Annotated in this window: 47 protein-coding genes and 2 pseudogenes (2 of these 49 only partly in view); 24 read left to right on the forward strand and 25 right to left on the reverse strand. The window is 71.5% G+C overall.

The window, feature by feature from the left end:
- From QFZ82_RS08635 to QFZ82_RS08685, 11 genes are all read right to left on the reverse strand, one after another.
- Window positions 1-1,184, reverse strand: partial view of a M20/M25/M40 family metallo-hydrolase gene (locus tag QFZ82_RS08635; RefSeq protein WP_307712584.1) — the 5' portion only. Its footprint begins 151 nt before the window's first position; 1,184 of the gene's 1,335 nt are visible here — the first part of the coding sequence; the start codon lies at window positions 1,182-1,184; its stop codon lies beyond the left edge, outside the window.
- Window positions 1,177-2,013 carry a M55 family metallopeptidase gene (locus tag QFZ82_RS08640; RefSeq protein WP_307717664.1) on the reverse strand — a complete coding sequence of 279 codons (837 nt, stop codon included), beginning with the start codon at window positions 2,011-2,013 and terminating at the stop codon, window positions 1,177-1,179. Before QFZ82_RS08640 ends, QFZ82_RS08635 begins: the two co-directional genes overlap by 8 nt.
- A gap of 82 nt (window positions 2,014-2,095) precedes the next feature.
- The gene (gene rocD / locus QFZ82_RS08645) at window positions 2,096-3,322 is read right to left on the reverse strand and encodes an ornithine--oxo-acid transaminase (RefSeq protein WP_307712585.1); all 1,227 of its coding nucleotides are present in this window, start codon (window positions 3,320-3,322) and stop codon (window positions 2,096-2,098) included.
- Entirely contained in the window at window positions 3,319-4,149 is an 831-nt protein-coding gene (gene ddaH, locus QFZ82_RS08650) for a dimethylargininase (protein WP_307712586.1), read from the reverse strand. Before ddaH ends, rocD begins: the two co-directional genes overlap by 4 nt.
- A 139-nt stretch (window positions 4,150-4,288) precedes the next feature.
- The gene (locus tag QFZ82_RS08655) at window positions 4,289-4,798 is read right to left on the reverse strand and encodes an Lrp/AsnC family transcriptional regulator (protein WP_177149154.1); all 510 of its coding nucleotides are present in this window, start codon (window positions 4,796-4,798) and stop codon (window positions 4,289-4,291) included.
- Between the two features lie 38 nt (window positions 4,799-4,836).
- Complete coding sequence (locus tag QFZ82_RS08660; RefSeq protein ID WP_307712587.1) at window positions 4,837-5,610, reverse strand: hypothetical protein; 774 nt, start codon at window positions 5,608-5,610, stop codon at window positions 4,837-4,839.
- Window positions 5,594-7,189 (reverse strand): VWA domain-containing protein, encoded by a 1,596-nt coding sequence (locus tag QFZ82_RS08665; RefSeq protein WP_307712588.1) that lies wholly within the window; start codon window positions 7,187-7,189, stop codon window positions 5,594-5,596. The genes QFZ82_RS08660 and QFZ82_RS08665 overlap by 17 nt, the downstream gene beginning before the upstream one ends.
- On the reverse strand, window positions 7,189-8,433 hold the full coding sequence (locus QFZ82_RS08670; RefSeq protein WP_307712589.1) for a hypothetical protein: 1,245 nt from the start codon (window positions 8,431-8,433) through the stop codon (window positions 7,189-7,191). Before QFZ82_RS08670 ends, QFZ82_RS08665 begins: the two co-directional genes overlap by 1 nt.
- Before the next feature lie 188 nt (window positions 8,434-8,621).
- Entirely contained in the window at window positions 8,622-11,024 is a 2,403-nt protein-coding gene (locus QFZ82_RS08675; protein ID WP_307712590.1) for a SpoIIE family protein phosphatase, read from the reverse strand.
- A gap of 189 nt (window positions 11,025-11,213) precedes the next feature.
- Complete coding sequence (locus tag QFZ82_RS08680; protein WP_307712591.1) at window positions 11,214-13,613, reverse strand: MFS transporter; 2,400 nt, start codon at window positions 13,611-13,613, stop codon at window positions 11,214-11,216.
- A 212-nt stretch (window positions 13,614-13,825) separates the two neighbouring features.
- The gene (locus QFZ82_RS08685; RefSeq protein ID WP_307717665.1) at window positions 13,826-14,269 is read right to left on the reverse strand and encodes an SRPBCC family protein; all 444 of its coding nucleotides are present in this window, start codon (window positions 14,267-14,269) and stop codon (window positions 13,826-13,828) included.
- 137 nt (window positions 14,270-14,406) lie between these two features.
- Between QFZ82_RS08685 and QFZ82_RS08690 the strand changes: the two genes are divergently transcribed.
- A complete protein-coding gene (locus QFZ82_RS08690; RefSeq protein WP_307712592.1) occupies window positions 14,407-15,444 on the forward strand; it encodes an Rv2578c family radical SAM protein in 1,038 nt (345 codons plus the stop codon).
- Window positions 15,445-15,732: 288 nt separating this feature from the next.
- The gene (locus QFZ82_RS08695) at window positions 15,733-16,740 is read left to right on the forward strand and encodes an L-threonylcarbamoyladenylate synthase (RefSeq protein ID WP_307712593.1); all 1,008 of its coding nucleotides are present in this window, start codon (window positions 15,733-15,735) and stop codon (window positions 16,738-16,740) included.
- A 10-nt stretch (window positions 16,741-16,750) separates the two neighbouring features.
- Here the strand turns inward: QFZ82_RS08695 and QFZ82_RS08700 are convergent, their stop codons facing one another.
- Entirely contained in the window at window positions 16,751-17,392 is a 642-nt protein-coding gene (locus QFZ82_RS08700; protein WP_307712594.1) for a carbonic anhydrase, read from the reverse strand.
- Window positions 17,393-18,301: 909 nt separating this feature from the next.
- Window positions 18,302-18,886, reverse strand: a complete 585-nt coding sequence (locus tag QFZ82_RS08710; RefSeq protein ID WP_307712595.1) for an adenylosuccinate lyase — start codon at window positions 18,884-18,886, stop codon at window positions 18,302-18,304.
- A gap of 308 nt (window positions 18,887-19,194) precedes the next feature.
- Here QFZ82_RS08710 and QFZ82_RS08715 point away from each other — a divergent pair, with 308 nt between their 5' ends.
- From QFZ82_RS08715 to pssA, 9 genes are all read left to right on the forward strand, one after another.
- The gene (locus tag QFZ82_RS08715) at window positions 19,195-20,976 is read left to right on the forward strand and encodes a 3-hydroxyacyl-CoA dehydrogenase family protein (protein ID WP_307712596.1); all 1,782 of its coding nucleotides are present in this window, start codon (window positions 19,195-19,197) and stop codon (window positions 20,974-20,976) included.
- 97 nt (window positions 20,977-21,073) lie between these two features.
- Window positions 21,074-21,925, forward strand: a complete 852-nt coding sequence (locus tag QFZ82_RS08720) for a TetR family transcriptional regulator (RefSeq protein ID WP_307712597.1) — start codon at window positions 21,074-21,076, stop codon at window positions 21,923-21,925.
- Window positions 21,926-22,310: 385 nt separating this feature from the next.
- Complete coding sequence (gene ccrA, locus QFZ82_RS08725; protein ID WP_307712598.1) at window positions 22,311-23,648, forward strand: crotonyl-CoA carboxylase/reductase; 1,338 nt, start codon at window positions 22,311-22,313, stop codon at window positions 23,646-23,648.
- A 17-nt stretch (window positions 23,649-23,665) separates the two neighbouring features.
- On the forward strand, window positions 23,666-25,678 hold the full coding sequence (locus QFZ82_RS08730; protein WP_307712599.1) for a protein meaA: 2,013 nt from the start codon (window positions 23,666-23,668) through the stop codon (window positions 25,676-25,678).
- Complete coding sequence (locus QFZ82_RS08735; RefSeq protein ID WP_307712600.1) at window positions 25,675-26,649, forward strand: CoA ester lyase; 975 nt, start codon at window positions 25,675-25,677, stop codon at window positions 26,647-26,649. The genes QFZ82_RS08730 and QFZ82_RS08735 overlap by 4 nt, the downstream gene beginning before the upstream one ends.
- 16 nt (window positions 26,650-26,665) lie before the next feature.
- Window positions 26,666-27,178, forward strand: coding sequence for a MaoC family dehydratase (locus QFZ82_RS08740; RefSeq protein ID WP_307712601.1), 513 nt, complete (start codon window positions 26,666-26,668; stop codon window positions 27,176-27,178).
- Window positions 27,179-27,180: 2 nt separating this feature from the next.
- Window positions 27,181-28,386, forward strand: a complete 1,206-nt coding sequence (locus QFZ82_RS08745; protein ID WP_307712602.1) for an acyl-CoA dehydrogenase family protein — start codon at window positions 27,181-27,183, stop codon at window positions 28,384-28,386.
- A gap of 172 nt (window positions 28,387-28,558) precedes the next feature.
- Window positions 28,559-29,215 carry a phosphatidylserine decarboxylase gene (locus QFZ82_RS08750; protein ID WP_307712603.1) on the forward strand — a complete coding sequence of 219 codons (657 nt, stop codon included), beginning with the start codon at window positions 28,559-28,561 and terminating at the stop codon, window positions 29,213-29,215.
- Window positions 29,208-30,065, forward strand: a complete 858-nt coding sequence (pssA, locus tag QFZ82_RS08755; RefSeq protein ID WP_307712604.1) for a CDP-diacylglycerol--serine O-phosphatidyltransferase — start codon at window positions 29,208-29,210, stop codon at window positions 30,063-30,065. The genes QFZ82_RS08750 and pssA overlap by 8 nt, the downstream gene beginning before the upstream one ends.
- 64 nt (window positions 30,066-30,129) lie before the next feature.
- Here pssA and QFZ82_RS08760 read toward each other — a convergent pair whose 3' ends face one another.
- The 3 genes from QFZ82_RS08760 to QFZ82_RS08770 all read right to left on the reverse strand — a co-directional run bounded on the left by QFZ82_RS08760 (window position 30,130) and on the right by QFZ82_RS08770 (window position 32,514).
- Window positions 30,130-30,516: a VOC family protein gene (locus tag QFZ82_RS08760; protein ID WP_307712605.1), complete on the reverse strand. Its 387-nt coding sequence runs from the start codon at window positions 30,514-30,516 to the stop codon at window positions 30,130-30,132.
- Window positions 30,517-30,625: 109 nt separating this feature from the next.
- A complete protein-coding gene (locus QFZ82_RS08765; RefSeq protein ID WP_307712606.1) occupies window positions 30,626-31,084 on the reverse strand; it encodes an SRPBCC family protein in 459 nt (152 codons plus the stop codon).
- 272 nt (window positions 31,085-31,356) lie between these two features.
- On the reverse strand, window positions 31,357-32,514 hold the full coding sequence (locus QFZ82_RS08770; RefSeq protein ID WP_307717666.1) for a glycerate kinase: 1,158 nt from the start codon (window positions 32,512-32,514) through the stop codon (window positions 31,357-31,359).
- Between the two features lie 161 nt (window positions 32,515-32,675).
- Between QFZ82_RS08770 and QFZ82_RS08775 the strand changes: the two genes are divergently transcribed.
- The 4 genes from QFZ82_RS08775 to QFZ82_RS08790 all read left to right on the forward strand — a co-directional run bounded on the left by QFZ82_RS08775 (window position 32,676) and on the right by QFZ82_RS08790 (window position 36,666).
- Complete coding sequence (locus QFZ82_RS08775; protein WP_307712607.1) at window positions 32,676-33,170, forward strand: NUDIX hydrolase; 495 nt, start codon at window positions 32,676-32,678, stop codon at window positions 33,168-33,170.
- Between the two features lie 137 nt (window positions 33,171-33,307).
- Entirely contained in the window at window positions 33,308-34,516 is a 1,209-nt protein-coding gene (locus QFZ82_RS08780) for a YncE family protein (RefSeq protein ID WP_307712608.1), read from the forward strand.
- 159 nt (window positions 34,517-34,675) lie between these two features.
- Window positions 34,676-35,833 carry a hypothetical protein gene (locus tag QFZ82_RS08785; protein WP_307712609.1) on the forward strand — a complete coding sequence of 386 codons (1,158 nt, stop codon included), beginning with the start codon at window positions 34,676-34,678 and terminating at the stop codon, window positions 35,831-35,833.
- A gap of 86 nt (window positions 35,834-35,919) precedes the next feature.
- Complete coding sequence (locus tag QFZ82_RS08790; RefSeq protein ID WP_177149136.1) at window positions 35,920-36,666, forward strand: Sir2 family NAD-dependent protein deacetylase; 747 nt, start codon at window positions 35,920-35,922, stop codon at window positions 36,664-36,666.
- Between the two features lie 39 nt (window positions 36,667-36,705).
- Here the strand turns inward: QFZ82_RS08790 and QFZ82_RS08795 are convergent, their stop codons facing one another.
- Entirely contained in the window at window positions 36,706-37,200 is a 495-nt protein-coding gene (locus QFZ82_RS08795) for a methylated-DNA--[protein]-cysteine S-methyltransferase (protein ID WP_307712610.1), read from the reverse strand.
- Between the two features lie 13 nt (window positions 37,201-37,213).
- Window positions 37,214-38,689, reverse strand: coding sequence for an AlkA N-terminal domain-containing protein (locus QFZ82_RS08800; RefSeq protein WP_307712611.1), 1,476 nt, complete (start codon window positions 38,687-38,689; stop codon window positions 37,214-37,216).
- Between the two features lie 265 nt (window positions 38,690-38,954).
- On the opposite strand from QFZ82_RS08800, the gene QFZ82_RS08805 reads away from it, so the two are divergent.
- Window positions 38,955-40,106 carry a hypothetical protein gene (locus QFZ82_RS08805; RefSeq protein WP_307712612.1) on the forward strand — a complete coding sequence of 384 codons (1,152 nt, stop codon included), beginning with the start codon at window positions 38,955-38,957 and terminating at the stop codon, window positions 40,104-40,106.
- A gap of 67 nt (window positions 40,107-40,173) precedes the next feature.
- Window positions 40,174-41,193, forward strand: a complete 1,020-nt coding sequence (locus QFZ82_RS08810) for a zinc-dependent alcohol dehydrogenase family protein (RefSeq protein WP_373429257.1) — start codon at window positions 40,174-40,176, stop codon at window positions 41,191-41,193.
- 28 nt (window positions 41,194-41,221) lie between these two features.
- On the opposite strand, the pseudogene QFZ82_RS08815 reads toward QFZ82_RS08810, so the two are convergent.
- A pseudogene (locus tag QFZ82_RS08815) lies at window positions 41,222-41,356 on the reverse strand (O-acetyl-ADP-ribose deacetylase); the annotation flags it as partial.
- Window positions 41,357-41,445: 89 nt separating this feature from the next.
- Window positions 41,446-42,954 (reverse strand): glutamate synthase subunit beta, encoded by a 1,509-nt coding sequence (locus tag QFZ82_RS08820; RefSeq protein ID WP_307712614.1) that lies wholly within the window; start codon window positions 42,952-42,954, stop codon window positions 41,446-41,448.
- Window positions 42,955-43,196: 242 nt separating this feature from the next.
- On the opposite strand from QFZ82_RS08820, the pseudogene QFZ82_RS08825 reads away from it, so the two are divergent.
- From QFZ82_RS08825 to QFZ82_RS39710, 6 genes and pseudogenes are all read left to right on the forward strand, one after another.
- Window positions 43,197-45,732 (forward strand): annotated as a pseudogene (locus tag QFZ82_RS08825) (Pls/PosA family non-ribosomal peptide synthetase).
- On the forward strand, window positions 45,732-48,821 hold the full coding sequence (locus QFZ82_RS08830; protein ID WP_307712615.1) for an amino acid adenylation domain-containing protein: 3,090 nt from the start codon (window positions 45,732-45,734) through the stop codon (window positions 48,819-48,821). The pseudogene QFZ82_RS08825 and the gene QFZ82_RS08830 overlap by 1 nt, the downstream one beginning before the upstream one ends.
- A gap of 23 nt (window positions 48,822-48,844) precedes the next feature.
- Window positions 48,845-49,837, forward strand: a complete 993-nt coding sequence (locus QFZ82_RS08835; protein ID WP_307712616.1) for a TauD/TfdA family dioxygenase — start codon at window positions 48,845-48,847, stop codon at window positions 49,835-49,837.
- The gene (gene sbnB / locus QFZ82_RS08840; RefSeq protein ID WP_307712617.1) at window positions 49,834-50,919 is read left to right on the forward strand and encodes a 2,3-diaminopropionate biosynthesis protein SbnB; all 1,086 of its coding nucleotides are present in this window, start codon (window positions 49,834-49,836) and stop codon (window positions 50,917-50,919) included. Before QFZ82_RS08835 ends, sbnB begins: the two co-directional genes overlap by 4 nt.
- Before the next feature lie 56 nt (window positions 50,920-50,975).
- Complete coding sequence (sbnA, locus tag QFZ82_RS08845) at window positions 50,976-51,995, forward strand: 2,3-diaminopropionate biosynthesis protein SbnA (RefSeq protein WP_307712618.1); 1,020 nt, start codon at window positions 50,976-50,978, stop codon at window positions 51,993-51,995.
- Window positions 51,996-52,363: 368 nt separating this feature from the next.
- A complete protein-coding gene (locus tag QFZ82_RS39710) occupies window positions 52,364-52,726 on the forward strand; it encodes a 4'-phosphopantetheinyl transferase superfamily protein (RefSeq protein ID WP_373429258.1) in 363 nt (120 codons plus the stop codon).
- On the opposite strand, the gene QFZ82_RS08850 is transcribed toward QFZ82_RS39710, so the two are convergent.
- The 5 genes from QFZ82_RS08850 to QFZ82_RS08870 all read right to left on the reverse strand — a co-directional run bounded on the left by QFZ82_RS08850 (window position 52,653) and on the right by QFZ82_RS08870 (window position 57,216).
- Window positions 52,653-53,393 carry an anti-sigma factor gene (locus QFZ82_RS08850; RefSeq protein ID WP_307712619.1) on the reverse strand — a complete coding sequence of 247 codons (741 nt, stop codon included), beginning with the start codon at window positions 53,391-53,393 and terminating at the stop codon, window positions 52,653-52,655. The genes QFZ82_RS39710 and QFZ82_RS08850 overlap by 74 nt on opposite strands.
- The gene (gene sigK / locus QFZ82_RS08855; RefSeq protein ID WP_307712620.1) at window positions 53,390-53,971 is read right to left on the reverse strand and encodes an ECF RNA polymerase sigma factor SigK; all 582 of its coding nucleotides are present in this window, start codon (window positions 53,969-53,971) and stop codon (window positions 53,390-53,392) included. The genes QFZ82_RS08850 and sigK overlap by 4 nt, the downstream gene beginning before the upstream one ends.
- A gap of 745 nt (window positions 53,972-54,716) precedes the next feature.
- Entirely contained in the window at window positions 54,717-54,920 is a 204-nt protein-coding gene (locus QFZ82_RS08860) for a DUF4180 domain-containing protein (RefSeq protein ID WP_307712621.1), read from the reverse strand.
- 307 nt (window positions 54,921-55,227) lie between these two features.
- Complete coding sequence (locus QFZ82_RS08865; RefSeq protein ID WP_307712622.1) at window positions 55,228-55,755, reverse strand: O-acetyl-ADP-ribose deacetylase; 528 nt, start codon at window positions 55,753-55,755, stop codon at window positions 55,228-55,230.
- Window positions 55,756-55,800: 45 nt separating this feature from the next.
- A complete protein-coding gene (locus QFZ82_RS08870; protein WP_307712623.1) occupies window positions 55,801-57,216 on the reverse strand; it encodes an NAD(P)/FAD-dependent oxidoreductase in 1,416 nt (471 codons plus the stop codon).
- An 87-nt stretch (window positions 57,217-57,303) separates the two neighbouring features.
- Between QFZ82_RS08870 and QFZ82_RS08875 the strand changes: the two genes are divergently transcribed.
- A protein-coding gene (locus tag QFZ82_RS08875) for a nucleotidyltransferase domain-containing protein (protein WP_307712624.1) crosses the window boundary here: on the forward strand, window positions 57,304-57,671 show its 5' portion. 427 nt of this gene lie beyond the right edge of the window; the window shows 368 of its 795 coding nt (coding positions 1-368); it begins with the start codon at window positions 57,304-57,306; its stop codon lies beyond the right edge, outside the window.

Consider the following 57,671-nt stretch of genomic DNA (forward strand, 5'->3'; position numbering starts at 1 on the left):
CGGGAGAACTGCTTGGCGTCGGTGCCGCCCGGCATGCAGTACGGCACGGTGCGGCCGTCCGGGTCGAACCGCTCGACGGCGGCGCGCAGTCTGGCGAACGTCGGGGAGTCGACGGGCGCCTGGAGCGGTACCTCGCGGTGGTGGAACTCCCAGTCCACGTCCGGTCCGGTCAGCCGGTCCATGGTCGCGATGAACTCGTCCTCGGCACCGGGCAGCATCCGGCCGTCCACGTACGCGGTGGCCTGACCGGGAATCACATTGATCTTGTAACCGGCTGCCAGCATCGTCGGATTGGCGCTGTTGCGCACCGTCGGTTCGACCAGGGCCGCGGCGGGACCGAGCTTGGCGATCAGCGCGTCGGCGTCGAAGCCGGGCGCGTGCACATCGGTGTCGATGCCGTGCAGCACGGCGAGTTCGGCGAGGGCCGCCCGTACGGTGGGGGTGAGCCGCACCGGCCACTCGTGCTCGCCGATCCGGGCGATGGCGGCGGCGAGCCTGGTCACCGCGTTGGCCCGGTTCACCTTGGAGCCGTGGCCCGCCGTGCCGCGCGCGGTGAGCTTCAGCCAGGCCGTGCCGCGTTCACCGGCCGCGATGGGGTAGAGCGTCATGCCGGGGACCGGGAAGGAGAAGGCTCCGGACTCGCTGATCCCCTCCGTACAGCCCTCGAAGAGGCCGGGGTGGCTGTCGGCGAGATAGCCGGAGCCGTCGATCGCGCTGGCCTCCTCGTCGGCGGTGTAGGCGATCACGATGTCGCGCCGGGGCCGGATGCCGTGCCGCGCCCAGGCCCGTACGACGGCGAGGACCATCGCGTCCATGTTCTTCATGTCGACCGCGCCGCGGCCCCACACCACCCCGTCGCGCACCTCGCCGGAGAAGGGGTGGACGGTCCAGTCCGCGGGCTCGGCGGGGACGACGTCGAGATGGCCGTGGACGAGGAGTGCGTCGGCGGAGGGATCGTCGCCCTCGATGCGGGCCACGACGTTGGTGCGGCCCGGTGTCCGCTCCAGGAGGGCGGGTTCGAGTCCGGCGGCGGCGAGCCGCTCGGCGACGTATTCGGCGGCGGGTCGCTCGCGGCAGTCGCCCGCGCCGCGGTTGGTGGTGTCGATGCGGATGAGTTCGGAGGTGAACGTCACCACTTCGTCGAGGGCCTGGGCGTCCACGGGCGTCGTCGTCACGTCAGCCATACTGCTCCTCCACAGCCGCGGAGACGATCGTCGTGACCGCCTTGAACGTGCGAATGCCTTCGTACATCGTCTCGCTGGTGTACGCGACGCGCCTCTCGCCGTGGGTGCGGGCGACGCCGGGGACGACGGTCGCGGCGGCGGCCAGGTGCTCGGCGTCGAACTCCAGCTCCACGGTGAAGGGTCCGCCGCGCACCGGTTCGTGCCGCACGGCGAGCGCGGCGGCCTCCTTGGCGGCGGCCCGGATCTCGGACGCGGTCCTGGCCGGGGTGCGGCACACGGCCGCGTAGCGCGAGACGTGGTCCTTGACGGCGACCTTGAGGGCGCCGGGCGCGTAGCCGAGCGCGTCCTCGCAGGTGAGGTCGTCGCCGGTGACGAGGACGACGGGGACGCCGTACTCGGCGACGACATGGGCGTTGAGCAGTCCCTCGCCGGCGCGGGCTCCGTTCAGCCATACGCCGGTGATGGAGTTGGCGAGGTAGGTGTGGGCGAGGACGCCCTGGGAACCGGCGCCGGTGTGGTAGCCGACGAAGGCGATGCCGTCGACGTCGCCGTGCTGGACGCCCTCCACCATGGACAGCGACTTGTGGCGTCCGGTGAGCATCTGGGCGCGCTCGTCGAGCTGTTCGAGCAGCAGATTGCGCATGGACCAGTGCGCCTCGTTGATGAGGACCTCGTCGGCGCCGCCGTCGAAGAAGCCGAGGACGGCGGCGTTGACGTCGGAGGTGAACAGGGAACGGCAGCGTTCCCACTGGGGGGTGCCGGGCAGGACGTCGGCGGGCCAGGTCACCCCCGTGGCACCCTCCATGTCGGCGCTGATCAGGATCTTCACAGCCACTCTCCGTTCCACGGGTGCACGGTGCCCAGGGGCGCGAGTGTAAACCGGGGAGTGGCTGTTCAGGAGGTTCCTGCGGCTATCGGCCGAGCACCTTTTCCAGGGAGGCGAGCGCGGCCTCGAGCTCCTCGCGGGTGATGGTGAGCGGCGGGGCGATCCGGATGGTGGAGCCGTGGGTGTCCTTGACCAGGATGCCCTCGGCCAGCAGCCGTTCGCTGATCTCGCGCCCCGTGCCGACCGCCGGGTCCACGTCGACGCCCGCCCACAGGCCGCGGGCGCGGAAGCCGACGACACCCCGCCCGGTCAGCGCGGCGAGGCCGTCGCGCAGGACGGTGCCGAGGTCCGCCGCCCTTCGCTGGTACTCGCCGGTGGCCAGCAGGTCGACGACCGCGGAACCGACGGCCGCCGACAGCGGGTTCCCGCCGAACGTGGAGCCGTGTTCGCCGGGGCGCAGCACGGACATCACGTCGCGCCGGGCGACGACCGCGGAGACGGGGACGATGCCGCCGCCGAGCGCCTTGCCGAGCAGCAGCATGTCGGGCACGACGGACTCGTGGTCGACGGCGAGCGTGGTGCCGGTGCGGCCGAGGCCGGACTGGATCTCGTCCGCGATGAACAGGCAGTTCGCGCGCCGCGTCAGGTCGCGCACGCCGGTCAGGTAGCCGTCGTCGGGAATGAGGACGCCCGCCTCGCCCTGGATGGGCTCGATCAGCACGGCCGCGGTGGTCTCGTCGATCGCCGCCTCGAGCGCCGCGAGGTCGTTGTAGGGGACGATGCGGAACCCGGGCGTGAACGGACCGAAGCCGCCGCGCGCGGTCTCGTCGGTGGAGAAGCTGACGATCGTGGTGGTGCGGCCGTGGAAGTTGCCGTCGGCGACGACGATCGTGGCCCGGTCGGGCGCGACGCCCTTGACCTCGTACGCCCATTTGCGGGCGACCTTGATGGCGCTTTCGACGGCCTCGGCCCCCGTATTCATCGGCAGGGTCATGTCGAGGCCGGTGAGGGCGGCGAGGCCCTCCGCGAAACCGGCGAGCCTGTCGTTGTGGAAGGCGCGGGAGGTGAGGGTCACCTCGTCGAGCTGGCGGTGGGCCGCGGCGATCAGATCCGGGTGGCGGTGGCCGAAGTTCAGTGCCGAGTAGCCGGCCAGCATGTCGAGGTAGCGGCGGCCCTCGACGTCCTCCACCCAGACGCCCTCGGCCCGGGCGACGACGACGGGCAGCGGGTGGTAGTTGTGCGCGAGGGTGGTCTCCTCGGCACGGATCAGCTCGGCGGAGGAGCGCTCGGTGCGTTCGGGCGTGAGGGTCATGCGCGGATCTCCTGGGTGCAGCACTTGATGCCGCCGCCGGCCTTGTGGAACTCCGACAGGTCGACGGGGACGGGGACGTAACCGTGGGCTTCGAGGCGGCCGATGAGCCCTTCGGCCTGGGGGGCGACGAGGACATGGCGGCCGTCGGAGACGGAGTTGAGCCCGAAGGCCATGGCGTCCTCGCGGGTCGCGGTCACCGCGTCGGGGAACAGGCGCGCCAGTACCTCGCGGCTGCCGGGCGAGAAGGCCTCGGGGTGGTAGGCGATGTGGGCACGGCCGCCCGCGTCCCCGTCGTCGAGGACGAACAGCGCGGTGTCCAGGTGGTAGAAGTACGGGTCGACCAGCTGGAGGCCGATCACCGGGACGCCGAAGAACTCCTGCACCTCGCGGTGCGCGGCTGGGGTGGTGCGAAAGCCGGTGCCGGCGAGGACGAAGTCGCCGGCGGGCACCAGGTCGCCCTCCCCCTCGCACACCGACTCGGGCCGGTGGACCTCGAATCCGGCGGCCTTGAACCAGGTCTCGTACGCGGCCTCCTCGGGCCTGCGCTGCGGTGCGTGGAACCGGGAGCCGAAGACCCGTCCGCCGAGGACGAGCGCCGAGTTCGCGGCGAACACCATGTCCACGAGGCCGGGCTCCGGCCTGACGTGCTCGACGGTGTGGCCGAGGTCTCGGTAGGTGCTGACGAGGGTCTGCCACTGGGCGCGGGCCAGGTCGTGGTCGACCTCGCCGCCCTCGCGCATCCAGGGATTGATGGCGTACTGCACGTCGTAGTACCGGGGTTCACAGACCAGGTAACGCCTGGGCCGGGGCACACGTCTTTGTGGCACCGAGGGATTCCTCCCGCTTCGTCTCGATGTCCGGTGGACGTCTCCACGGTAGGAATCGGGACGGACCGGCGACAAGAAACAAGAGCTGCGTGTACGCGCAGGAATGCTGCGTTTTCGGGTGTCCCGGCGGCGGTTCGCTTCACGCCTCGCCGGAAGGGGGTTCCTCCATGGTCGCGGCCCTTCCCGCACCGGCCTCCGGACTGGAGGTGAGCAGGTGGGAGAGCACCATGTAGCTGATCGTCTTGCGGATGAACGGCTCCGCCCGGATACGCTCCAGCACCTCCTCGAAGTGCTCCACGTCGGTGGCCCGCACGTGCAGCAGCGCGTCGGCGCCGCCGGTCACGGTCATCGCGGCCATGATCTCGGGGTAGTCGCGCACGACTTCCGCGAGACGGCGCGGCGGCGCCGCGCTGTCGCAGTACACCTCGACGTACGCCTCCGTGCGCCAGCCGAGGGCGGAGGGGCGGACCGTCGTGGTGAACCCGGTGATGATGTCGGCCTCGCGCATGCGGTCGACGCGTCGTTTGACGGCGGTCGCCGAGAGGCCGATCGCCGCGCCGATCTCGGTGAAGCTCGTCCGCGCGTTCGCGACGAGAGCGGCGACGATCTTGCGGTCCAGCTCGTCGAACGGCGCGGATCTGTTGGTCATGGCGGTGTTCCTCCGGACGGCCCTGCTGCGCGCGGACACTATCGGAAGATGGCCATGGCCTGCACTTCGAGCACCGAGTCGGCCGCGTTCCAGTCCTGCACCTTGCCCAGGCAGCGCGCCGAGAACGTGCCCTGCGGGACCTCGTTGCGCAGCCCCTCGGTCGCGCAGGTGACGCGGACCCGCGGACCGGACGACGGGTCGTCGGTGTCGCCGTAGGGGGCGAGGAAGACCGTGGACTCGGGCGATTCGCCGATCTTGCGGAACCGCCCGCGGATGAGCACGAAGTCCTCGATGTCGCGCAGCCGCACGGTCTGCGCCGGCGAGGCGCCGGACCGGGGATCGTTCGCCAGCGCGCGGGCGAGCGCGGCGTTGCGCCGTACCGATTGCCCCACGAGGTCGACATGGACGATGACGTCCTTCTTCTCCAGGACGTCCATGATGACGCCGATGACGGAGATCGGTTCGGCGACCTCCATGTACTTGCTGACGATCTCCCTGTTGTCCTTGCGCCCGCCGCCCGCGCTCAGCCCGAAGACCTTCGCCCGTACGCTGCCGTCCTTGCTGTCACTGGTGCGCTGCTCGACCTCCTTGCGCAGCGCCGCCGCGTAGCCGCGCATCTGGTAGTGGTCCATGACGGACCGGTCGTGCAGGTAGAAGCAGATGCTGTACGTCAGGTCCCGGCCGCCGCGTCCGCCCCGGACCAGCCGCTTCACGGTCAGAACGAGCAGCACGGCGGCGCCCGCGGCCGTCATCAGCCACAGGAGCATCCAGGGCCACCACACACCCCACCATGCCTCAGTGAACACACCCACGGATCTCCTTGAATGCGCTGAGGAGGGAACGGCCGGTGGCGTCGACCATGCGGCCGCCCGTCGCCCGTGCCCCCCGGTCCAGTTCCTCGTCGTCCGCCTCGCCGTAGCGGACGGTGTAGGTGCGCACCGCTCGGGTCTCCTCCGGCAGCCGCGCGTGGCGGCGGACGAAGGCGTCGAGACCTATGCCGGTGTTGTTCTCGCCGTCCGTCATCAGCACGATGGAGACGTTGCGCCCCGGCCGCTGCCGCAGGGCTGTGGACACGCTGCGGTAGGCGGTCTCGAGGGAGGACCAGACGGCGGTGCTGTCGTCGAAGTCGTCGGACGCGACGAAGCCGCGCAGGCGGTCCAGGTCGACCTGGCCCTCGTACGTGACGCTGCGCTCGTCCAGTACGCGCCCGCCGAAGCGCATCACCGTCAGCGTCTCGCCCCGGTAGAACCGCACGAACTTGCCCGAGGGCGAGTCGTCCGCGCCGGCGAGTCCGTCGAAGGTGGCGCGCAGCCGTTCGATGCGTTCCCCGCGCATCGACGTGGAGAAGTCGAGCAGGAAGATCACCTGGGCGGTGCGGTCGCGGTGCGGGTCCCCGTAGTCGGCGAGGAGCCGGTCGACGACTCTCTGGTCGTCGGGGAAGTAGAGCGCGTTGCCGACGCCCGCGCGCAGCGGCGCGATGCGGGGCACCGCCGGGTCGATCGGGCGGCGCATGGTGCGTTCCATGATCCGTTGCTGGACGGGTTCACTGCGCAGCCACTCCACCAGCCGGTCGTACGCGGCGCGCTTGGCCGGGTCGAGGAGGAGCAGGGGGTAGTCGGACAGGACCATCCCGTCCTTGGGATAGACGATCTCCAGCGGTTCGCGGAGCCGGCCGCTCCTGTTGAGCACGAGCAGTTCGGACTCGTAGGTGATCAGGGCGTTCAGCTCGCCCTGGCGGGCCACGTAGCCGTCGGCGAGCGAGCCCGAGACGTCGCTGGTGAGCGCGTGTCCGGCGAAGAAGCCGCGCAGCCGGTCGCAGGAGACGTCCGCCGGGCGCAGGGCGGTGCCGGTGCCGGCCGCGGCGGTCGCCACGCCGACGAGCGCGGCGAGGCCGCTGTTGCTGCGGCGCGGGTCGGCCATCCCGAACCGCAGGGAGCCGTCGGCGGCGGCGTCGGCCGCGTCGGACCAGGAGATCTGGCCGTCCGGGGTGTTCCGGCGCAGCCGGTCGGCGACGGCGCGCTTCATGCCGATGACGACGGGCGACCGCATGGTGTTGGTCGCCAGCGGCTTCTCGCCGCTCGCACCGTTCGCCTTGGCCCTCAGCAGGTAGTACCGGTCGGACGACAGCCACGCCAGGTCGTGCCGACGGGGCCCGGGTCCGGCCAGCTCGTTGCTGGCGTCCAGCGTCCCCCGGTGGTCCATCTCCAGCCTGATGCCGGTCTCGCGGCGCAGGTCGTCCAGCAGGGGCGCCATGTCGGCGAGTTCCGTGCTGGCCAGCACGCTCAGGGTGACCGGGTCGGGGCGGTTCGTCGAGCAGGCGGTGGTCGCGGCGAACCACAGGCCCGCCAGGCACAGGGCGACCAGCCTGGTCGCGCGGCCGGGCGCCGCCATCAGGGCTGCCCGGACGCGACGTCGGCGGCGGGGCAGTCCCCGACGGCGGAGATCATGCGCTCCAGAAAGCGCAGCCGGGGCATCTCCGACCTGGTGTCGTCACCGTCGATGGCGGGCGCGGGGACCTCGCGCTCCCGGAGGAAGCCGGTGAGCTGGTCGCCCGCGACGTGGCCGGTGGGGTCGAGGATGCGGAAGCCCAGTTCCATGGCGCGGCGCCGCAGCTCCGGGTCGCGTGTGATCAGTTCGCCGAGCCGGTCGCCGTCCCTGTTGAGGGCGATGAACTGCGGCTGGGTGACGAACTGTCCGGACGGGTAGAGCAGCACGCGCTGTGCGTCCGGCTTGTCGTACCGGTTGCGGTACTGCACCTGGTAGGCGAGGTACTGGTGCTCGTAGGCCACCACCACCGGGGCGATGTTCTTGCCCTCGGGCGAGATGTAGGTGCGGAAGACGTCGGCGGCGGGGAGACCCTGCTCCATGAGGTGCCGGATGTCCCGGCCGCGTTCGTCGGCCTCCCGGTCCGTGTCCGGCACCTCGTCGCCGCCGCCGTTCCAGGTGAAGGCGACCAGCGCGAGGTAGGTTCCCGCGGAGTTGGAGCCGCAGACGTCGGGGGTCTGGGCGACGATCCGGTTGGCGTTGGTGATGCCGTGCCGCCGGACCCCGATGTCGTTCCAGCGGCGCTTGTCGTGGATGTGCTGGAGGAACTTCTGCATGTCCAGCACGTAGTAGAACGGCTGGTCGGAGCCGGGCCCCCGCTGCGCGGTCGCGATGCCCGCGTCGGCGAGCGTCTCGGCGTACTCACGGTAGGTGGCGAGTGCGATGGGGCTGACGAACGGACGGTGGACCTTGGCGTACCGGTTCGCCGCCGCGCGCTCGCCGGTGATCAGGTCGCCGGCGGGCTGCCCGGAGGGGAAGACGAAGTCGTACGAGGAGATGTCGTGGACGGCGACCTCGCGCGAGCCCGAGCTGGTGATGTGCACGCGTATGTGATGCTTCATCAGGATGCGCTGCACCTCTTCGTCCTCGAAGAAGTCACGCTTGGAGGCCATCTTCCCCTCGAGCGTGACGACCCGTTCGAGGGGCAGCAGGATGTTCCCCGACACGGCCAGCACCGTCGTGCCCGTCAGCACGGCGGCCAGCAGCGGGAGGACCGTCAGGAGGAAGCTGCGCCGCGACCAGGACGAGCGCGACTCCCGTCTGATGCCCAGCCGCGGTTCCTCGGCCGTCCGTCTCTCCCCGACCTCCACGGGCGCCTCCCCCTCGTCCCCGGCGTCACCTCGAGAAACATCCTTTCGCCTCCGGGTGACTCCCCGGAGACCTCACGGCCACCGTCAGGTGAACAGTTCAACTCCCGCTGTCGAAAAGCTGGTTGGACGGACGACGGCTTGTCCGGACGGCTCGGCCCATCCGCCCCGGACACCCGCCCGCCGGGCCGTCACGGCAGGGACAGTTCGCACCAGACCGTCTTGCCCCGCGCCGTACGGCTCGTGCCCCACTCCCGCGCGAGGGCGCTGACCACGCGCAGGCCCCGCCCCGCCTCCTCCTCCGGCCGTGCGCCGCGCAGTGTCGGCAGGGTGTGGTCGTCGTCGGCGACCTCGCACAGCAGCGTCCCGGCCCGTACGAGACGCAGCTCGGCGCGCCGCCCGTCGGCGTGGCGCACGGCGTTGGCCACGAGTTCGCCGACGAGCTGTTCCGCGGTCTCGGTGAGCGCGCCGAGCCCCCACCCGGCGAGCTGTCCGCGGACGAGCCGACGGGCACGGGCGGCCTCGCGCGCCTCCAGCGACAGCTCCCAGGTGGCGACGGAACCGGGCTCGATGCCGTTCAGACGGGCCATCAGCAGCGCGACGTCGTCCTTGCGGCCGCCGCGGGTGTTGAGGGCACGGATGATGGTGTCGCAGGCGTCGTCCATGGACGCGGCCGGGTGTGCGGCCGACTCGCAGAGCGTCGCGAGGCCCACGCCGATGTCCTCGCCGCGCACCTCCACCAGGCCGTCCGTGCACATCACCAGCCGGTCGCCGGGCGACACGGGCACGCGGACGCTCTCGAACGGCACGCCGCCGACGCCGATCGGAGCTCCGGTGGGCAGGTCGAGAAGTTCGCTGCGGCCGTCCTCGGCGCGGACGATCACGGGCGGGATGTGGCCCGCGTTCGCCAGGTGCAGTTCGCCGCGGATGGGGTCGTACACGGCGTAGAGGCAGGTGGCGAGGTAGTGCTCGCCCATGCGCTGGGCCAGGTCGTCGAGGCCCCGCAGCAGCTGCTCGGGCGGCAGGTCGAGGGCGGCCATGGTCTGCACGGCGGTGCGCAGCTGGCCCATCATCGCGGCCGAGTTGAGGCCGTGGCCCATGACGTCGCCGACGACGAGCGCGGTACGCGAACCGGGCAGCTTGACGGAGTCGAACCAGTCGCCGCCGACCCGGCCCAGCAGCGTGCCCGGCAGATAGCGGGTGGCCGTGTCACAGCCGGCCATGCGCGGGGTGACCTGCGGGAGCATCGAGTCCTGAAGGGTCTCGGCGACGTTCTCCTGGTAGGTGTACATGCGCGCGTTGTCGATCACGAGTCCGGCGCGGGCGGCCAGCTCGGCGCCGGTGACGCGGTCCATGTCGTTGAACTCGGGCCGCTCGGGGTGGCGCAGCAGGATCATGCACCCGAGGACGACGTTGCGCGCCTTGAGCGGTGCGATGAGCATCGAACGGCCGTTGATGAGCGGACGCATGTCGCGCTTGTCGAACTGCTCGGCGATCGCGGTGCCCATCTCCTCGGTGATGCGGGGCACCAGGACCGGCTCGCCGGTGATCATGCACTGGAAGAAGGGCGTGTGCGCGGGGAACGGCATGGATTCGCCGACCGGCACGACGTCGTCCCAGCGCCCCGGCTCGTCGACGTGCTCGAAGGCGACACGGTGCCACATGGTCGTCGCGTCGGGCTCCCCTTCCGAGAAGCCCTCGCCGGCGACGACCTCCTCCCGCAGGTAGGTGCAGGCCACGTCGCTGAACCGGGGCACGACCGCGGCGCTGACCTCGTGGATGGTGCGGGCGAGGTCGAGGGAGGAGCCGATGCGTCCGCTGACCTCGTTCAGGAACTCCAGGCGCTCGCGCACCGCCGCGTACTCGAGGTCCTGCTCCAGATCCGCGGCGTCCACGGGATGCCCGGCCGCGACGGCCTCCTCGGCGGCACGGCGGCGCGCGAGGCGCTCGGCCCTGCGCGGCACTCCCCAGTCAGGGGTGACGGGCACCCGATCGTGGTGGCTGAACTCCAGGACCGGGTAGCCGAGTTCGAGGATCTGGGAGACGATCCGGTTCGACTCGCGCACACTCATGCTGGGCATGATCTCGGGGAGCCCGCGCGCCAGTTCGCCGAAGCCGGGGAAGTCGGTGTGCAGGGCGAAGCCGGGTGCGATGCGCTCGACGCTCTCGTCCGCTCCGGCGAACTGGCCGGCGTCCGCCGCGAGGACGACCAGCCGTTCCCTGCCCGGTCCGACCATGGGGTAGGCCCACCACAGCACGTCGATACGGTCCTGGCCGGGATCGGACAGCCGGGCGCGGCCCGCCGCCGGGTAGTCGGTGAGGCCGCCGAGGGCGTCGAGGGCGCCGTGCAGGGCCTGTCCGCCGTAGCCGTCGACGAAGTCGTCGGCAGCGTCGGCCGCCAACGCTCCGAAGACGGGCAGCAGTTCGACGGCGGGACGGCCGATCGCCGCCTCGCGCGCCGGGCCGAAGAGACGCCGGGCGCCGGTGGACCAGTGCGACACGAGGCCGTCGCCGTCCACGACGACCACCGCAAGCGGAATCCTCCCCGCGGCCGCGTACTCCTGCGGCGGGGCCGACGGAACACCACTGTCCATGGGCGGAGCGCTCCTTCCAGGATCCGGGGACCGTGTCACCACGGTACGGCGCTGTGCGGTGCACGCGCCGGGCAACGGCCCAACACGTGGTGCGCCCGCGCACAATTGACGTCGGTCAAGCTCTCCACTGGTCCGGCCGCGGCGCGGGCGCGCCGAGTGCGCCGCCCCCTGCCGCGGGCCGGGACCGGTTCAGTCGGCGTGCCCGAGCTGGAGGTCGCGTTCCGTGCGTCCGCCGCCCGCGACCTGGAGCACGGTGGCGACCGGCGGGTAACCGGCCGCGATGACCGTGTACTCGCCGGACGACAGGTCCACGAAGCGGAACATTCCGTCCGGTCCGGTGGTGAGCGTGTCGACCACGTTGCCGGCCGCGTCGAGGAGAGTGACCCGGGCGTCGTCGACCGGCCGGCCGTCCCCGGCGCGCACGGTGCCGCGCAGCACCGCCCCTCCGGCCAGTTCGATGTCCTGGCGGGTCTCGCGGGACGGCTGCACGCTCACGGGGTGCGCGGCCGGCCGGAAGGCGGGGGCGCTGGCGGCGAGGGTGTACTCCCCCGCGACCAGTTCGCCGATCACGTAGCCGCCCTCCCGGCCGCTGCGGGTGGAGGCCACGACCTCGCCTCGCACGTCGGTGAGCGTGACGGCCGCGTCGCGGACCGGAGAGCCGTCGGCGGTGACGACGACACCCGCGAGCCGGCCTGCTCCGCCGAGCACGACGTCGAGCTCGACGGGCCGTTCGCCGACGGTGACCGTCACCGCCTGGGGCTGGTGGCCGCCCGCGGCGGCGATCATCACGTACGAGCCGGAGCCCGGCACACTCAGCGCGTACCGGCCGTCCTCGCCGCTCGCGCCGCGGCCGATCTGCTGCCCCTGGACGTCGATGAGGGTGAGCGCGGCGCGCGGGACGGTGCTCCCGTCGTGGTGCTGCACGGTGCCGCAGACGGGGACGCCCGCGACGGGGGCGGCGGCCGGTCCGGGGGCGGCCCGCACGGCGGTGCGGGCGTGCGGGACGGCGGCGGGCTCGGCGGTGGAGGCGTTGTGGGACACCAGCGGTTTCTCCTTGAGGAAGAAGGCGAGGAAGAGGCCGAGGACGAGCACCGGCACGAGGTACAGGAAGATCCGCGGCATCGCGTCCGCGTACGCCTGGATGTAGCCCTCGCGCAGCGCGGGCGGCATGGCGTGGACCAGCTGCGGGGTGATCGATTCCGGGGCGGGCAGGCCGGCGCCGGCCGGGACACGGCCGGCGAGCGCGTCGGTGAGCCGGTCGGCGAACAGGGTGCCGAAGACGGCGGCGCCGACGCTGCCGCCGATCTGCCGGAAGTAGTTGTGGGCGCTGGTGGCGGTGCCGAGGTCGGCGGGCGGCACGGCGTTCTGGACGGCGAGGATCAGCACCGGCATGACGAGTCCGATGCCGATGCCGAGGACCGCCTGCCAGAGGCTGTACTCGAGGCGCGGCGTGTCCGCCTCCAGCCGGGAGAGCAGCCACATGCCCACGGCCGAGAGGGCACTGCCGGCGACGGGGTAGACCCGGTAGCGGCCCGTACGGCTGATGAGCTGGCCGGAGACGATGGAGGCGACGACGATGCCGCCCATCATCGGCAGCATGAGCAGGCCGGACTCGGTGGCAGTGGCGCCGTCGACCATCTGCAGGAAGGTCGGCAGGTAGCTCGCCGCCCCGAAGAGCGCGATGCCCACGACCGCTCCCACGAGGGACGTGAGCGTGAAGACGGAGTCGCGGAACAGCCGCAGCGGGATGAGCGGTTCGGGCGCGAAGCGCTCGACGACGAGGAAGAGGACGGTGCTCGCGGCGGCGCCCGCGGCCAGGGCGAGGACGACGCGCGAGTCCCAGGCGTACTCGGTGCCGCCCCAACTGGTCAGCAGGACGAGGCAGGTGGAGGCGGCGGCGAGGAGCAGGGTGCCGAGGACGTCGAGCCGGGCCCGGGCGGCGGGCTTCGGCAGCTTGAGCACGAGGGAGACCACGACCAGCGTGATCAGCCCGAAGGGGACGTTGAAGTAGAAGCACCAGCGCCAGGACGCATGGTCGGTGAAGAAGCCGCCGAGCAGAGGCCCCGCGACGGAGGCGAGTCCGAAGGCGGCGCCGATGAGTCCCATGAACCGGCCGCGTTCGCGTGCCGGGACGATGTCGGCGATGATCGCCTGCACACCGATCATGAGGCCGCCCGCGCCGACGCCCTGGACGGCGCGGAAGGCGATGAGCTCGTTCATGCTGCGCGACCAGCCGGCCAGCGCCGACCCGATCACGAAGACGACGATGGCGAACTGGAACACGCCCTTGCGGCCGAAGAGATCGCCGAGCTTTCCGTAGACCGGCAGGCCGATCGTGGCCGTGAGCAGATACGCGGTGATCGCCCAGGGCATCCGGTCCAGGCCCTGGAGCTCCCCCACGATCCTCGGCAGCGCTGTGGCGACGATCATCTGCTCGAGCGCGGCCAGGAGCAGCGCGAGCATGAGGCTCATGAAGACGAGCCGTACGCGGCGGGGGCTCAGCGGCTCCGGCCGGGCGGGTACGGGAGGCGGCGGGTTCACCGGACCGGTGGCGGGCTGCTCGTCCTTCACCAGAGTGCTGCCGCTCACGTCCTGCTCCCCTCGTCACGCTGCGCGGCGTCATTCTTCGCATTGCGCATGAAGGGGGAGCAAGTCGGGCGCACTCCCGGCAGGGCGTTCGAGAGTGCCCCAACAGGGCGTGCGCGAGGCGCACTTGGGGCGCTCATCAGGGGCTTTCCCGCGACCCGATGCGCCGGGGACGCACGTGCGGGCCGCGGGGAAAACCACCCGTTCCGGTGAGGCTACTTCTCGACGTGGGCGGCGAGCCTGTCCAGCACGCTGTCGTAGATCCGGCCGAGCCCCTTGGGCGCGAAGGTCCTCTCGAAGAAGCCGCCGATGCCGCCGGCGCCGGTCCAGACGGTGGTGACGACCACCCTGGACCTCCCCTCGCCGGCCGGGGTGACCCGCCAGGTGGTGACCATGGAGGAGTTGCGGTCCTTCTCGACGAGCTCGCCGTCGGTGGGCTCGGTGACCTCCAGCAGGCAGTCGCGGACGCGCTTGCTGGTGGCCTGGAGCTTCCAGTGGACGAGGGTGCCCTCGCCGTCGCCGCCCTCGCGCACCTCGTACTCGCTGAAGTGCTCGGGCAGGAGCTTCGCGCGGGTGCCCGCGTAGTCGGCCAGCGCGTCGAACACCGTCTCCGCGTCCGCCGAGATGATCCGTTCCGTGGTGGCCTCGACCTGCGCCATGTCCTGTTCCTCCAGCAGTCGCTCCATCGGGATGCGCACTAGCCAATCACCTCCCGCACCCCCTCCCAAATCACGGTTGAAGCGATCATGGGAACAGATGTTCTATTCTCTGGTCAGAGCGAGCGAGGAGGCGCCCCATGCGCTGGGACAATCTGGCCGAGAGCCCCGCCACCAACGGGGCCGCCCTGTTCGGGGCATCGGCGGTGACCACCCGGACCTTCGACACCCCCGAGTTCCGGGGCATCACCTTCCACGAGGTCCGCGCGCGTTCGATCCTCAACCGGGTGCCCGGAGCGTCCCGGATGCCGTTCGAATGGACCGTGAACCCCTACCGGGGCTGCACGCACGCCTGCGTGTACTGCTTCGCCCGCAAGACCCACAGTTACCTGGACCTCGACACGGGACTCGGCTTCGACTCCCAGATCGTCGTGAAGATCAACGCCCCCGAGCTGCTGCGCCGTCAGCTCGCCTCCCGCCAGTGGCAGGGCGCGCATGTCGCCATGGGCACGAACGTGGACTGCTACCAGCGCGCCGAGGGCCGCTACCGGCTGATGCCCGGCATCATCTCGGCGCTGCGCGACCACGCGAACCCGTTCTCCATCCTGACCAAGGGCACGCTGATCCTGCGCGATCTCGACCTGCTGCGGCAGGCCGCCGAGGTCACCGAGGTCGGCATCTCCGTCTCGGTCGGCTTCACCGACCGCGAGCTGTGGCGCACCGTCGAGCCGGGCACGCCCTCGCCCGAGCGCCGGCTCCACGTCGTCCGCGCACTGACCGACGCGGGGATCGGCTGCGGCGTGCTGATGGCGCCGGTCGTTCCGTTCCTCGGCGACCACCCGGACCAACTGCGGGCGACGGTCCGCGCGATCGCCGCGTCCGGCGCCACCTCGGTGACCCCGCTCGTGCTGCATCTGCGGCCGGGCGCCCGCGAGTGGTACATGGCCTGGCTGCGCGAACACCATCCGCACCTGGTCGCCCGCTACGAGCGGCTGTACGCGGAGGGCGCGTACGCGCCGAAGTGGTACCAGCGCCGTATCACCCGCCATGTGCACGAACTGGCGGCCGAGTTCGGGATCGGCCCTTCGGCCCGGCCCGGCGGCCACCGCCGCCTGCCGGTGCGCCCGGAGCCGCATGCCCGGGCGGAACCGGAGCCCACCCAGCTGACCCTCCTCTAGCCCGCGGGCTCCAGTACCCCCCGTACCGCGCCCGGGTCCCAGTAGAACGGGCGGATCTCGCGGATGCGGCCGTCCCGCACCGTCATCAGCTGGACGATGGTCGTCTCCAGTGCGCGGCCGACGCCCGGGCGACGAACCGCACACGCTCGCCGCGATCGAGGCCGGATCCCCCGTGCCGCCGTGGCGCTGTCAAGCGTCCGGACTCACGCGGTGCCGTCGGCCTTGGTTCGTTGTCATGCGCGACGAGACCACGGAATGTGAAAGTGGGATCAGTGAGAGGATTGCGGGGTGACGGCCAGAACCAGTGACATCGAGAAGGCAGCCGGTGTGCTGCGCGCCGGAGGCCTGGTGGCCTTCCCGACCGAGACCGTTTACGGCCTGGGCGCCAACGCCGAGGATCCCGCCGCCGTCGCGCGCATCTTCCAGGTCAAAGGGCGTCCGCCCTCCCACCCGCTGATCGTCCACGTCGGCGGCGCGGAGGACCTGGGCGACTGGGTCGAGGACGTGCCCGCGACCGCGCGGCTGTTGGCCGAACGCTTCTGGCCGGGGCCGCTCACACTGGTCCTGCGGCGCGGTCGCCGGGTGCCCCTCGAAGCGACGGGTGGGCTGGAGACGGTGGCCGTGCGCGTGCCCGACCACCCCGTCGCACTCGCGCTGCTGTCTGCTTTCGGCGGCGGTGTGGCGGCCCCGTCCGCCAACCGCTTCGGCTCGGTCAGCCCCACGACGGCGGGCCACGTCCGTGCGGAGCTCGGTGACGCCGTCGACTTCGTGCTGGACGGCGGCCCCTGCGAGGTCGGCGTCGAGTCGACCATCGTCGACGCCACGGGCGAGACCCCGAGCGTGCTGCGGCCCGGCGGGGTGACGCGCGAGAACCTCGAAGCCGTGCTGGGGTACCCGCTTGAAGTCCCTGCGACGAGCCGCGTTCGGGTGCCGGGCCAGCATCCGTCCCACTACGCGCCGCGCGCGCGGGTCGTCCTCGTCGAGCCCGAGAAGGTCGTCACCGAAGCGGAACGCGCGCAGGAGTTGGGGCACCAGGTGGGCGTTTTCCTTCCCCCGCCCTTCGCCGGCGCCCCGGTGAAGGCGCACGCCGTGGTGGAGGTCCCCGGTTCGGCGGCCGCCTACGCGCGCGGGCTGTACGGGTTCCTGCGCGAGCTCGATCAACGCGGGTGCGACCTCATCGTCGCGTCCTTGCCGGTGGAGGAGGGGCTGGGACTCGCGATCGCCAACCGGCTCCGCCGCGCCGCCGGCCCCCGGCCCTCCACCGGTATCGACGTGCCGGATCTTCAGGAACGCTGAGCGCCCGGCATCACGACACCGCGTCTGCCGGTACCTCAAGGCCGCGGACGGTGACAAGGCGGGCCGTTCCGTCGGCCAGCCGATACGACAGCCCCACCACGGCGGCCTGCCCGGCTTCGACCGCCTGCGCCAGGACGCGGGAGCGGTCCAGCAGCAGGTCGACGGTGTGCCGGATGTGCTCGGCGATGAAGTCGGCGTCCTCGGTGTGCCCGGCCGCACGGGCGGCCAGCACGCTGGGGGTCACCCGCTCGATCACGTCCCGTACGTAGCCGCCGGCCGGCCTGCCGTCCTCGACCGCGGAGCGGGTGGCGGCCACCGCGCCGCACGCGTCATGGCCCAGCACCACGACCAGGGGTGCGCCGAGCACGCTCGCCCCGTACTCGATGCTGCCCAGCACCTCCGGGCCCGCGACGTGTCCGGCGGTGCGGACCACGAACAGGTCGCCCAGCCCGCGGTCGAAGATGATCTCGGCGGCCAGGCGGGAGTCGGAGCAGCCGAAGAGCACGGCGAACGGGTTCTGGGCAGGGACGACCTCGGTACGGCGGGCGGCGTCCTGGTTCGGGTGCTCCGGCGAACCGGCGACGAACCGCTGGTTGCCGGCCATCAGCATCTCGAAGGCGTCACGAGGCGTAAGCGTCTGGGTGTCGGCCATGGGAAGCAGACTACGACCAGAGCCCGGGCACGGCGCAGCCAGGTCCAGCCGTAGCCGAGAGAGCAGACGGGGGCAGGTGGTGCCTGCTTGAGTGGCGGAATGGCTCAGAGTCCGGGCCTTCGCGCGTCGGCGGCCGGGGGCGTTCCTGGGCGGTGCGGTGGTGGCCGGTCTCGTGGTCGGCCGTCTCGCGAAGGCAGGCGAGGCGGCCCAGCCCTTTGACGGTGGGCGGCAGGCCCCTGCCCGTGAGGAGAGCAGTCCGCTGCCGCAGGGCACTGTGCGGCAGGAGCTGCCCGGTTATCCGGGGGTGTGAGATGTCGTCGATCTCCCCGCAGTCGCCGCAGCGGGTCGCCGACGAAGCACGCAGGCAGAGCCCCGACAGCCAGTAGTCCCGGTGCCGGGACGCACCACCGCCACAGGCAAGATCCGCCCTGCAGCCCGGTCGACCCCCGCCATTGAGCGGGCCCGTGACCGCCACTGCGCGGGCCAGGGGCTTCCCTCCCCGGCCTGGCGTGGCGGCACCGGAAGGAGGACGTGACCATGGCCCGGAACGCAGGAGAGAAGGACGGCAACGGCGCACCTCGCCGAGGGCGAGGAGAGCGGCCGCCGCCCGAGACGCCCACCCAGATGCCCAAACGGTCATGGGGAGCTGTACTGAAGCGCACCCTGAAGGAGTTCAAGGACGACAGCCTGACCGACTGGGCCGCCGCCCGGCGCCGAAGCCCAGCTGGGCCGCCAGCCGGCACCGGCCGCCCTGCCGGCGCGAGCGGCATGCCTCGTCCCCCGTTCTCGGGGCCGGTCGCGTACCGAGGCCGGCGGCCACGTCGGCGTGCCGCGGCGAGGACGCCCGGGGCTCGCGCCCACGGGCACGGCCCGCGCCGGGCCCCCACTGTCAGTCACTCCCATCGGCCGTCACGCGCCCGGTGCCGGGTCCGGCAGGCGGGCCAGCGCCGCCGAGGCCGCAGCCGTCAGGCGGGGATGGGACAGGGCCCCGCGCAGCACCTCGGCGGCGCGCGGGTCGCCGAGGGCGCCGAGGCCCTCCACACAGGCGAGGGCTACCCGCCAGTGCGGATCGCCGGGAGCCAGCCGCCGTCCGAGGACCGTGATCAGCGCCGGTACCGATTCGGGCGCCCGCAGCCGGATCAGCAGCCGCACCGGCACCAGCGCGTACGCGACCCGCAGCTCGTTGGTGGCGAGTGCGGCCGCCGCGCGCGGCGTGCGGGGGTCGGCGAGCCGGCCGAGCGCGTGGGCGGCGGAGACGCACCGCTCGGGGTCGCGGTGGTTGAGCAGGAGGACCAGGGACTCGAAGGCCCGCCGGTCACCGGCGCAGCCGAGGCGGAAGGCGGCCATCTCGCGCGCCCACAGGGGGCGTTCGTGCTCGGTGAGGACCGCAGCGAGCTCCTCCCTGTCCGAGGTGGCCAGCAGCCGTTCGTACGCCGGACCGCCGCCCGCCTCGTCGCGCAGCCGTGTCGCGAGCGACCGCAACTCCTCGTCCATGGCGGTCAGGGTATCGGCGGGCCCGCACGGCGATCCAGATCACACCCCCCGAGGGGTGGCGCGCTCGTTACCCGCAAGTTAATCTCATGTGAGCGGGTAACCCCCGCACCCGCCGCGGCCTGGTGACGCAGCCGCCGACGGGAGCAGTCGGTTCGGCAGTTTCTGCCATCAGTACGACGTGACACGGGACAGAGTCCGTCGGCCCACGCGAATGTCCGTGCGCCATACGCCCGTTGGCGTTCCCACGCCTGTACGGCTTCCTCCGCGCGCGCTCCTCATCAGTCGTCACTCATCCCTGGAGTCCCCCGATGGACACCCCTCTGCACACCATCGCCGTGGTCGGCCTCGGCACCATGGGCACCGGCATCGCCGAGGTCCTCGCCCGCGCCGGCCGTGAGGTCATCGGCATCGACGTCAGCGAAGCCGCCGCCCGCCAGGCGGTCGCCGCCCTCGAGGCCTCCACCGCCCGCGCCGTGGAGCGCGAGCGGATCACCGAGGAGGAGCGCCGCAACACCCTCGCACGCTTCCGCACCTTCTCCGACCTACAGGCCGCGGCGGACGCCGACCTCGTGATCGAGGTCGTGCCGGAGTCGTACGAGGCCAAGCAGCAGGTCTTCCGCGAGCTGGACGCCGTGGTCCGCCCGGACGCCGTCCTCGCCACCGGCACGAACGCCCTGTCGGTGACCCGGCTCGCCGCCGAGTCCCAGCGCCCGGAGCGCGTGCTCGGTCTGCACTTCTTCAACCCCGCTCCGGCGATGAAGCTGGTCGAGGTCGTCTCCTCGGTGCTGACATCGCCGCAGGCCGTCGAGGCCGTCACCGTGCTCGCCCGCGACCTCGGCAAGGAGCCGGTCGCGGTCGGCGACCGGCCGGGCTTCATCGCGGACGGCCTGCTGTTCGGCTACCTCAACCAGGCCGCCGCCATGTACGAGGCCCGGTACGCCTCCCGCGAGGACATCGACGCCGCCATGCAGCTGGGCTGCGGACTGCCGATGGGCCCGCTCGCCCTGCTCGACCTGATCGGCATCGACACCGCGCGCACCGTGCTGGACGCGATGTACGCCGCCTCTCACGACCGGCTGCACGCCCCCGCGCCGATCCTGGGGCAGCTCAGCGAGGCGGGCCTGACCGGCCGCAAGGCGGGCCGCGGCTTCTACACGTACGCCGCTCCCGGCTCGGCCGAGGTCGTCACGGACGCGCTCACGCCGCTCGGTGCGGCCGCGGCCGCCGCGGGCCGTGAGGTCCGCTCGGTCGGCGTGGCCGGCTCGGGCACCATGGCGAGCGGCATCGCGGAGGTCTTCGCCAAGGCCGGCTACGACGTCGTCCTCGCGGCCCGCAGCCTGGAGAAGGCCGAGAACGCCAAGGGCCTGATCACCAAGTCGCTGAACCGCTCGGTGAGCAAGGGCCGGATGACCCAGGAGGCGTGCGACGCCACGCTCGCACGCATCACGCCCGCCGGCTCGCTGGACGCCTTCTCCGACGTGGACCTGGCCGTCGAGGCCGTCGCCGAGGACCTGGAGATCAAGCAGCAGCTGTTCGCCACGCTCGACAAGGTGTGCAAGCAGGGCGCGGTGCTGGCCACCACGACCTCCTCGCTGCCGGTCGTGGCCTGCGCACGCGCCACCTCCCGGCCGCAGGACGTGATCGGGATGCACTTCTTCAACCCGGCACCGGCGATGAAGCTGGTCGAGATCGTGCGGACGGTCCTGACCGCCGACGACGTCCACGCGACGGTCCGCGAGGTCACGACGAAGATCAGGAAGCACCCGGTGGACTGCGGCGACCGCGCCGGATTCATCGTGAACGCGTTGCTCTTCCCGTACCTGAACAACGCGATCAAGATGGTCGAGGAGCACTACGCCACCCTCGACGACATCGACGCCGCGATGAAGCTGGGCGGCGGCTACCCGATGGGCCCGTTCGAGCTGCTCGACGTCGTCGGCCTCGATGTCTCGCTGGCCATCGAGAAGGTGCTGCACCAGGAGTTCCGCGACCCGGGCCTCGCGCCCGCGCCGCTGCTGGAGCACCTGGTGGCCGCGGGGTGCCTGGGACGCAAGACGGGTCGCGGTTTCCGCGAACATGCCCGGCGCTGATCCCGACGGCGCGTGGGGTGGGCTGCTCGGTCCGGGCAGTCCGCCCGCCGCGTCCGAACGGGCCGGGCCCGACCCGCGGGCGCGCCCGGCTGTGCGAATGCAGTACGTTCAGGTCATGCCCCAGCCCGCTAATCCCGCCCGCCGACCCGGCCGCGCCGGCGCCGCGTCCGACGCTCCGGAAAGTGCCGCAGGCTCCCGCGCCGCCGCGCAACGCCTGAAGATGCGCCGCGAACTCGCGGCGGCGGCCATGGAGTTGTTCGCGACCAAGGGGTACGAGGCGACGACGGTCGACGAGATCGCCGCGGCGGCCGGAGTGGCGCGCCGGACCTTCTTCCGCCACTTCCGCTCCAAGGAAGAGGCCATCTTCCCCGACCACGACGACACCCTGGTGCGGGCCGAGGCGGTCCTGAACGCGGCTCCGCCCCACGAGCACCCGCTCGACACGGTGTGCCGGGGCATCAAGGAGGTCATGCGGATGTACGCCGCCTCCCCGGCCGTGTCCGTCGAGCGTTACCGCCTGACCCGTGAGGTGCCGACGCTGCGGGAGCGCGAGATCGCCTCGGTAGCCCGCTACGAGCGGCTGTTCACGCGCTATCTGCTGGCCCACTTCGACGAGCGGGACCACCACGACGGCAACGACGACCCGCTGCTGGCGGAGGTGGCCGCATCCGCGGTGGTGACGGCGCACAACCACGTGCTGCGCCGCTGGCTGCGGGGGGGCGGGCAGGGCGACGTCGAGGCCCAGCTGGACCACGCGTTCGCCATCGTCCGCGACACGTTCGGCACCGGCATAGGAGCCGGCCGCAAGGCGGCGCACACCTCCCCGGCCGCCGAGCCGCCGTCGGCGGACGTGCGCACCGAGGGCGAGGTCCTGGTGGCCGTGGCCCGCACCGACGCACCGCTCAGCGAGGTCATGCGCACCATCGAACAGGCGTTGAAGGAAGGCTGAGCCTCTCGGCTCACCCAGGCGAAGACCGCCCGATTCGGGCGGTCTTCGCCATTTTTGCGACCTCATTCGATCGATCATCGCTCATATGTGTCCAGCGGATTGCATCTGAGAGAAATTCTTGGCACGGAGTGTCTTGCCACCTGGCACGCCGTGCCATACGTTGATGTTGTCCGGGCGGCCGGCGTGCAGAGCACACTCGTACGCCGGCTGTCCCAGCAACCCTTCGTGGCTGCCCCGCCCGGACGCCTGCGTCACAGGCACCTTTCGCGCCCACCAGCGCTGCCAGCAGCATCATCCGCCGAACCGACGGCACACCTCCACAGCAGCACCACCCGACGTACCCCTCAGCGTCCGCCCATGGACGCTTCTCGCCGGAGGCAACACCGTGAAGGAAATCCTGGACGCGATCCAGTCGCCGGACAGCACGTCCGCCGACTTCGCCGCTCTGAAGCTCCCCGAGTCGTACCGCGCGATCACCGTGCACAAGGACGAGACGGAGATGTTCGCCGGTCTCGAGACCCGGGAGAAGGACCCGCGCAAGTCGATCCACCTGGACGACGTGCCCGTCCCGGAACTCGGTCCGGGCGAGGCGCTGGTGGCCGTGATGGCCTCCTCGGTCAACTACAACTCCGTGTGGACCTCGATCTTCGAGCCGCTGTCCACCTTCGGCTTCCTGGAGCGCTACGGACGGCTGTCGGAGCTCACCAAGCGTCACGACCTCCCCTACCACGTCATCGGCTCCGACCTCGCGGGCGTCGTCCTGCGCACCGGCCCCGGCGTGAACGCCTGGAACCCCGGTGACGAGGTCGTCGCGCACTGCCTCTCGGTCGAACTGGAGTCCTCCGACGGCCACAACGACACGATGCTCGACCCCGAGCAGCGCATCTGGGGCTTCGAGACCAACTTCGGCGGCCTCGCGGAGATCGCGCTCGTCAAGTCCAACCAGCTGATGCCCAAGCCCAAGCACCTCAGCTGGGAGGAGGCAGCAGCGCCCGGACTCGTGAACTCCACCGCGTACCGCCAGCTCGTCTCCCGCAACGGCGCCGGAATGAAGCAGGGCGACAACGTCCTGATCTGGGGCGCGAGCGGCGGACTCGGCTCGTACGCCACGCAGTTCGCGCTCGCCGGCGGCGCCAACCCGATCTGCGTCGTCTCCAGCGATCAGAAGGCGGACATCTGCCGGTCGATGGGCGCCGAGGCGATCATCGACCGCAACGCCGAGGGCTACAAGTTCTGGAAGGACGAGCAGACCCAGGACCCGAAGGAGTGGAAGCGCTTCGGCAAGCGCATCCGCGAGCTCACCGGCGGCGAGGACATCGACATCGTCTTCGAGCACCCCGGCCGCGAGACGTTCGGCGCGAGCGTGTACGTCACCCGCAAGGGCGGCACCATCACCACCTGCGCCTCGACCTCGGGCTACATGCACGAATACGACAACCGCTACCTGTGGATGTCGCTGAAGCGGATCATCGGCTCGCACTTCGCCAACTACCGCGAGGCGTGGGAGGCCAACCGCCTGATCGCCAAGGGCAAGATCCACCCGACGCTGTCGAAGACGTACGCCCTGGAGGACACCGGCCAGGCCGCGTACGACGTGCACCGCAACCTCCACCAGGGCAAGGTCGGCGTCCTCGCGCTCGCCCCGCAGGAGGGTCTGGGCGTCAAGGACCCGGAGATGCGCGAGAAGCACATCGACGCCATCAACCGCTTCCGGAACGTCTGAGGGGCCGGGGTTCCCAGATGACAGAGCGCAAGAAGGACCGGCCCTGGCTCATGCGGACGTACGCCGGTCACTCGACCGCCGAGGCGTCCAACGAGCTGTACCGGCGCAACCTCGCCAAGGGTCAGACGGGACTGTCGGTCGCCTTCGACCTGCCGACACAGACCGGTTACGACCCCGACCACATCCTCGCCCGCGGCGAGGTCGGCCGGGTCGGTGTGCCGGTCTCCCATCTGGGCGACATGCGCCGGCTGTTCCAGGACATCCCCCTGGAGCAGATGAACACCTCTATGACCATCAACGCCACGGCCATGTGGCTGCTGGCGCTGTACCAGGTGGTCGCGGAGGAGCAGGGTGCGGACATCACCAGGCTCCAGGGCACGACCCAGAACGACATCGTCAAGGAGTACCTGTCGCGCGGGACGCACGTCTTCCCGCCCGGTCCTTCGCTGCGCCTGACCACCGACATGATCACGTACACGGTGGCCCACATCCCCAAGTGGAACCCGATCAACATCTGCAGCTACCACCTGCAGGAGGCCGGTGCCACGCCGGTGCAGGAGATCGCGTACGCGATGTCCACCGCGATCGCCGTGCTGGACGCCGTGCGGGACTCGGGCCAGGTGCCGGCCGAGAAGTTCGGCGACGTGGTCGCCCGGATCTCGTTCTTCGTGAACGCGGGTGTCCGCTTCATCGAGGAGATGTGCAAGATGCGCGCCTTCGGCCGCATCTGGGACAAGGTCACGCGTGAGCGCTACGGCATCGAGAACGAGAAGCAGCGCCGTTTCCGCTACGGCGTCCAGGTCAACTCGCTCGGTCTGACCGAGGCGCAGCCGGAGAACAACGTCCAGCGCATCGTGCTGGAGATGCTGGCCGTCACGCTCTCCAAGGACGCCCGCGCGCGTGCCGTGCAGCTGCCCGCCTGGAACGAGGCGCTGGGTCTGCCCCGCCCCTGGGACCAGCAGTGGTCGCTGCGCATCCAGCAGGTGCTGGCGCACGAGTCGGACCTGCTGGAGTACGAGGACATCTTCGCCGGTTCGCACGTGATCGAGGCCAAGGTCGACGCCCTCGTCGAGGAGTGCCTGGCGGAGATCGACCGGATCCAGGAGATGGGCGGCGCGATGGCGGCCGTCGAGTCGGGCTACCTCAAGTCGCAGCTGGTCTCCTCGCACGCCGAGCGGCGCGCGCGGATCGAGGCCGGCGACGAGAAGATCGTCGGCGTCAACATCTACGAGACGACCGAGGAGAACCCGCTCACCGCGGACCTCGACACGGCGATCATGACGGTCGACCCGGCGAACGAGGCACGCGTCGTCGCCAAGCTGCACGAGTGGCGCGCCGGCCGTGAGGAGTCCCGCGCCGCGGAAGCCCTCGCGGCGCTGAAGAAGGCCGCGGCGGGCACCGAGAACCTGATGGCGGCCACCGTCGAGTGTGCGCGTGCGGGCGTCACCACCGGCGAGTGGGCCTGGGCGCTGCGTGACGTCTTCGGCGAGTTCCGTGCGCCGACGGGCGTCAGCAGCGCCCCGGTGGCGGTCACCGCCGAGGCGGGCACCCCGCTCGCCCTGGTGCGCGAGAAGGTGGCCCGCACGGCGGAGGAGCTGGGTGCGGGACGGCTGCGGCTGCTCGTCGGCAAGCCCGGCCTGGACGGCCACTCCAACGGCGCCGAGCAGATCGCCGTACGGGCCCGCGACGCCGGGTTCGAGGTGGTATACCAGGGCATCCGGCTGACCCCCGAGCAGATCGTCTCCGCCGCCCTCGCGGAGGACGTGCACTGCGTCGGTCTGTCGATCCTGTCCGGCTCGCACGCCGAGCTGGTGCCGGACGTGCTGAAGCGGCTGCGCGAGGCGGGCGCGGCCGACATCCCGGTGATCGTGGGTGGCATCATCCCGAACGCCGACGCCACCGAACTGAAGGCAGCGGGTGTGGCCGCGGTCTTCACCCCGAAGGACTTCGGAATCACGGAGATCATCGGCCGTATCGTCGACGAGATCCGTCAAGCGAACAAGCTCGACCCCCTGGAGGTCCACGCATGAGCACGCCTGTGCACCCGGTCAACCGTCTCCGCCCGCGCCGTTCCTGCCTGGCCGTGCCCGGTTCGAACCCGCGCTTCCTGGAGAAGGCCCAGGGCCTGCCGGCCGACCAGGTCTTCCTGGACCTGGAGGACGCCTGCGCGCCGCTCGCCAAGCCGGAGGCCCGGCACACCATCGTGAAGTTCCTGAACGAGGGTGACTGGACGGGCAAGACGCGGGTCGTGCGCGTCAACGACTGGACCACCGAGTGGACCTACCGCGACGTCGTCACCGTCGTCGAGGGCGCCGGCCAGAACCTCGACTGCATCATGCTGCCGAAGGTGCAGACCGCCGAGCAGGTCGTCGCGCTCGACCTGCTGCTCACCCAGATCGAGAAGACCATGGGCTTCGAGCTGGGCAAGATCGGCATCGAGGCGCAGATCGAGAACGCGCAGGGCCTCAACAACGTCAACGCCATCGCGCAGGCGTCGCCGCGCGTGGAGACGATCATCTTCGGCCCGGCCGACTTCATGGCCTCCATCAACATGAAGTCCCTGGTCGTCGGCGAGCAGCCGCCCGGCTACCCGGCCGACGCGTACCACTACATCCTGATGAAGATCCTGATGGCCGCCCGCGCCAACAACCTCCAGGCGATCGACGGTCCCTACCTCCAGATCCGCAACATCGACGGCTACCGCGAGGTCGCCCAGCGCGCCGCCGCGCTCGGCTTCGACGGCAAGTGGGTGCTGCACCCGGGCCAGGTCGAGGCGTCCAACGAGATCTTCTCGCCCTCCCAGGAGGACTACGACCACGCCGAGCTGATCCTGGACGCGTACGACTACTACACGTCCGAGGCGGGCGGCAAGAAGGGCTCGGCGATGCTCGGCGACGAGATGATCGACGAGGCCAGCCGCAAGATGGCGCTGGTCATCTCCGGCAAGGGACGCGCGGCCGGCATGCAGCGCACCACCAAGTTCGAGATCCCCGCCAAGTAGAAAGGCCCTGAGCGACATGCAGTTCGGACGCACCTACGAGGAGTTCGAGGTCGGGGCCGTCTACAAGCACTGGCCCGGGAAGACGGTCACCGAGTACGACGACCACCTCTTCTGCCTGCTCACCATGAACCACCACCCGCTCCACATGGACACCAACTATGCGGAGAAGACGACGGACTTCGGCAAGAACGTCGTCGTCGGGAACTACATCTACTCGCTGCTGCTCGGCATGTCCGTGCCGGACGTCTCCGGCAAGGCCATCGCCAACCTGGAGATCGAGTCGCTGCGGCACGTGGCGCCGACCTTCCACGGCGACACGATCTACGGCGAGACCACGGTCCTCGACAAGACCCCGTCGAAGTCGAAGAACGACCGCGGCATCGTCTACGTCGAGACCAAGGGCTACAAGCAGGACGGCACCCTCGTCTGCGTCTTCCGGCGCAAGGTGATGGTCCCGACGGAGACGTACATCAAGGAGCGCGGCGGCGAGCAGCCCGGCCGCCCCGAGCTGAAGGCGCAGGAGAAGTAGTCATGGCCCGACTCGCCCAGACCGCAGGTCTGACCGATGTCCAGCAGGAGATCCTGTCCACCGTCCGTGACTTTGTCGACAAGGAGATCATCCCTGTCGCCACGGAGCTGGAGCACAAGGACGAGTACCCGCAAGAGATCGTCGACGGCCTCAAGGAACTCGGCCTGTTCGGCCTGATGATCCCCGAGGAGTACGGCGGCCTGGGTGAGTCCCTTCTGACGTACGCGCTGTGCGTCGAGGAGATCGCCCGCGGCTGGATGTCCGTCTCGGGCATCATCAACACGCACTTCATCGTGGCGTACATGCTCAAGCAGCACGGCACGCAGGAGCAGAAGGACACCTTCCTGCCGCGCATGGCGCTCGGCGAGGTGCGCGGCGCGTTCTCGATGTCGGAGCCGGGCCTCGGCTCGGACGTCTCGGCGATCACGTCCAAGGGTGTGAAGGACGGCGACGAGTACGTCCTGAACGGCCAGAAGATGTGGCTGACGAACGGCGGCACGTCCACCCTCGTCGCGGTCCTGTGCCGGAGTGACGAAGGACACCCCGAGGGCACGGCCCCGCACAAGTCGATGACGACCTTCCTCGTCGAGAAGGAGCCGGGCTTCGGCGAGGTCCGTCCGGGCCTCACCATCCCCGGGAAGATCGACAAGATGGGCTACAAGGGCGTCGACACGACCGAGCTCATCATGGACGGACTGCGCATTCCGGCCAATCGGGTACTCGGCGGGGTCACCGGCCGAGGGTTTTACCAAATGATGGACGGCGTGGAGGTCGGCCGCGTGAACGTCGCCGCTCGTGGTTGCGGTGTCGCGCAGCGTGCCTTCGAGCTGGGTGTCTCGTATGCCCAGCAGCGTCACACTTTCGGCAAGCCGATCGCCTCCCACCAGGCCATCCAGTTCAAGCTGGCCGAGATGGCTACCAAGGTCGAGGCCGCGCATGCCATGATGGTGAACGCGGCACGCAAAAAGGACTCCGGGGAACGAAACGACCTGGAGGCAGGGATGGCGAAGTACCTCGCCTCCGAGTACTGCAAGGAAGTCGTCGAGGACGCCTTCCGTATCCACGGCGGCTACGGCTTCTCCAAGGAGTACGAGATCGAGCGCCTCTACCGCGAGGCTCCGATGCTGCTGATCGGCGAAGGTACCGCCGAAATCCAGAAAATGATCATCGGGCGTCGGCTGCTCGAGGAGTACCGGTTCCAAGGTTGATTGCCGCTTTTGAGTCGGTTCGGCCGCGAAGAAGATCACACCCTGTCATCATCTTCCGGCCGCCGACTCGGTTTCCGGCTTTCCCAGTTGTGCTCCGTACCCGATAACATCGGCCGGAAAGCCGCCGTCCCCCGTGTTACCAGCGCGGCATCATCCGCTACGAAGGTCATCCATGCCCCACAGCCAAACCTCTGCACCACGCGACAGCCGCTTTGGCGTACGTATCGCTCGCGGAGCATCGCCGTGGCTTCTGCCGACCGTCGCCACCGCTGCCCTCAGCCTGGCCCGTGCCCGCCGTTCGCGGCGGGCCGCGGCCGTTGCCGTGCCCGCCACCGCGCTCGCGGCGGGCATGCTGTGGTTCTTCCGCGACCCTGAGCGCGAGATCGCGTCCGGGCGGGTCATCTCGCCCGCCGACGGAGTGGTGCAGAGCATCATGCCGTGGAAGGACGGACGCACCCGCGTCGCGATCTTCATGAGCCCGCTCAATGTCCACGTCAACCGCGCGCCGCTCGCCGGCACGGTGACGTCGGTCGAGCACGTCCCCGGCGGTTTCGTGCCCGCGTTCAACAAGGAGAGCGAGAACAACGAGCGCGTTGTCTGGCACTTCGACACCGAACTCGGCGACATCGAGATGGTGCAGATCGCCGGCGCGGTCGCACGGCGTATCGTCCCGTACATCCCGCAGGGCACCAAGGTCGAGCAGGGTGATCGCATCGGTCTGATCCGCTTCGGCTCGCGCGTCGACATCTACCTTCCCGAGGGTGTCGAGGTCGCTGTCGAGGTGGGCCAGACCACGACGGCGGGGGTGACTCGCATTGACCGTGATTGATCCCGACACACAGGCGAACTGGGCGGCGGAGTCCGAGGAAGAGGACGACGCGGAGGAGATGCCGCTCTCTCTGCGGCTGTCGATAGCGGACACCCTCACGCTCGGCAACGCCACGTGCGGATTCATGGCGGTGTACTTCACCACCACCGGCATCCTCATCCCGCACCTCCAGGGCAGCCAGGAGACCGGCATGGCGCGGCACAGCGCCGCGACGGCCGTGATCCTCATGCTGCTGGCGGCGATCTTCGACCTCTGCGACGGGCTCGTGGCCCGCAAGCTGCGGTCGTCGCCGATGGGTGCCGAGCTGGACAACCTGTCGGACCTGATCAGCTTCGGTCTCGCGCCCGCGTACTTCGTGCTGGTCTACGGCATGGTCGCGGACGACGCCCATCAGCGGGTCTCGGCGGTGGCCGCGATCGTGGTGCTGCTGGCGGTGGTGCTGCGGCTTGCGAGATTCTCGTGCGTGACCATGAAGGACGGCATGTTCCAGGGCATGCCGAGCCCCTTCGGAGCGCTCACGGTCGTCTCGATCGTGCTGCTGGAGCTGCCCTTCATCCCGACGCTGCTGGCGATCATCGGAGCGGCCTGGCTGATGGTGAGCCGGGTCGAGTACCCCAAGCCGCGGGGTGTCCTCGCGGTGGCGATGCTCGGCTGGATCGTTTCGGCGATGGGCATGCTGGCGGCATGGGCGTTCGACGCGCCGGGCGGCCAGGTGCTGCTCCAGATGGGCTGCGCACTGCAGATCGTGATGGCGGCGACGATCCCCCTCTTCGCCACCGCCCGTCGCGTGAACACGTTCCGCGACAACCGCCGCGAGAGCCGCGAGGCCCGTGCGGCGCAGATCCCGTAGCACGCGTCCTGTACGCCGAGGGCCCGGAAGCGAACGCTTCCGGGCCCTCGGCGTTTCGGGACCGTCACGGGCGATGGCGCAGGGGATGGTCCTCGGGCACTTCGACCACCGCGATACGCACCCCGTCCGGGTCGGCGATCCACATCTCGACCAGCCCCCACGGCTCCTTCTGCGGCGCTCTGAGCACCTCCACGCCCCGCTCCAGCAGTTCGTCGTGGGCGGCCCGCGCGTCGGGTACCTGCAGCCACAGCCGCACGGCCGGCGAGGGCGGGGTGTCGGAGCGGCCCGAGAGTTCGAGGAACCCGCCGCCGAGGAAGTACACCGTTCCACGCTCGGGGCCGGTCCCGAATTCACGGTAGACCGCCAGCCCGAGAGCGCGGCCGTAGAAGTCGCGCGAGCGCTGCGGATCGGTGGGGCTCAGCAGCATCCTGCTGCCCAGTACATGCACCATGCGCAGAGCGTATCGGGAGCGGGGAACCGGGGCCGGCGATGCGGCCTCGGTTCCCCGCTGTCGGCGAGGATCGGCCATCGGGGCGGTGACGAGCGCTCCCGGCCCGGCGTCATCCGGGCTTGATGCGACCGCGCCAGCCTCCGCTCTCGCCGCCCTGGTGCTCGATGTACTCCTTGAAGCGTCGCATGTCGCCCTTGACGCGCCGGTCGATCATTCCGGTCATGTCAGCGGCCTTCTCCACCATGCCGCCGGGCTCGACGTCCATCACGAGTTCCACCCGCGTGTGCGTCTCGTCCAGGCGCTGGAAGCTCACCATGCCCTTCTGCTTGGTGTCGCCGCTGATGGTGCGCCAAGCGATGCGCTCGTCGGGGAGCTGGTCGACGATCTCGGTGTCGAACTCCCGCTTCACTCCCCCGATCTTGGTGGTCCAGTGGTTGTGGCGGTCGTCGACCTGGGTGACCGCCTCCACGCCTTCCATGAAGTTCGGGAACTCCTCGAACATCGTCCACTGGTTGTAGGCGGTGCTGACGGGAACCTCGACCTCGACGGTCTCCTTCACCGTGCTCATTACTGCGCCTCCTCCTGGATCTGCCGCCGCGGGGCAGGGTCTGCCCGCGCAGGCTGTGCACGTCGTGCCACCGTGCCGGGTACCCCGTGGCCGCCTTCCTGCACCGGGGGATCCGCACGTACCGCGTGCGTGGGAGGCGGGCGGTCGAGGGACTGGGGGGCTCCACAAAAAACGCCCCGCCCCTGGGCGACGCGCGCCAGGGGGCGGGGCAGGGCCTCGCGGGCGGTGGCCGGAGGGCGCGGCTCGAAGCTGCCGCGCCCCGGGGCGTCCCGTCAGGTGAGGAAGTCGCGGGCGATCGACTCCGCCGCCTGTTCCAGCAGCGGGCCCGCGTGGGCCATGCACTTCGCCGGGTCCGGTTCCAGGGCGGTCAGGGCGTAGGCGCGGCGGATGCCCGCGCGGCCCAGGGCCTCCGGCGGGAGGGCCAGACGGCCGCAGACAGCGACCACCTCGATGCCCTGCGCGCGCGCCGCCGAGGCCACGCCCGCCGGGGCCTTGCCGTGCAAGGTCTGCTCGTCCAGCGAGCCCTCGCCGGTGATGACCAGCGTCGCCCGCTCCAGCGCCGGCGCGAAGCCCAGCACGTCCAGCATGACCTCGATGCCCGGCCGGAAGCGGGCACGGAGCGCGACCAGCGCGCCGTAGCCGATGCCGCCCGCCGCGCCCGCGCCGGGCGCGTCCGCCAGGTCGGGGCCGAGGACGGACGCGTAGTGGGCCAGCGCCTCGTCGAGGGCGGCCACGTCGTCCGGCGTCGCACCCTTCTGCGGGCCGTAGACCGCGGGCGCGCCCTTCGGCCCGGTCAGCGGGTTGTCGACGTCGCTGGCGAGGATCAGGTCGACGTCCTCGAAACGGGCGTCCAGGCCCGACAGATCCGCGGTCGCGAGCGCGCTCAGGCCACCGCCCCCCGGCGGCACGGGCTTGCCGTCCGCGTCCAGGAAGCGGGCGCCGAGCGCGGCCAGCATCCCGGCCCCGCCGTCCGTGGTCGCGCTGCCGCCGACGCCGAAGACGATCGTGCGCGCGCCCGCGTCGAGCGCGGCGCGCAGCAGCTCCCCGGAGCCGTACGTCGTGGCGGTGAGAGGTGCGAAGACGCCGGCCGGGAGGTGCTGCAGGCCCGACGCCTCGGCCATCTCCACGACCGCGGTGCCGTCCTTCAGGGCGTACGCCGCGGTCACGGGGTCGCCGAGCGGCCCGGTCACCCGTACCTCACGGCGTTCGAACCCCGCGGCCACCGCCGCGGCGACCGTGCCGTCGCCGCCGTCGGCGACGGGCAGGGTGTCGACGTCCAGGTCCGGGACGATCCGCCGCAGCCCGGTCGTCACCCGCTCGGCGACCTGCACCGCCGTGAGCGAGCCCTTGAACTTGTCAGCTGCGACGAGCACCCGCGCAGGCTGAGAAACTGCTCCGTCCCTCACCGTGTATCCCTTGCTGTCGAACAGGCAGTCGCGCCGTCCCCGACCCTATCCGCACCCTCGGGCGCCCTGCTACCCCGGCATCGGACGGCGTCACGGCGCGCACGTGGGCGTTTCCTCCATATGCGGCGCCACCGAGGCATGGCGCACCCGCCGCGGGAGGAGGCGGATGACCTACGCTGCCTGCCGTGACGACCTCCGACTACGCCGCCTACATCGCCTCCCTCCCCCGCATCCTCGCCGGAGCCGCCGCACTGTTCCGGGACGCCGAGGGGCGGGTACTGCTCGTCGACCCCAACTACCGCAAGGGCTGGGCACTGCCCGGCGGCACCGTGGAGTCGGACCTCGGCGAGACGCCCCGGCAGGCCGCGCGCCGGGAGACGCTGGAGGAGATCGGTCTCGATCTCGAGCTGGGCGCGCTGCTCACGGTGGACTGGGTGCCGGGCGAGGGGCGGCCGCCGATCGCCGCGTACGTGTACGACGGCGGCGTGCTGACCGACGCCCGGTTCGAGGCGATCAGGCTCCAGGAGGACGAGCTGCTGTCCTGGCGACTGGTGGCACGCGAGGACCTGTCCCACTACCTGCTCGGCTCGCTGTACCTGCGGGTCGAGGCGTCGCTCGACGCGCTGGCGGCGGGCACGGGGGCGGTCGAGCTGGAGAACGGACTGCCGCCGAAGCCGTGACCCCACGATGAGCGTTTTGCACCGAACGCCGCTGGCCGCCGTACCGTAGGCGGGCGTTCACGGCGCGTTGTCCGCGCCGCCCAGGCCCGTGCACACCCATCGGGCAGCCTCCGGATCCCCAGGACTCCGGAGGGACCATGCTCACGCACCTGCGCGGCTGGATCACCGCCCTCGCCGCTCTGGCGCTGACCGTCGCCGGCGCGGCCCCCGCCGCCACCCCGCACGAGATCCCCGCACATCCCCCGCAGACGGCGGCCAGGACTCCCCAGCTGCCTGCGCGACCGCTGCCCGTCGCGGTCGACGGCGGCTCCTGGCGCTCCGGCCATCTCCAGGGCATGGCGCTCGACCGCGCCGGCCGCCACCTGTACTTCTCCTTCACCGACACGCTCGTCAAGACCGACCTGAGCGGCCGGCCGCTCGGGTCGGTCCGTGGCATCGGCGGCCACCTGGGCGACCTCGACTTCAACGCGGCGGACGGCCGCGTCTACGGCTCGCTGGAGTACGGCAGGAACGCCGCGTTCTACATCGCCGTCTTCGACGGGAGGCGCATCACGCGCATGAACATGGAGGCCCGGACCAGCGGGGTCCTGACCACCGTCCACCTCGGCGAGGTCGCCCGCGACTTCACCGCGGACATGGACGGCGACGGCGTCTTCGACGGCGACACCGGCGACACCGCCGATCACCGGTACGGGAACGCCGGCATCGACGGGGTCGCCTTCGGCCCCGCCTTCGGGACGACGGGCGGCCCCCGGATGCTGACCGTCGCCTACGGCGTGTACGCCGACACCGCGCGGCGCGACAACGACCACCAGGTCCTGCTCCAGTACGACGTACGGGACTGGAGGCGGTACGAGCGCCCGCTGAACGAGTCCCGTCCGCACCGCAGCGGGCCCGCCGGGCACGACGGCAAGTTCTTCGTGTACACCGGCAACACGACGTACGGCGTGCAGAACCTGGAGTACGACGGGCACAGCGGCATCTGGCTGATGGCCGTGTACAAGGGCGCCAAGCGTCAGTTCCCCAACTACGGGCTCTTCGCCGTCGACGGCGGCAGGCCGCCCGTCGAGGGCGGCGTCCGCGGCCAGCGGCGGCCGGAGCGGGGCATGCTGCTGTCACTCCTTCCGCAGGGGGAGCACCACGCGCCCTCGGGGACGTACGGCTGGCACGCGCCGGGGCAGTTCGGCCTGGTCTCCCTCGACGACGGCCGCTTCTACGTCGGCGAGTCGACGAAGGCGCGCGGCGGCACCGCCACCCAGACGGGGAAGGCGCTCCTGCACCGCTGGACCGGCCGCACTCCCCTGCCGTTCGCCCCGCTCACCGGTTCCGGTGCGGCAACCGGCTGACGACCGCCGCGCGCCGGTTCCCCAATGAGGTCTTCGCCGCTATTCGTTGACAGAGCATCAGTACATCTGGGTATGCCGCTTACGGGTGTGCGCGCCGTCCGGTACGGCGCGCACACCCCCGCTGGGCACCATCCGGACTTCGAGGACACCGGAGGGATCATGCACAGGCACGCGTACGGCTCGCTGACGGCCGCCGCCTTCGTGGCCGCCGCGACGATCGGCACCACCACCCCCGCGACCGCCGCCGGCCCGCCCCCCAAGGCGGTCGAGCCACCCCTCACGGTGGACGGCGGCGCCTGGCAGGCGGGGCACCTGCAGGGCATGGCGCTGGACCGGCAGAAGGGGTTCATGTACTTCTCGTTCACGAACCTGCTGGTCAAGACGGACCTGCAGGGCAGACCGGTCGGATCCGTGACCGGGTTCACCGGCCATCTGGGCGACCTGGACTTCAACACCGCGGACGGGCGCGTCTACGGCTCGCTGGAGTACAAGGCGGCCGAGGCGTTCTACATCGCGATCCTGGACGGCGACCGGATCGACCGGATGAACATGGACGCGGAGACGAGCGGAGTCGTCACCACGGTCCACCTGCGGGAGGTCGTGGAGGACTACACGGCCGACATGAACGGCGACGGCGTCTTCGACGGCAACACGGGCGCGACGGCAGACCACCGCTACGGGTGCAGCGGCATCGACGGGGTGGCCTTCGGCCCGGTGTTCGGCAGGAAGAACGGGCCGCAGAAGCTGACCATCGCCTACGGCGTCTACGCCAACACGACGCGCCAGGACAACGACCACCAGGTCCTGCTTCAGTACGACGTACGCCAGTGGCGCAAGTACGAGCGGCCGCTGACCGAGTCGGCGCCGCACCGCAGCGGCCCGGCGCGCACGGACGGCAAGTTCTTCCTGTACACCGGCAACACCAGGTACGGCGTGCAGAACCTGGAGTACGACGGGCACAGCGGCAACTGGCTGATGGCCGCGTACAAGGGCTCCAAGCCCGGCTTTCCCAACTACTCCCTGTTCGTCGTCGACGGCGACGGCAGACCTCGATGGGGCGAGATCCGCGGCCAGCAGGAGCCCGAGACCGGGCGGCTGCTGCCGCTGCTGCGTGAGGGACTGCACCACGAACCCTCGGGCACCTACGGCTGGCAGTCGACGGGGCAGTACGGTCTGGTCTCGCTCGACGACGGGCGCTTCTACCTGGCCGAGACGGCGAGGGTCCAGGACGGCGATGTGGTGAAGGAGTCGGGCACGGCGGTCCAGCAACGCTGGACGGGTCTGACACCGACGCCGTTCGCCAAGGTCACCCCCTAGGGACCGTCCGCGGAGCGGCAGTCAGGCGGGCAGGCGGCGGTCACATCGGTCGCCGCCCGCCCGCCGGGCTGCGTACGCTCGTTCGTATGACACTCGTCGCGATCCTCAGCGGCGCCGGTATCTCCACCGATTCCGGCATCCCCGACTACCGCGGCCCGCAGGGCCTGTGGCGGCGGGATCCGGAGGCCGAGAAGCTCGTCACGTACGACTACTACATGTCCGACCCCGACATCCGGCGCCGCTCCTGGATCATGCGCCGCGAGAGTGCGACCTGGCGCGCCGAGCCGAACGCCGCGCATCGCGCCGTCGCTGAGCTCGACCGCCGTCCCGGGGTCGCCGTCCGGGTGATCACCCAGAACGTGGACGGACTGCACCAGCTCGGCGGCATGCCCGACCGCAAGGTGCTCGAACTGCACGGCACCGCGCGCACGGTGACGTGCACACGCTGCCATGTGCGCTCGCCGATGGCCGACGCGCTGGCCCGCGTGGAGGCGGGCGAGGAGGATCCGGCGTGCCTCGCGTGCGGCGGGATCCTCAAGTCGGCGACGGTGATGTTCGGCCAGCGGCTCGACCCGGAGGTGCTGGGCCAGGCGATGGCGATCGCCAAGGCGTGCGAGGTGTTCGTCGCCGTCGGGACCACGCTGAAGGTGCAGCCCGCCGCGTCCCTGGCGGGGATCGCGGTCGAGCACGGGGCGCGGCTGATCGTGGTGAACGCGGAGCCGACGCCGTACGACGAACTGGCCGACGAGATCGTGCGCGAGCCGATCGGCACGGCGCTTCCGGCGCTGCTCGACCGCCTTGCGGCCCAGCCGCCGGAGCACCTGGCGTCCTGAGGACGGACCGGCCGGGCAGCCCGCTCCTGGAACGCGCTCCTAGAACAGCGCGTCGTCCGGCGTGCCCTGCTCGAAGGCGAGCAGGCGCTTCTTGCGGTCCAGCCCGCCGCCGTAGCCGACCAGGCTGCCGGACGAGCCGATCACCCGGTGGCACGGGACGATGATCCCGATCGGGTTCCTGCCGTTGGCGAGACCGACCGCGCGAGAGGCTGCCTTGTTGCCGAGGATCTCGGCGAGTTCGCCGTAGGTGCGGGTCTCGCCGTAGGGGATGCGCCGCAGCTGGTCCCAGACGCTGCGCTGGAACGGTGTGCCGTCGCAGTGCATCGGCAGGTCGAAGACGGTGAGTTCGCGGGCGAAGTACGCGGCCAGCTGCTCGACGGCCGCGCCGAACGGCGTCTCGTCGGGTACGCCGAAGGTCTCCTCCCCCGGGCGGTGCCGCTGACCGGTCATGTAGAGCCCGCTGAGCACGCCGTCGGTGGCGACGAGCGTGAGCGGGCCGTAGGGGCTGTCGACGACGGTGTGCTGCCTGGTCATGCTCCGGACTTCCTTACGCGGGGAGGTGGTTGATGGGGTGGTCGTCCGAGGCCCAGAGGTACTGGACCGCGTACGCCCGCCAGGGCCGCCAGGCCGCGGCGCGTGCCGTGAGGGCGGCCGGGGTGGCGGGCAGGCCGAGTCCGGCGGCGGCGCGGCGCATCCCGAGGTCGGTGGGCAGGAAGGCGTCGGGGTCGCCGAGCGCGCGCATGGCGATCACCTCGACGGTCCAGGGGCCGAAACCGGGCAGCTCGGCGAGCTGGGCGCGGGCCCGGTCCCAGTCGCTGCCCGGGTCGAGCCGCAGCGAGCCGTCGGCGAGCGCGGCGACGAGCGTGGTCAGGGTGGTGCGTCGGCTGCGCGGCAGGGCGAGGGCCTCGGGGTCGAGCGCCGCGAGGGCGCCTGGGGCCGGGAAGAGGTGGGTGAGCCCGCCTTCGGGGTCCTCGACCGGCACACCGTGCGCCGTGACCAGTCGGCCCGCATGGGTGCGGGCGGCGGCGATGGAGACCTGCTGGCCCAGCACCGCGCGCACGGCGAACTCGGCCGCGTCGACGGTGCGCGGCACGCGCCTGCCGGGGGCCTTGTCGACCAGCGGGGCGAGTTCGGGATCGGCGCACAGCCGGTCGTCCACGGCGACGGGGTCGGCGTCGAGGTCGAGCATCCACCGGCAGCGGCTGATGGCGATGGTGAGGTCGCGCGGGTCGGTGAGGGAGAGCCGGCACGCGATGTGGTCGGGCCGCGGCGTGAGCGCCACGATGCCGTGCCCGTACGGGAGGGACAGGGTGCGCCGGTAGGCGCCGTCCCGCCACTCCTCGACGCCGGGGACGCCGGTGGCGACGAGGTGCCCGAACAGGTTGCCGGGGTTGAGCGGCGCGCGGTACGGCAGCCTGAGCGCGATCACCCCGGGCGTGACGGGCGGCGCGGAGCGGCGGCCCGACGCGCGGGTGCGCAGGTCGCCGGGCGCGAGGGCGAAGACCTCCCGGACGGTGTCGTTGAACGTGCGGATGGAGGAGAACCCGGCGGCGAAGGCGACCTCGGCCATGGGCAGGGACGTCGTCTCGATGAGCAGCCGGGCGGTCTGGGCGCGCTGGGCACGGGCGAGAGCGAGCGGCCCGGCGCCCAGCTCCGCGAGGAGCTGGCGCTCGATCTGGCGCGTGGAGTACCCGAGCCGGGCGGCGAGGCCGGGCACGCCCTCGCGGTCGACGACGCCGTCGCCGATGAGCCGCATGGCGCGGGCCACGGTGTCGGCACGGGCGTTCCAGGCGGGCGAGCCCGGGCTGGTGTCGGGCCGGCAGCGCTTGCAGGCGCGGAACCCTGCCTGCTGGCAGGCGGCGGCGCTCGGGTAGAAGGTCATATTCTCGGCCTTCGGCGGCACGGCCGGGCAGCTGGGACGGCAGTAGATCCGTGTGGTCAGGACGGCGGTGAAGAACCATCCGTCGAACCGCCCGTCCTTGGACTGGACGGCGCGTACGCAGCGCTCGGTGTCGGTGTGCATGGCCTCAAGCATCGGGCACGCCGACACCCGGGGCTGGCGGAAATCCGACATCAACGCCCCGCTGGCAGCACTGGCCCGAGGGCCTGGCCGGCCACGAGCGCGATCCGGGTGGACGCGTGCGGTCACCGTATCCCTGCCGCCCGTTTCGGACGGCCGAACAAGGGCACTCACGGCGTCGTCACGTCATTGGTCGCCACGCGCTCCACAAGCGCTATACCGGCATAATCTGGTGGTATTCACCATCCACGATTGCCTGGGGGTAATCATGGAACTCGGCTTCCTCAAACCGCTCTTCGCCCGGCCAGGCCCATGGGCTTCCGTCTACATCGAGACCACGCGTGCGACCGAGGACGCACAGAAGGTGCAGCAGCTCCGCGAGCGCGCCGTCGCCTCCCAGCTCATCGAGGCGGGCGCCGACGCGTACACCGTCAGGGCGGTCATGGACAAGCTCGCCCACGAGCCCGTCTCCGGCGCGCCGCCCGGACGGGCCCTGTTCGCCGCGGGCGCGGAGGTCGTGCTCGACACGCCGCTCTCGGTGCCGCCGGCCGGCATTCCGGCGACGTGGTCGATCCTGCCCCACGTCGCGCCGCTCGCGGACCTGCGGGGCGACCGGCCGGCGTGCCTGGTCGCGTACATCGACCGCGCGGGCGCCGATCTCGAGCTGCGCGACGCACACCACCGCGAGGCCCTGGGACAGGCGAACGGCAGGGAGTGGCAGGGCCGCGGGCACCGCAGCATTCCCGCGGACCGGTACGAGTGGCACTACCGGAACAAAGTCGAGAACAGCTGGAACGAGACCGCCGACATCATCGCCCGCGAGCTCGCCCGCAGGCTGTCCGAGAGCAACGCCGAACTCATCGTCCTGACCGGCGATCCCCGCGAGCGCAGGGCCGTCTTCAACCGGCTCCCCGAGCGTGTCCAGGCCGTCACCGTCGAGGCCGGGAACGGCAGCAGGTCGCCGGGCGCGTCCAAGAGCCTGCTCGACCGGCAGATCGCCGAGGCGTGCGAGAAGTTCGCGCGCGACCGGCTCGAGAGCGCGCTCGACCGCTTCCGCGTCGGACGGGGCAGGCCCGGCGAGCACCGCGAGACCTCCGCCGTCGACACCGGGCCCGGAGAGGCCGCCGAAGGCATGCCCGCCGTCGTGGACGCGGCGCGCAAGCACCAGGTGGCGACTCTGCTGCTCACACCGGACGCGGCCGACGCGGGCCGCGAGGTGTGGATCGGCCCCGGCGTGGACCAGGTCGCGGTGCAGCGCGGCCAGGCGCAGGCGATGGGTGTCGCCAAGCCCGAACGGGCGCGCGCGGACGACGCGCTGCTGCGCTCCGCCGCCGCGTCGGGCGGCGAAGTCCTCATGGTTCCCGAGGGTATGCACGGCCCGGCGGGCGGCCTCGGGGCGGTGCTGCGCTGGAGCATGTGAGTGAACCGCCCGTACCGGCCCCTCGCCGGGCCGGTACCGGACAGGTGACGGAATCGGCAGGACGAGGATGGCGCCCCCGGTGCCCGGAGCGACGTCGGCCTGGGTGGTCGAGTCCCCAGGTCCGATCGCGTCCGCCCCGCTGCGGTGGCTGGAGCGCCCGACGCCGGAACCCGGACCGGGCCGACTGCTGCTACGGGTACGCGCCTGCGGGGTGTGCCGGACCGACCTGCACCTGGCCGAGGGCGACCTGCCGCCGCGCAGGCCGCGTTGCACACCGGGCCACGAGGTCGTCGGCGAGGTCGTCGGCGCCGGACCCGGTGTCACCGGCCCGCGGAAAGGCGACCGGCTGGGGGCGGCCTGGCTCGCGGGGACCTGCGGACAGTGCCGTCACTGCCGCGCCGGGCGGGAGAACCTGTGCCCCGGGTCCCGCTACACGGGCTGGGACATCGACGGCGGATTCGCCGGCCACATCCTGGTGGACGCCCCGTTCACCTACCGCCTGCCGGAAGGGTGGAGTGACGAGGAGGCCGCACCGCTGCTGTGCGCGGGCATCATCGGCTACCGGGCCCTGCGCCTGGCGGAGCTGCCGCCCGGCGGCCGGCTCGGGATCTACGGCTTCGGGGCGTCCGCGCACCTGACCGCCCAGCTCGCCGTGGCCCAGGGCGCCACGGTCCACGTGGTCACCCGGTCGGCGCGGGCGCAGCGTCTGGCGCGGGAGCTGGGCGCGGCCTCAGCGGGAGCCGGCGACCCGCCGGAACCACTGGACTCCGCGATCCTGTTCGCCCCGGCCGGGGGCCTGGTGCCGGTGGCGCTGGCGGCGCTGGACCGCGGCGGCACACTCGCGATCGCCGGGATCCACCTCACCGCGGTCCCCCCGCTGGACTACGACGCGCATCTGTTCCAGGAACGCACGGTGCGCAGCGTCACCGCCAACACGCGCGAGGACGGCCGCGCCTTCCTCGCCGAAGCGGCGCGGCTGCGGCCCGCGGTACGGGTCACGCGCTACCCGTTGCGGCAGGCCGACCATGCCCTGTCGGACCTGGCGGCGGGACGGATCACCGGGGTGGCCGTGCTCATGGCGCCATGACCCGGACGCCGGGCCGGGACCGGCGGCGTCAGCCCTCCGCGGCCAGAGCCGCCTGGAAGTGGGCGTACGCGTCCTCGTCGCAGAGCACGAAGCGCACTTCGGCGACCGGCGGCGTGGCGGCCTCGCGGACGGTGCGGACGGCGATGCGGGCGCCGTCGTCCATGTGGACGGAATTGACGTAGTCCAGGCAGTGGTCGGCGTGGGCGGACAGCCGTCCAGATCCAGGCCGTTGGAGTACCGGCGGGCCCGCCGTCACGCCGTGAGCGGCCCGTCCGTCGCCGCCAGGGGAGCGGGAAGGTCGGTGGAGCCGGTCAGATAGCGGTCAGCCGCCGCCGCGGCGGCCCGTCCCTCCGCGATGGCCCACACCACGAGGGACTGGCCGCGGCCCGCGTCCCCCGCGACGAAGACACCGTCCGCCACGCTGCGGCCCGGCTGCTCTTCCCCCTCCTCCCGCAGTGCCGCGAAGGCGGCGGTCCGCGCGAAGTTGCCGCGTGCGTCGAAGGTGAGTCCGAGATGCCCGGCCAGGCCGGTGTCCCGTTCGGGCCCGCAGAAGCCGAGGGCGAGCAGGACCAGGTCCGCCCTCAGCACCCGCTCGGTGCCGGCCCGCGGCCGTCGGGCCGAGGGCTCCACCTCGGTCAGATGCAACGCGCGCACGTGGCCGGCCATGTCCCCCTCGAAGCGCACGGTGGCCGTGGAGTACGTCCTCGGATCGGCGCCGCCGCGGGCACAGGCCTCCTCATGAGCGTGGGAGATCCGGTGGATCCTCGGATACACCGGCCACGGCTGACTCTCGGTACGGGTATCGCCCGGCTCGGGGTTGATGTCCAACTGCACCACCGAGGCGGCACCCTGGCGCAGGGCGGTGCCGAGACAGTCGGAGCCGGTGTCGCCGCCTCCGACGATCACCACGTGCCTGCCCTCAGCGGTGACGGCCGGCTGTGGGCGGTCGCCCTCCGTGACACGGTTCGCCGCCGTCAGGTAGTCCATGGCCAGGTGGATGCCGTCCAGCTCGCGCCCCGGGATCGGGAGCTCCCGCTGCTGCGTCGCACCGACGGCGACGATCAACGCGTCGTGGCGGTTCCTCACCTCCGCCACGGCAATGTCACGGCCGACATCGACGCCGGGGCGGAAGACCGTGCCCTCCGCCCTCATCTGCTCGATACGGCGGTCCAGAAACCGCTTCTCCATCTTGAACGCGGGGATGCCGTAACGGAGCAGGCCGCCGATGCGGTCGGCGCGTTCGTAGACCGCGACGGTGTGGCCGGCGCGGGTGAGCTGTTGCGCCGCCGCCAGGCCGGCCGGCCCGGAGCCCACGACGGCGACCGATGAGCCGATGAGCCGCTCCGGCGGGAGCGGGGACACGAGCCCCCGTTCCCACGCCTGGTCGGCGATCGCCTGTTCGACGTTCTTGATCGTCACCGGTTCCGAGTTGATCGCGAGGACACACGCGGCCTCGCAGGGTGCCGGGCAGAGCCGGCCGGTGAACTCCGGAAAGTTGTCGGTGGCGTGCAGCCGCTCGGCGGCGGCGCCCCAGTCGCTGTGGGCCGCGTACACGTTCCACTCCGGTATGAGGTTCCCCAGCGGGCAGCCGTTGTGGCAGAACGGGATGCCGCAGTCCATGCAGCGCCCTGCCTGCAGGGAGACCACCGGCAACAGGGTCTGGCCCGCGTGAACCTCGTGCCAGTCGCCGAGCCGTTCCTCGGAAGGACGCGCGGCCACGGGCCGGCGGGGAGTCGTCAGGAAACCGAAGGGGTCGGTCATGTCGCCCTCTGCGGTGCCGAGTGGAGGGTTCAACAGGGCGTTCCCACCAGGCTACGCCTCCGGTCCGCGCGAGACGCGGCCGGAGCCGCGGGTCCGTACACCTGGTGAGACAGGTGCTCACCAGGTGAGAAGTTCCGCTTCGGGTCCATACGTCCTCCCGGCGGCGACGAATAAGGATCAGGTGCGGCCTTCAGCGCTGAAGGCGCGGGTCCGCCGACCGGACACAGCCCACGGGAGCGCTCATGACGGGAAAGTCCCTCGAAGTGTTGGCCACCGGACCCGCGGATCCTGCTCGCCCGCACGACGAGGCACCGGTTCCCGCCGCGGGCGCACAGGAGACGTTCGCCCTGCTGCTCGCGGACGTCGCGCAGGTCGACGAAGTGCCCCTGGACAGCAACTTCTTCGACGACCTGGGTGCGGACTCCCTGGTCATGGCCCACTTCTGCGCCCGCGTCAGAAAGTGCCCGGACCTCCCGTCGGTTGTCCATGCGGGACGTCTACCGCCACCCCACGGTCAGAGATCTGGCGGCAGCGCTCGCACAGTCCGCCCCTGCCCCGGTCGCTCCGGCGCCCGACGTCCGCCCGCCCGCACCGGCGGCCGCCCCGCTCGGCAGACCTCACTACGTGCTGTGCGGAGTGCTGCAGGCCGCAAGCTTCGTCGGCTATGCCTTCCTCGTCGCGTTCGTCAGCGCGGCGGGATACGACTGGATCGCCGCCGGGACGAACCTCCTCGACGCCTATCTGCGGTCGGTGGTGTTCGGCGCCGTGACGATGCTCGTGATATGCGCTCTGCCGGTACTCGTGAAGTGGCTGCTCATCGGCCGGTGGAAGCCTCGGAGGATCAGCGTCTGGAGTCTGGCGTACATCCGCTTCTGGCTGGTCAAGACCCTCGTCCGGTCGAACCCGCTGGTCCTGTTCGCCGGTTCGCCGCTGTTCGTCCTCTATCTCAGGGCGCTCGGCGCGCGGATCGGGCGGGGCGTGACGATCCTCTCCCGCAACGTGCCCGTCTGCACCGATCTGCTGGCCGTCGGTGACGGCACGGTCATCCGCAAGGATGTCCTGATCAGCTGCTACCGCGCCCACGACGGCGCGATCGAAACCGGGCCGGTCACCCTCGGGCGGGACGTGGTCGTCAGCGAGGCGACGGTGCTCGACATCGACACCTCGATGGGCGATCGGGCGCAGCTCGGCCATGCGTCCTCGCTGCACGCGGGCCAGGCGGTGCCTGACGGCGGGCACTGGCACGGATCACCGGCGCAGCCCGGCGGCGCCGACTTCCTGGCCGTCGAGCCCGCCCGGTGCGGCGCGGTGCGCCGGTCGGTGCACAGTGCGCTGCTGCTGCTCACGGCGCTCCTGGTGTACCTACCGCTGACGGTTGGCGGCCTGGACGTGCTGCTCTCCCGGGCCCCGGAGCTGACCACCGTGCTGGAACCGGGATCGGCGGGCCTCGGGGAATGGGTGTTCTACGCCGACCTGCTGGCGTTCACCGCCGTGGTCTTCTTCGGCGGCGTGCCGCTCACCCTGGTCATGCTGGCCACCGTCCCGCGCCTGCTGAGCCTGCTGGTGAAACCGGGGCGGGTGTACCCGTTGTACGGCTTCCACCACGCGGTGCACCGGGCGAGTTTCCTGCTCACCAACAGACGCTTCATGACACGCCTGTTCGGCGACAGCAGCTGCATCGTGCACTATCTGCGCGGCATCGGATACGACCTGTCCCGGCTGGAGCAGACCGGGTCGAACTTCGGAACCGTGGTGAAGCACGAGAGCCCCTCGGCCAGTGCCGTCGGCAGCGGCACCATGGTCGCGGACGGGCTCTCGATCATGAATGCCGACTACTCGAGCACCTCCTTCCGGCTGGCCCCGACCTCGATAGGAGCGCGCAATTTCCTCGGGAACCGGATCGCGTACCCCTCGCGCGGCCGGACGGGCGACAACTGTCTGCTGGCGACCAAGGTCATGGTTCCCGTCGACGGACCGCTGAGGGAGAACACGGGCCTCCTCGGCTCCCCGTGCTTCGAGATCCCCCGTTCGGTACTGCGGGACAGCACCTTCGACGACCTGAAGAGCGGTGCCGAGCTGCGCAGCGGCCTCCGGGCCAAGAACCGCCACAACGCCGTCACCATGGCGTTGTTCCTGACCACGGGGTGGCTGTACTTCTTCTGCGTCACGGTCCTGTACGCGGGGGCAGCCGATCTGTACGCGCAGTGGGGCATGGTGGCACTCGCGCTCGCCAACGCCCTCCTGCTGCCGTTCAGCGTCCTGTACTACGTGCTCGTCGAACGCGCGGTCAGCGCCGTCCACCGGCCCGAGCCGCTGTTCTGTTCGATCTACGACATCCGCTTCTGGCGGCGCGAGCGGTACTGGAAGGTCCCCTCGGAGACATACCTGCGGATCTTCAACGGCACGCCGTTCAAGAACGTCGTGTGGCGGATGCTCGGGGTCCGTATCGGCAGCAGGGTGTTCGACGACGGCTGCAGTCTGACCGAACGGCCCATGGCCGCCATCGGGGACGGCTGCACGCTGGCCGCGGGGAGCGTCGTCCAGTGCCATTCCCAGGAGGACGGCACCTTCAAGTCGGATCGCAGCACGATCGGTTCCGGCTGCACCCTCGGCGTCGGTGCCTTCGTCCACTACGGCGTGACGGTCGGCGACGGCGCCCTGCTGGAGGCGGACTCCTTCCTGATGAAAGGCGAGACGGTCCCCGCACATGCCCGGTGGGCGGGCAACCCGGCACGTCCGGCCGGGCCGGAACAGGACGGCAGCGGAGGTGGGTACTGATGGCGTCAGCGGTGACCTACGGCCCGGCCTCCGGGCACGACACCCCGTCCGCCGGCGGGTTCACGGCCCTGCCCCGATGGGTCACGACGCCGGTGCCCGGCACGGCGGAGCACACAACGGCCCTCCCCGGCCCCCTGACGGCAGAACTGCGAAGCCGGGCCGAAGCGCTCCGGGTCCCGCTCACCGCGGTGCTTCTGGCCGCGCACGTGAAGGTGCTCGCCGAACTGTCCGGCGACGGTGTCGTCCGCACCGGCTACCTTGCGCCGTCGGGTGCCTGGCCGCTGCCCTGTCGGCTGACGGTCGAACCCGGCCCCTGGCGTCAGGTGGTGGTGGACGCCCACCGGACCGAGGCGCAGCTTCTGGCGTCGCGTCAGGTACGGGAGGACCGAGGCCCCTGGCCCGAGGTCGTCTTCGCCCCGGCCGGCGGCGGCCCGGTCGTACCGGAGGACGGTGTACTGAGTGTGACGGTGGTACGGCAGGACGACGGCCCGATTTCTCTGCGACTGCGGTACCGGACCGACGTGCTCGACGCCGGCTGCGCCGCCCGGATCGGCGGTTACCACCTCGCGGCCCTCGAACAGATCGCAGCCGACCCTGACGCCCCGCACCAGCGGCAGAGCCTGCTGTCCGCAGAGGAACTGCGCTTCCAGATCGACAAACTCGCCGGGCCGAGCCGCGAGCTGCCCGACCGCCGATTCCACGAACTCTTCGAGGAACGGGTGCGCCGGCATCCCGACGCCGTCGCGGCGGTGCACCGCGACCGGCGATGGACTTACCAGGAGCTCAACGTACGGGCCAACCGGCTGGCGCGCGGCCTGCTGGCGGTGGGCCTGCGCCCCGAGGACGTCGTCGCGGTGGTGACCGAACGCGACCTGAACTGGATGGCCGGTGTGCTGGGCGTCCTCAAGGCCGGCGGCGCCTACCTGCCGATCGACCCGCAGTACCCGCCCGGGCGCATCGCCACCATGCTCGGCCGGGCCCGGTGCGAGACCGTGCTCACCGAACCGGGCAGCACCACCAACCTGGACCGGGCCGTCTCCTCGCTGCCCGGGACGCGCAGGCTCCTCGTCCCCACGCTCGCCGAGAGCGACACGGACGGAGGCGACCTCGGCCTCGACGTGGCGGCGGACCGGCTCGCATACGTCTGCTTCACCTCCGGGTCCACCGGCGAGCCCAAGGGCGCGATGTGCGAGCACGCCGGCATGCTCAACCACCTCTACGCGAAGATCGACGACCTGGGGATCGGCGAGGGGCAGGTCGTCGCGCAGACCGCTTCCCAGTGCTTCGACATCTCGGTCTGGCAGCTCTTGTCCGCACTGCTGGTCGGCGGGCGGACGCTGCTGGTGGGACAGGAGGCGATCCTCGACGCCGACCGGTTCCTGGACACGGTCTCCGACGGCCGGGTCGAGGTGCTGCAGCTCGTACCGTCGTACCTCGACGTCGTCCTGTCCGCCCTCGAGCGCAGCCCGCGAGACCTGCCGGACCTGAAGTGCGTCTCGGTCACCGGTGAGGCCCTGAAGCGGGAACTCGTCCAGCGCTGGTTCACTGCCGGACCCGGAACCCGCCTCGTCAACGCCTACGGACTGACGGAGACCTCGGACGACACCAACCACGAAGTGATGGACGAGGTGCCGGCCGACGGGCGGATCCCCCTCGGCCGGCCCGTCAACAACGTGCACATCTACGTCGTCGACGACAATCTGTCACCGGTTCCGCTCGGCGCCCCCGGCGCCATCGTGTTCTCCGGCGTCTGCGTCGGCCGCGGCTACATCAACGACCCCGAACGCACCCGGTCCGTCTATCTTGCCGATCCGCACCGCCCCGGCAGACGGCTCTACCGGGGCGGAGACTTCGGCCGCTGGCTGCCCGACGGGAAGCTGGAGTTCCTCGGCCGCAAGGACGCCCAGGTCAAGATCCGCGGGTTCCGCATCGAGATCGGTGAGATCGAGAACACCCTGCTGCGCCTGCCGGACGTGCGCGACGGAGCCGTGGTGGTCACCGGCCCGGAGGGACACGACAGGCAACTGGTCGCCTTCTGCACGAGCCCGCGACCGCTGGCGGCCGACGACCTGCGTGAGCGGCTGGGTGAATTGCTGCCCGAGTACATGGTCCCGGCCGCCTTCCACCAGCGCGAGAGCCTGCCGCTCACGGCCAACGGCAAGATCGACAAGAAGGCGCTGACCGCGCTCGCCGAGGAACTGGGCGCCACCACCGACGTCTTCGCGGCACCGCGGACGCCGACGGAACAGCGATTGGCAGCGGCGTGGTCCGCGGTCCTCGGCGTTGCGCCGGAGCGGATCGGCCGACGCGAGAACTTCTTCGACCTGGGCGGTACGTCTCTGTCGGCCGTGCGGCTCGCGATCTCGCTGGATCGCGTGATCTCCCTTCGCGACCTCGCCCGCTGCCCGGTGCTGAGCGATCTGGCCGACCTCGTCGACTCCCGTACCGGCGGCAGGCGCCGGAGCGCGACCGCAGTGCTGCGGACGCTCACGGTGCCGGACGGCCCCGCGGCAGGCGCCCTGGTCTGCTTCCCCGACACCGACCGCGACGCGGCGGACTTCAGGCCGCTCGCCGACGCCCTGCGCGACAGCGGCCTGAGCGTGTATGCCGCCGCGACCACGGCCTCCGGTGCCGCGCCCCCGATCGTCCTCCACCTCGCGACGGAGATCGACCGACTCGGCGCGGCGGGAGTGCTGCTGTGGGGAGACGGCGTGGGCGCGACGACAGCCGTGGAGACGGCCCGGATGCTGGAGCAGCGATGTGTGCCCGTGCGGAGAGTGTTCGCCGCCGCACCGGCCGGCCATCCGGGCCTCCACGACACCGTATCGCCGCTTGCCACCGAGCGGCTCGCCACGCCCCTGACCCTGCTCGTCCGCGCCGGCGAACCCGGAGCCGCCGAGGCCGCCCACGCACCTGAGACCCCCGACGGCGCGCACGGCACGCGGTGGCCACTCGGTGACCGGCAGCTCCTGGTCGGGCGCGTCGACCTGTGGAACGTACCCGGCGGGGGAGGCCACTTCCTGCGCACCCGCCCGGCCGAGGCGGCCAAGGCCGTGGTCCGTGCGGCCATGTCACCGGCCGACACCTGAATCTCGTACGAGAGGAGACCGACATGCTGTCCGCACTGTTCCGCAAGCAGGGGACGCCCACCGAGCCGGCGACCCTGCGGGTCGGCAGCACCACCGACGTGGAGGCCTGGGCGGCCGATCAGCGGGACACCCTGCACGGCCTCGTCGCCGAGCACGGCGCGCTCATGGTCCAGGGCCTCGGGCTGCGCACCGCGGCCGACGTCGCGGCCGTCCTGCGGCAGGTGGCCACCCGCCCGGCGATCGAGCGGGAGGCCTTCGCCGCCCGTGAGAACTACGCAGAAGGCGTCTACTCGTCGTCGGCGTGGCCGGCCGGCCAGACGATGTGCATGCACCACGAACTGAGCTACGCGGGGGAGTTCCCGGGCCTGCTGCTGTTCGCCTGCCTCCGCCCGCCCACCGAGGGCGGGGCCACTGCAGTGGCCGACTCGACCGCCGTCCTGCAGGCTCTGCCTGCCGGACTGGTCGAGCGCTTCGAACGCGAGGGCTGGCTGCTCACCCGCACCTACAACGACGAGATCGGCGCGACGCTCACCCAGGCGTTCGGCACCGACGACCGCAGTGCCGTCGAGGCGTACTGCCGTGCCAACGCCGTGGAATGGGCCTGGCAGCCGGACGGCTCCCTGCGCACCCGGCAGCACCGCGGCGCCGTCATGCACCATCCGGTCACCGGCCGGCGCTGCTGGTTCAACCAGATCGCCTTCCTGAACGAGTGGACGATGGCCCCCGAAGTGCGGGAGTTCCTCATCGAGGAGTACGGCCCCGACAATCTTCCCTTCAACACCCGTTTCGGCAACGGCGATCCTTTGCCCCCGGACGTCGTCGAGCAGATCAACAAGGTCTACGAGGCACACACCCTGCGCCGGCCGTGGCAGGCCGGCGACCTGATGCTCGTCGACAACATCCGTACCGCGCACAGCAGAGAGGCCTACGTGGGCCCGCGGGACGTGGTGGTGGCGATGGCGGACCCGGTGCGCCGGACCGGACCCGCACCGCAGACCGGGAGGGCAGCGGCATGACCACGGTGAACCACCCCTTCCTCGAAGACGTCACCCATGGGGACGCCCCTTCGGACGCCCGTACCGTGCCGCCCTTCGCGGTCGTCCCGGGCGAGCAGGTCAAGAGCGTGCTGGAGGGCCGGGAGAAGGCCGTCGTGGACGTGGTCGAGGCGACATACCGGCTGCACGGCGCCGGTCGCACGGTCAACCCGCCGTCGTCCTTCCTGCGGTTCCCCGACCGGCCGTCGTCGCGGATCATCGCGCTGCCCGCCTCGCTCGGCGGCGAGGCACGGGTGGACGGACTCAAGTGGATCTCCAGCTTCCCGGAGAACGTGTCATCGGGGATCCCGCGGGCCTCGGCGGTCCTGATCCTCAACGACCACGACACCGGCTATCCGTTCGCCTGCATGGAGAGCTCGATCATCAGCGCCGCCCGGACGGCCGCGTCCGCCGCGTCGGCCGCCGACTGGCTCAGCAGGGGGCGGAAGCGGCCTGCCCGTCTGGGGTTCGTCGGCGCCGGTCTGATCGCCCGTTACATCCACACCTACCTGGCAGGCACCGGCTGGTCGTTCGACGAGATCGGCGTGCACGACGTGTCCGCCGCCAGCGCGGCGGGCTTCCGCCTCTACCTGGAGCAGTCGGGCGCCACCGGCCGGGTCACCGTGCACCGGAGCGCCGAGGAGTTGGTCCGCTGCAGCGATCTGGTGGTCTTCGCCACCGTCGCCGCCCGGCCGCACATCAGCGAGCCGTCGTGGTTCCGCCACAACCCGGTGGTGCTGCACGTGTCGCTGCGAGACCTCGAACCGCAGGTCCTGCTGTCCGCCACCAATGTCGTCGACGACATCGACCACTGCCTCAGGGCCGCCACTTCACCCCATCTCACCGAGCAGCTCACCGGCAGCCGGGCCTTCCTGCACGGCACGCTGGACGACGTGATGGCCGGCCGGGTGACGGTGCCGGCGGACCGACCCGCGGTGTTCTCCCCGTTCGGGCTCGGAATTCTCGATCTGGCGGTCGGCCGCTATGTCTACGACGAGGTGGTCAAGTCCGGCGGACTGCAGGTCATCGACAACTTCTTCCACGAGCTGCGCCGGTACGGATGAGACGGCACGCCGTCGCGCCGCCCGGCCGGTGATGCACCGCAGACGAGGAGACCATCGTGCCCGTCATATCCGTTCCCCACGAATTCAACGAGGAGGATCTGTACGTCGACCTGCGGCCGATGCTCGGACAGCCCTTGTTCCTCAAGTGCGAGGGATTCAACTTCGCCGGTTCGATCAAACTCAAGGCCGCGACCGAGATGGTGGAGTCCGCCGAGCGGAGAGGGACCCTCACCCGGGACTCGATCCTGGTCGAGTCCTCCTCGGGCAATCTCGGCGTGGCTCTCAGCATGATCGCGGCGAGCAAGGGCTACCGCTTCGTCTGCGTGACGGACTCTCGCTGCAACCTGGCCACCAGGCTGATGATGGAAGCACTGGGCAGCAAGGTCCACGTGGTCTCCGAAGGGACCGCCGACGGCGGTCTGCTCGGCGCACGGCTCGCGTTCGTGCGTGACCTGTGCGCCGCGGATCCTCACTGCGTATGGCTGAGCCAGTACACCAACGCCGACAACTGGAAGGCCCACTATTACCGGACCGCACCCGCCATCGCCCGCGGATTCCCGCACCTGGACGTGCTGTTCATTGGAGTCGGTACCACCGGAACCCTGATGGGCTGCGCCCGCTGGTTCCGCAACTGGCACCGGCCGGTGCGCATCGTGGCGGTGGACAGCGTCGGCTCCGCCGTCTTCGGCGACCCACCGGGGCGCCGGATGATTCCCGGCCTCGGCATGAGCGTCCGCCCGCCGCTGCTCGACGAGGCGTACGTGGACGAGGCGGTGCGCGTCGAGGAGGCGGACACCATCCGCACCTGCCGCAGCCTGGCCATGCGCGGCTTCGTCTTCGGCGGCTCCACCGGCACGGTGGTCAGCGGTGCGAAGGACTGGCTCGACCGGCACGACACCCGGGGGCTCACCCCGGTGGCGATCGCCCCGGACCTCGGTGAGCGGTACCTCGACACCATCTACCAGTCCAACTGGGTGCAGGGCCTCTACGGCGAGGACGTCCTCCTTCCGGAGACACCGACGGATGGGGACGGCCGGGCAGGCAGAACAGGCGCGTCCAAGGGCATGGTCCTCTGACGTACGGTCACCTGAGGTCGTTCGCCTGCCGACTTGCGTGATGTCGTCGCACCGCTCACCGTCTCGGTGCTGGACGGCGGTGAGAGCGCACGGGAGGCGGCGCTGCGCAGGGCGGGACCGGGCCACCGGGGTCGCCATGCCGGCCTGCGGCTGCTCCTGGGTGCCTACTTGGGGATCGACCCGCCGGACGTGCCGCTCGCGCGAGCGCCGTGCCCCCGGTGCCGGGGCCCGCACGGCAGCCCCGTGGTCCGTGAGGCCGCTCTGCACTTCTCCGTCTCCCGCACACCGGGTTGCTGCCTCCTCGCCTGCGCGGTCACCGAGGTCGGCGCCGACGTGGAGAAGGCCCCTCCTGCGCCGTCGTCGAGGAGATGTCCGCGGTGTTGCACCCGCGGGGGGCCGCCGAGCTCGCGGCCTGCCCGCCGGTGGACCACCCGGCGGCGTTCGCCCGGGCATGGACCCGCAAGGAGGCGTATCCGAAGGGACCCGGTACCGGACTCGGACGCGACCTTCGCGCCGACCACCTCGGCACGTCGCCACACGCACCGGCCCGGATACCGGGCTGGTCGGTCAGCGGCGTTTCCGTGCCCGCGGGCCATGAGGCAGCCGTCGCGGTACGCGCGGCGACCGGAGCGCCGTCGAACACGCCGCGGGCGGCGATCATGCGGGAACGCGGATGCAGGCCATGGGGTCGGTGGTGGGCTGCGCAGACCCGCCGACGGGTTCGACGGTGATGCAGACGGCGGTGGCCTCCTTGAGCGGCCCTTCCAGGATGTGAGACTGGCGGCCGCCTGCGGCTGGCAGCAAACCGGCGGGCCGGTACCGGCCGGACTCGACGTACCACAGTTCGTAGACCTTGTCCTCGGTGAGCGACGGCAGGCCGGAGGCGATCAACGCGGCCCGGCCATGGGACCGCGAGGCGATCACACTCGCAGTGGCACCGTCGGACAGGTCCTCGGCCTTGATCGTCCCGTCCGGCGCGGCCAGTACGTCGGCGAGCGCGGCCGTGCCGGAGCGCACCTCCGCGAGCTGCAGGCGCGCGATGTCGGCCCCCGAGTGCTGCCACGCCGCCACACCTCCCAGGGCCACCGCTGCCGCGAGGCACGCGGCCACCGTGAGCCGCAGGCGCTGCTGCGGCAGGCGGGGCCGTCGCAGCGCTCCGGGGGAGGGCCGGTCCGGACGGACGCAGGCGATCTCCGCCAGCACGCGGCGGCGCAGGTCCGCAGGCGGCGTGAGCGACTCGGCCGCGACCAGCAGGGCGGTGGTGGGCGCCAGTCGGTCGGCCTCCCGGCGGCAGGACGCACAGCCGGCCAGGTGGTTCTCGAAGGCCGCCTCCTCGGCGGGCGGCAGGGCGTGCAGCACGTAGGCGCCGACGGCGAGATGCGGGTCGTCGATGCTCATGAGCCCGCCTCCAGACACGCGCGCAAGCTCTGCAGCCCCTGTCGCATCCGTGACTTGATCGTTCCGGCCGGGGCGGCCAGGGCATCGGCCACTTCCGCGTACGTCAGGCCCTGGTAGAACGCGAGCATCAGCGGCACCCGCTGCGCGTCCTCCAGCTTGGCCAGACAGCGGAAGACCACCCGCTGCTCCTCGCGGCCCTCCACCGCTTCGGCGACCACGTCGAAGGGCGGCTCGTGCTCCAGCACGCCGGAGCGCAGCTCGCGCGCCCTGCCGGCGGCGACGGAACGCACCCGGTCCACCGCCCGGCGGTGCGCCAGGGTGAGCACCCAGCTCCGGGCGGCTCCCCGCTCGGGACGGAAGCGGTCCGCGGTGCGCCACACCTCGATCATGACGTCCTGAGTCACCTCTTCCGCCTGTGCCTCGTCCCGCAGCACGCGGCAGGCCAGTCCCATCACCGACGGTGCGAGGGCGTCGTAGACGCCGGCGAAGGCCTGCTGATCACCCTCGGCCGCCCGGGTGAGCAGCCCGTCCACCCGGTCGTCGGTCCGGGGACCGCCCCGCGGGGTGCCTGGCGTCACCGCGTGTGTCCGGCATCGGTTTCACAATCCATCGCCGCTCCTCGACTCGGCTCGACTCCACATCGTCGGCGCTCTTTGCGCACCCGGCCGAGAGCCGTCCGCCTGACATATTCACCTCCCTGCCGCAGACGACCGCCGGACGGTGCCGCTCGCCCGGGGGAACCTGTGCCGGACCGTTCAGGTGCACGGCCGAGTGCACGGTCCTGCCTCCCGGCCCGGGCACCACGATCAGCGGGCCGCCCAGCTGCCGCCCCAGAACCGGGCCCGGGCCGGCGAGAACGTCGCCTCCACGGCCGGGCCGCACCTCGGGGGTGTCCTCGATACGACCCCCGACCGCGATGTCGAGGTCCCCGCCCAGGTCGGTCGGCGTGCGACGGCTGCGCCCGTGCCGCACCGTGTCGGTGACCGGCCCGGACACGATGAGCACCGCGTCGCTGCGCTGATCGGGCGACATGTCCCGCCCGCCGAGCCATCGCGTCGTGACGTGCCGGGCGACCACCGGCGTGTGCATTGCGAACGGCAGAGCGACGCACCTGCGCGACGAGGACCCGGAGGATGAGCCAGGCATCACGGTCCCTCCAGACGGCAGACGGCAGACGGCAGACGGCAGGCGGCGCGAACCAGGGCAACGCCCTCACTGGTTATTCGAAGCTGCGGCCCCCGCGGATCGCAGTGATCAGCGACTGGGGCGACATTCGGGGCAACGGTTCGCCGGCGCCGTCGCGCGCGTCCTGACCGGCCCGGCTCAGGCCATGGCCTTCAGACGGGAGTCGAGGGTGTCGACATCAGGAACGAACCGGACTTGGTCGGACCGGCTCGATTCGTGGGCAAGGGCGCGCAGGGCGGAACTGGCCTCCAGGTGCCGGGAGATGTCGCCGATGACGATCAGGCGCAGCCGGTGGTTCGGACGGGACAGGCCGGTTGAGGGTGTGTCCTGTCGTTGCTTCATCGCTGGAACAGGTTTGTCCTGGGCAGCGCACTCCTCGCCGGACACGCGTCCGCGACCCACGTACGACCCGCACCGGTCGGCCCCCGATCGACACCGGGGCGCATGTCCAGGCCCTCGTGGTCGGCACCGGGTACGGCGGCTCCGTCGCCGCGTTACGCCTGGCCCGGGCGAGATGGGATGAGGGCACCTCCCGGACGGAGTCTGGGGGAGTCAACGGAGGAGGCCGCGCAGCGCGACAACTCCGAGCTGTCACGGTGCGCGGCCTCACATCAAGGGGACTCAGGCAAGGTGGGATCTCCGCCGCGGACTACGAGGAGCGAATCTGCTCCGCGAACGCCCGGTACGCCTCCTCGTCGAAGAGGACGAACCTGACCTCCTCGACATTGGTGTTCGCGTCCCGCACCGCCTCTACGGCGATGCGAGCGGCGTCCGCCATCGGCCACCCGTAGGCACCGGTCGAGATTGCCGGGAAGGCGACTGTGCGCGCCCCTAGCTCGTCGGCGACCTTCAGGGCCTCGCGATAGCAGGAGGCCAGCAGCGGCGGGTCGCTGCTGGAGACCTGATACACCGGGCCGACGGTGTGGATGACATGGGCGGCGTGCAGCCGGCCGGCCGTGGTCGCGACGGCGGCGCCGGTGGGCAGGCCCTTGCCGTAGTGGGACGCGCGCAGTGCGCGGCACGCGGCGAGGATCTCGGGGCCGCCCTTGCGGTGGATGGCGCCGTCGACGCCGCCTCCGCCGAGCAGCGAGGAGTTGGCGGCGTTGACGATGGCGTCGGCGTGCTGCTCGGTGATGTCACCGCGTACGAGGGTGATGTCCGGGGCGTGCTGTGTCATGCGCTCATGATGCCGACCCGGACCCGGTGGAGGCCGCAGGCCGCGTCAGCGCTGACGCAGGCGCCGCCAGACCGCCTTCGCCGCGTGGTGCCCCGACATGCCGTGCACCCCCGGCCCCGGCGGGGTCGCCGACGAGCACAGGAACACGGCGGGGTGCGTGGTGGCGTACGGGACGCGGGCCAGCCGGGGGCGGAGCACGGTCTGGAGGCCGGCGAACGCTCCGCAGGCGATGTCACCGCCGACGTAGTTCGCGTTCCGCGCGGCCAGTTGGGGCGGGCCGGCGACGGCGCGGGCGAGGACCAGGTCGCGGAAGCCGGGCGCGAAGCGGTCCAGCTGCCGCTCGACGGCCTCCGTCGCGTCCCCCTCCCAGCCGGCCGGCACATGGCCGTACGCCCACAGGACATGGCGGCCCTCGGGGGCCCGGGTGGGGTCGATCAGGCTGGGCTGGGCGGTGATCAGGAACGGGGCCCGGGGATCGCGCCCCTCGACGGCCCGGCGCAGGGCGTCGTCGATCTCGCCCGCGGTCGGTCCGATGTGCACGGTGCCGGCCGCGCGGGCCTCCTTCGCGGTCCACGGCATCGGGCCGGAGAGCGCGTAATCGATCTTGAACGCGGAGGCGCCGTACCGGTAGCGCCAGTACGCGTGGCCCAGTCCGGCGATCCTGGCGAGCGCGGTCGGCGAGGTGTCGAAGACGTACGCGCGGGCGGGCGGCAGCTCGTCCAGGCGCCTGACCTCGATGCCGGTGTGCACGGTGCCGCCGAGCTCGCGCAGGTAGGAGGCGAGGGCGTCGGAGATGGCCTGGGAGCCGCCCCGGGGCACCGGCCAGCCGACCTCGTGCGCGGCCAGCGCGAACATCAGGGCGATGCCGCCCGTGGCGACTCCGCTCGTGGGCGCGATCGCGTGCGCCGCGAGCCCGGCGAGCAGCGCCCGGCCCTTCTCGCCCCGGAAGCGGCGGGCGAGCCAGGTGGCGGGCTGGATCGCGTCCAGTCCGAAGCGGGCGAAGCGGTACGGGGCGCGGGGCAGGCCGTCCCAGGGCGTGCGCAGGAAGTCGGCCGCGAGGTCGTCCCAGTGCCCCAGGTACGGTGCGACCAGGCGGCGGTAGGCGCCCGCGTCGGCGGCGCCGAGGGACATGGCGCTCTCGCCGACCGAGCGGCTGAGGACCGCGGCCGAGCCGTCGGGGAAGGGGTGCGCGAGGGGCAGCTCGGGGTGCAGCCACTCCAGGCCGTGCCGGGCGAGCGGCATGCCGGCGAACGCGGGCGATCCGATGCCGAGCGGGTGCACGGCGGAGCAGGGGTCGTGGCGGAAGCCGGGGAGGGTCAGCTCCTCGGTGCGCGCACCGCCGCCCACGCTGTCCAGGGCCTCGAACACGGCGACGGACAGGCCGCGGCGGGCCAGTTCGACCGCGGCTGTCAGTCCGTTGGGGCCCGCCCCCACGACGACGGCATCGAGCATCGACGGCACCTTCGGACTCCTTTGTCAGCCGAGGCCATGAGGACCCAGGATATTCCGGGGCACCGACAGCGGGGCCACGGGTAGCGTTCCCTCCCGATGGAGACCACGATCGAGACGATGTCCCGGCGGCTCACGGCCGTTGCGGGGGTCCGTGCGGTGGCGCTCGGCGGCAGCCGGGCCCGCGGCGCCCACCGGCCGGACTCGGACTGGGACCTGGGGGTGTACTACCGCGGCGAGCCCGATGTCGCGGCCCTCGCGGAGCTCGCGTCCGAACTGACCGGTGAGCCGGTGGAGGTCGCCGGGCCCGGCGGCTGGGGGCCGTGGGTCGACGGCGGCGCCTGGCTCACCGTGGACGGCGCGGCGGTGGACTGGATCCTGCGGGATCTGGACCGGGTGCGGCGTGTGTGGGCGGACTGCCGCGCCGGCCGCTACGAGACGGGTGTGCAGCCGGGGCACCCACTGGG

The organism is Streptomyces sp. V4I23 (assembly GCF_030817975.1).
In the GTDB taxonomy this organism is placed as follows: Bacteria; Actinomycetota; Actinomycetes; order Streptomycetales; family Streptomycetaceae; genus Streptomyces.

Bases quoted from the DNA above. Each gene is read 5' to 3' on its own strand.
- rocD (WP_307712585.1), bottom strand. From the start codon at position 3,322: ATGACCCTCACGCCCGAACGCACCGAGCGCTCCTCCGCCGAGCTGATC.
- QFZ82_RS08655 (WP_177149154.1), bottom strand. From the start codon at position 4,798: ATGACCAACAGATCCGCGCCGTTCGACGAGCTGGACCGCAAGATCGTC.
- QFZ82_RS08665 (WP_307712588.1), bottom strand. From the start codon at position 7,189: ATGGCGGCGCCCGGCCGCGCGACCAGGCTGGTCGCCCTGTGCCTGGCG.
- QFZ82_RS08675 (WP_307712590.1), bottom strand. From the start codon at position 11,024: ATGGACAGTGGTGTTCCGTCGGCCCCGCCGCAGGAGTACGCGGCCGCG.
- QFZ82_RS08685 (WP_307717665.1), bottom strand. From the start codon at position 14,269: ATGGCGCAGGTCGAGGCCACCACGGAACGGATCATCTCGGCGGACGCG.
- QFZ82_RS08690 (WP_307712592.1), top strand. From the start codon at position 14,407: ATGCGCTGGGACAATCTGGCCGAGAGCCCCGCCACCAACGGGGCCGCC.
- QFZ82_RS08700 (WP_307712594.1), bottom strand. From the start codon at position 17,392: ATGGCCGACACCCAGACGCTTACGCCTCGTGACGCCTTCGAGATGCTG.
- QFZ82_RS08710 (WP_307712595.1), bottom strand. From the start codon at position 18,886: ATGGACGAGGAGTTGCGGTCGCTCGCGACACGGCTGCGCGACGAGGCG.
- QFZ82_RS08715 (WP_307712596.1), top strand. From the start codon at position 19,195: ATGGACACCCCTCTGCACACCATCGCCGTGGTCGGCCTCGGCACCATG.
- QFZ82_RS08720 (WP_307712597.1), top strand. From the start codon at position 21,074: ATGCAGTACGTTCAGGTCATGCCCCAGCCCGCTAATCCCGCCCGCCGA.
- QFZ82_RS08730 (WP_307712599.1), top strand. From the start codon at position 23,666: ATGACAGAGCGCAAGAAGGACCGGCCCTGGCTCATGCGGACGTACGCC.
- QFZ82_RS08735 (WP_307712600.1), top strand. From the start codon at position 25,675: ATGAGCACGCCTGTGCACCCGGTCAACCGTCTCCGCCCGCGCCGTTCC.
- QFZ82_RS08740 (WP_307712601.1), top strand. From the start codon at position 26,666: ATGCAGTTCGGACGCACCTACGAGGAGTTCGAGGTCGGGGCCGTCTAC.
- QFZ82_RS08745 (WP_307712602.1), top strand. From the start codon at position 27,181: ATGGCCCGACTCGCCCAGACCGCAGGTCTGACCGATGTCCAGCAGGAG.
- QFZ82_RS08750 (WP_307712603.1), top strand. From the start codon at position 28,559: ATGCCCCACAGCCAAACCTCTGCACCACGCGACAGCCGCTTTGGCGTA.
- QFZ82_RS08760 (WP_307712605.1), bottom strand. From the start codon at position 30,516: ATGGTGCATGTACTGGGCAGCAGGATGCTGCTGAGCCCCACCGATCCG.
- QFZ82_RS08765 (WP_307712606.1), bottom strand. From the start codon at position 31,084: ATGAGCACGGTGAAGGAGACCGTCGAGGTCGAGGTTCCCGTCAGCACC.
- QFZ82_RS08780 (WP_307712608.1), top strand. From the start codon at position 33,308: ATGCTCACGCACCTGCGCGGCTGGATCACCGCCCTCGCCGCTCTGGCG.
- QFZ82_RS08785 (WP_307712609.1), top strand. From the start codon at position 34,676: ATGCACAGGCACGCGTACGGCTCGCTGACGGCCGCCGCCTTCGTGGCC.
- QFZ82_RS08790 (WP_177149136.1), top strand. From the start codon at position 35,920: ATGACACTCGTCGCGATCCTCAGCGGCGCCGGTATCTCCACCGATTCC.
- QFZ82_RS08795 (WP_307712610.1), bottom strand. From the start codon at position 37,200: ATGACCAGGCAGCACACCGTCGTCGACAGCCCCTACGGCCCGCTCACG.
- QFZ82_RS08800 (WP_307712611.1), bottom strand. From the start codon at position 38,689: ATGCACACCGACACCGAGCGCTGCGTACGCGCCGTCCAGTCCAAGGAC.
- QFZ82_RS08805 (WP_307712612.1), top strand. From the start codon at position 38,955: ATGGAACTCGGCTTCCTCAAACCGCTCTTCGCCCGGCCAGGCCCATGG.
- QFZ82_RS08810 (WP_373429257.1), top strand. From the start codon at position 40,174: ATGGCGCCCCCGGTGCCCGGAGCGACGTCGGCCTGGGTGGTCGAGTCC.
- QFZ82_RS08820 (WP_307712614.1), bottom strand. From the start codon at position 42,954: ATGACCGACCCCTTCGGTTTCCTGACGACTCCCCGCCGGCCCGTGGCC.
- QFZ82_RS08830 (WP_307712615.1), top strand. From the start codon at position 45,732: ATGGCGTCAGCGGTGACCTACGGCCCGGCCTCCGGGCACGACACCCCG.
- QFZ82_RS08835 (WP_307712616.1), top strand. From the start codon at position 48,845: ATGCTGTCCGCACTGTTCCGCAAGCAGGGGACGCCCACCGAGCCGGCG.
- sbnB (WP_307712617.1), top strand. From the start codon at position 49,834: ATGACCACGGTGAACCACCCCTTCCTCGAAGACGTCACCCATGGGGAC.
- QFZ82_RS39710 (WP_373429258.1), top strand. From the start codon at position 52,364: ATGTCCGCGGTGTTGCACCCGCGGGGGGCCGCCGAGCTCGCGGCCTGC.
- QFZ82_RS08850 (WP_307712619.1), bottom strand. From the start codon at position 53,393: ATGAGCATCGACGACCCGCATCTCGCCGTCGGCGCCTACGTGCTGCAC.
- QFZ82_RS08860 (WP_307712621.1), bottom strand. From the start codon at position 54,920: ATGAAGCAACGACAGGACACACCCTCAACCGGCCTGTCCCGTCCGAAC.
- QFZ82_RS08865 (WP_307712622.1), bottom strand. From the start codon at position 55,755: ATGACACAGCACGCCCCGGACATCACCCTCGTACGCGGTGACATCACC.